Below are 55297 nucleotides of genomic sequence, written 5' to 3'. Positions count from 1 at the left end.
GCGCCGTCGGCGCGGGGGCGGGGGTCTGCGTGCTCTCCGCGGTCATGGCCGCCTCCTCCTACGGCACCGGTGACCCCCGCGGGCTGTTCCTGCTGGCCGCGGTGGCCGCGGTGCTGTCGGCGTGCGCCGGGCCGTTCGGCTGCGCCCTGAGCCGGCGGATCGAACGGCGGGCGGACGTGCACGCGCTGGAACTGACCCGGGACGCCGAGCGGTTCATCGCCATGCAGCGACGCCTCACCGTCACCAACGTCTCCGACCCCGACCCCCCGCGCCTGCTGCACGTCCTCTTCGGCACGCACCCCACCCCCGTCCAGCGCATCGCCGCCGCCCGCGCGTTCGCCTCCGCCACGGGGTAGCGCCCGGCGCGGCGCAGGCGCTCCGCGCCGAACGCGTCACCCTCGCGCGCCCGGCGCGGTCTGCCCGGGAGGTGGGGTCCGGGCGAGGACTTCCGTGAGCCGTTCGCGTCCGCGTGGGCCGTGGCGCGGGGCACGTCCTGGCGGCGGGGGCCGTCCGCCTTCTCGGCGCGCGCCGGTGGCAGGGAAGGACGCCGCCGCAGCTCGTCGTACGGGCCGCGGGCACCGTGCGCCTCCCCGGCGGGGCGCGCCTCGATGCCGGGGCCTCGTGCGCGTCCGCGGGCGGCCCGGGCTCAGGCGGTGAGGTCCGCGAGGGCCTCCGTGAGCCATTCGCGCTCCGCGTGGCCCGTGGCGCGGGCTACGCGGAGCATGCCCTGGCGGAAGGGGTCGTCCGCCTCCTCGGCGCGCACCGGCCTGCCGCGGTCGTAGAAGAAGCTGGAGGGGGTCTCCAGGAACTCCAGCCGGCGCCGCAGCACGGCCGCCTGGGCCGTCGCGTCGGGCAGGTGCCTCAGGAAGGCGAGCACGGCGAAGAAGCGGGTGGAGTCGGTGATCTCGATCGGCTTGGGGTCGCGGAGCCGGGCGAGCAGCCGCGCGCGCCCGGTGTCGGTGAGCGAGAGCACGCGGCGCGGTGCGGCGCCGACGCCCGGCTCGGTGTGCTCGCTGACCAGTCCTGCGGCGGTGAGGCGGTTGATGGCCGGGTAGAGCGCGCCGTCGCTGACCGGGCGGACGTGGCCGTTGAGTGCGGCGATGCGCTCCTTGAGCTCGTAGCCGTGCAGGGATTCCTTGAACAGGAAGCCCAGGATCGTCAGCTCCAGCACCGTTCGCCACCTTTCTCGATCATGCGTTCGCACTTGCCCGTGTGGTGCCATGATGATACCTCTAAACGTGGTATCTCGAATCGAGGTACCGGAGGGGAGGGGACCCATGACGCACCGCGCCCGGCTGGTCGCACTGGCCGGCCCGGTCTACCTGGAACTGCTCGCGGGTGTCGTCGCCGGGATCATCGACGTGCTGTGGGTGGCGCGGCTCGGCGGCGGGGGAGCGGCCGTCGCGGCCGTGGCGGTGGCCACGAACACCGAGAACGTGCTGCTCGGGGTGGTGCTGATGGCCGCGCAGGGGACGACGGTGCTGGTCTCGCGGGCCGCCGGGGCGCGGGACCCGGCGGCGGTCAGGGCGGCGGTGCGCGGCGGGTGGGCGCTGTGCGCGCTGCTGACCCCGGCCGTGGCCGTCGGAGGCTTCCTGTGCCGGGAGCCGCTGGCGGCGCTGCTGCTCGGTGCCCACGGCGACCCGGTGGCGGTCCGCCTCGCGGCCGGGTACTTCGCGGTCTCGCTCCCCGGCACCGCGGTGTTCTACGCACAGAACACCCTGGACGGGGTCTTCAAGGGGGGCGGCGACACCCGCACCCCGATGCGGCTCGCCCTGCTGGCGGGCGGGCTGATCCTGCTCCTCGACCCGTTCCTGATCCACGCCCTCGGGGTGCGGGGCGCGGCCGTCGCCACCGTCGCGGGCCGAACCGTGGCCCTCGCCGCGGGGCTGGCGCTGCTGCGCCGCAACCCCCTGGTGCGGCAGGCCGCGCAGGTGCCGCCCGCAGAACCGGTGGCGGCCGCGCTGCGCCGTACCGCCGTGACCGGGGCGCCGATGGCGGCGGACTTCCTGGTCCGGATGGCCGGCACGCTGACCCTGGTGGCGATCGTGGCCCGGCTGGGCGTCGCCCAGGTCGCGGCGTACGGGATCGCGACCAAGGCGATGTACGTGGCGACGATGGGCTTCTACGCCGTGCGCCAGGCGGCCTCGATCCACACCGCGTACCACCTGGGCGCCGGCCGCGACGAGCGGTACGCCATCGGGCGCCGGGCCCTGCTGCTCGGCGGTGGGCTCGGACTCCTCGCGGCGGTCGTCCTGCTGCCCGCCGCGCCGTGGGTCATGGCCGCCTTCGGCGCGGAGCCCGGCGTGGCGGCGGCCGGGACGGTCTTCCTGCGCACCCTCGGCCCGTACCTGGTGCTGCTGGGGTGCTTCATCGCGCTGGGCGGTGTCTTCCAGGGCGGCGGCGGGGCCACCCTGCTGGTCCGGGTGACGCTGGTGGGCACGGCGGTGCAGCTGCCGCTGGCCTACGCGCTGGCGGGCCCGGCCGGGCTGGGGCTCGTGGGCGTCGGCGTGGCGCTGGCCGTCGCGGCGGGCTTGCAGTGCCTGGCCGTGACGGTGGTCTTCACCAGGTCAGCAGCTTCTCGGCGTCCTGGCCGTGCTCGGGCTCAGGCGCGGCCTGCGCCCTGCGCGCCCTCTCCGGCAGGCCCGTCGAAGCCACCCACAGCCGGCGGCAGGCGATGACGGAGGCGGCGACCAGCAGGCCGTTGCGGAGCAGCAGCAGGGCGATGCCGAGGTCGGTGCTGCCGACGACGTCGGCGAAGCGCACCGGGAACTCGTACAGGGTGAGCACCGTCGCCGCCAGCACCAGCACCGCGGGCAGCGCCATCACGCTGGCCCGCAGCGTGAGGCAGACGGCCGCCAGGCCGATCAGCCAGATCATGTACTGGGGGCTGATCACGCGGCTGGTCGTGGTGAACAGCAGCACCGCGGTGAACGCGGCGTCGAAGGGCGTGCTCGGGCCGTACGTCCGGGTCCGCAGCCGCCACAGCAGCAGCCACGCGAAGGCCACCGCGGTCAGCCCGAGGGCGAGGTCGCTGACCAGGCCCACGTAGGGCCCGAGGAACTCCACCGAGCCGTAGTTGAGCAGGACCTGCCCCTGCCAGCCGTGGTGCCGGGCGATGTGGAAGACCAGGGAACCCAGGGACTCCACCTCGGTGCCCCGCTCGCCCTGGAAGCGCAGGAAGGCGAAGGCCCCCGGCATCCACAGCCAGAAGCCCAGGGCGAGGACGCCCGCCCCGGCCACGGCCGCCGTCCAGATCCGGCGGTCGCGAACCCCGGTGAGCAGCAGCACCGGCCAGACCTTGAGCATCGCGCCGAACGCGATCAGCGCGCCCGCGACCCTGGGGCGGCGCACCGTCGCCAGCAGCGCGGCCATGGCGACGGCGGTGACCATCACGTCGTAGCGCGCGTACGCGGTCGGCCCCAGCAGCGGCACGCCCAGCACCCACACGTAGGCGCCGGCCACCCGCCGTCCCTCGCCGCGCGAACCGCGCAGCAGCAGCGCGAAGGCGACGAGGTCGGCGGCGCAGGCGAGCCAGAAGAACGCGGTCGCGTAGTCGAGGAACGGCAGCATCGCGGGGGCGAGCACCGCGAGCGCGGCGGCGGGCGGGTACTGCCAGGTGACGTCGTGGTGGGGGAAGGTGCCGGTCCGCAGGACCTCGTACCAGCCGTGGTAGATCACCGAGACGTCGGTGGTCACGTCCAGCGGGGACAGGGTGAGCACCTTGAAGACGTAGAGCAGCAGCACGACCCGGGTGGCCGCCCAGGCGAGGACCGGCCCGACCGGGAGCCGCTTGCCGCTGTCGCCTGCCATGTCCACCTCGTCGAATCGGTTCTGCTGTGATGATGCACGATGCCGGTCTCACCCGTGGACAGGCTGTGGAGCTTAGACGCGCGAGGGGCCGCGGTCGGTTGCCGCGGACCGCACCGGATACCCTCGGCGACGTATGGACAAGACCTTGATCGTCACCAACGACTTCCCGCCACGCCCCGGTGGCATCCAGGCGTTCGTGCACAGCATGGCGCTGCGCCTCGATCCCGGCCGGGTGGTGGTGTACGCGTCGACCTGGCGGGACGGCTCCGAGGTCGCCGCGTTCGACGCCGAGCAGCCCTTCCCGGTCGTACGTGATCGTACGACGATGTTGCTGCCGACCCCGAGGGTGACCCGGCGCGCCGCCGCGCTCCTGCGCGAGCACGGCTGCACCTCGGTGTGGTTCGGGGCCGCGGCCCCGCTCGGGCTGATGGCGCCCGCGCTGCGGAAGGCCGGGGCCCGCCGGCTGGTGGCGACGACCCACGGGCACGAGGCGGGGTGGGCGCAGTTGCCCGCGAGCCGCGGGCTGCTGCGGCGGATCGGCGAGGGCACCGACACGATCACCTACCTGGGCGAGTACACCCGGTCCCGGATCGCCCGGGCACTGACGCCGCAGGCCGCCGGGCGCATGGTGCAACTGCCGCCGGGCGTGGACGAGAAGACCTTCCACCCGGCCTCCGGCGGCGAGGCGGTGCGCGCCCGGCTGGGGCTCACCGACCGGCCGGTGGTCGTCTGCGTCTCCCGCCTGGTGCCGCGCAAGGGCCAGGACACCCTCATCGAGGCGATGCCGACGATCCTGGCCGCCCAGCCCGACGCCGTCCTGCTCGTCGTGGGCGGCGGCCCGTACGCGGACGACCTGAAGCGGCTCGCCGAGCGGACCGGGGTGGCGGAGTCGGTGCGGTTCACCGGGGCCGTGCCGTGGCAGGAGCTGCCCGCGCACTTCGGCGCCGGTGACGTCTTCGCCATGCCGTGCCGCACGCGCCGGGGCGGGCTGGACGTCGAGGGGCTCGGCATCGTCTACCTGGAGGCCTCGGCCACCGGCCTGCCGGTCGTCGCGGGCGACTCCGGCGGGGCGCCGGACGCGGTGCTGGACGGCGAGACCGGCTGGGTGGTGCGCGGCGGGGAGCCCGCGGAGGCAGCCGAGCGGATCCTGGTGCTGCTGGGCGACGCGGAACTGCGGCGCCGGATGGGCGAGCGCGGACGCAAGTGGGTCGAGGACGCCTGGCGGTGGGATCTGCTCGCCGAGCGGCTCAAGGCCCTCTTGTAAAAGACCATGAGCGCACGGTATGGGCGGAATCCGCCGTTCCGCCCATGATGCGCCCATGACAGCAAACCTGACGCGTCGTCAGATTCTGGGCATCGCCGCCCTGCAGACGGCATCCGTGATGGGTCTCACCCGCATCGGGCTCTCCCCGGCCGCCGCGGCGGACCGGGAGCCCGCCGGCTACGCGCCGGCCGTCGTCGTCGGCTCCGGCTACGGAGGCGCGGTCGCGGCGTTACGCCTGGCCGAGGCGGGCGTGAGCACCCTCGTACTGGAGATGGGGCGGGCGTGGGACACGCCGGCCCCCGACGGCAAGGTCTTCTGCAACACCGCCTCGCCGGACCGGCGCTCCATGTGGTTCCGCACCCGCACCGCGGCGCCCCTGGCCACCTTCCTCTGGCTCGACGTGGTCAACAAGGACATCACCCCGTACCCCGGCGTCCTGGACCGCGTCGACCACCCCGGCATGTCCGTCTACGTCGGCCGCGGCGTCGGCGGCGGCTCCCTCGTCAACGGCGGCATGGCCGTCACACCGGACCGCGCCTACTTCCGGGAGGTCCTCCCGCAGGTCGACGCGGACGCCATGTACGGCACGTGGTTCCCGCTGGCCAACCGCATGCTCGGCGTCAACACCGTCGCGCCCGACTGGTTCGAGGGCACCGAGTGGTACCAGTTCACCCGCGTCTCCCGCGCCCAGGCCGCCCGGGCCGGGCTCGCCACCACCTTCGTGCCCAACGTCTACGACTTCGACTACATGCAGCGCGAGGCCGCGGGCACCGCCACCAAGTCGGCCCTGGCCCAGGAGGTCATCTACGGCAACAACTTCGGCAAGCGCAGCCTCGACCGGACCTACCTCGCCGCCGCGCTCGGCACCGGCAACGTCACCATCGAGACGCTCAGCCACGTGAAGGCGGTCCGCCGCGACCCCGACGGCACCTACGTGCTCACGGTGGCGCAGACCGACCTCACCGGCGCCGTCGTCGCCACCCGCGAGGTCGGCTGCCGCGCCCTGTTCCTCGCCGCGGGCAGCCTCGGCACCACCGAACTGCTGCTGCGCGCCCGGGAGACGGGCGCCCTGCCCGACCTCAGCGCCGCCGTCGGCAAGGGCTGGGCGGGCAACGGCAACATCATGCTCGGCCGCGCCAACCACCTGTGGAACCCCACCGGCGCCCACCAGTCGACCATCCCCGTGATGGGCATCAACGACTGGAACAACGCCGCCAACCCGGTGTTCGCCGAGATCGCCCCGCTCCCCATCGGCCTGGAGACGTGGATCAGCCTCTACCTCGCGATCACCAAGAACCCCGAGCGGGGCACCTTCGTCTACGACCCGGCCACCGACGCGGCCGTGCTGAACTGGACCCGCTCCCAGAACCAGCCCTCGGTCGCCGCCGCGAAGACCCTCTTCGACCGCGTCAACCGGGCCAACGCCACCATCTACCGCTACGACCTGTTCGGCGGCAACCGGGTCTTCGCCGACGACTTCTGCTACCACCCGCTCGGCGGCTGCGTCCTCGGCAGCGCCACCGACGCCTACGGCCGCGCGGACGGCTACGACGGCCTGTACGTCGTCGACGGCTCGCTCGTCCCCGGCTCCATCGGGGTCAACCCGTTCGTCACCATCACCGCCCTGGCCGAGCGCACCATGGCCAGGGTCCTGGCCCGGGACGGCATCACCTAGGAACGCCGGTGGCCGCCGTACGCCCGAGGGGTACGGCGGCCACCGTCGACGTGGGTGAGGGCCCGTCAGCGCGGGCTCACCTGCCGTAGATCGCGGCGATCTCGTCCGCGAAGTCCCGCAGCACCACGTTGCGCTTCAGCTTCAGCGAGGGCGTCACGTGACCGGACTCCTCGGTGAACTGCGTCGCCAGGACACGGAACTTCTTGACCGCCTCCGCCTTGGACACCGCGGCGTTGCCGTCGTCGATCGCCGACTGCACCTCGGCCAGCAGCTCCGCGTCCTCACGCAGCTCCGCGACGCTGCGGCCGGACTTGCCGTGCTGCTGGGCCCAGCGGGGCAGGAACTCCTCGTCCAGGGTGACCAGCGCGCCGATGAAGGGCTTGCCGTCGCCGACCACCATGCACTCGGCGACCAGCGCGTGGGCCCGGATGCGGTCCTCGATCACGGCCGGGGCGACGTTCTTGCCGCCCGCGGTGACGATGATCTCCTTCTTGCGGCCGGTGATGGTGATGTAGCCGTCCTCGTCCAGCGTCCCGACGTCGCCGGTGTGGAACCAGCCGTCGGTGACGGCCTCGGTGGTGGCCGCCTCGTTGTTCCAGTAGCCCGCGAACAGGTGCTCGCCGTGGAGCATGACCTCGCCGTCGTCGGCGATGCGGACCGTGGAGCCCGGCAGCGGCTGGCCGACGGTGCCGATCTTGGTGCGGTCCCAGGGGTTGAAGGCGGTGGCCGCACAGGACTCGGTCAGGCCGTAGCCCTCCAGCACCGTGAAGCCGATGCCGCGGTAGAAGTGGCCCAGCCGCTCGCCCAGCGGGGCCCCGCCGGAGATCGAGTACTCGGCGCGGCCGCCGAGCACGGCGCGCAGCTTGCTGTAGACCAGCCGGTCGAAGACCTTGTGCTTGAACTTCAGGCCGAGCGAGGGACCGCCGGCCGAGTCCAGCGCGCGGCTGTACTCGATCGCCACGTCGGTGGCCTTGTCGAAGACCTTCCCCTTGCCGCCGGCCTGCGCCTGGGCGCGCGCGGAGTTGTAGACCTTCTCGAAGACCCGCGGCACGCCCAGCAGCAGCGTCGGGCGGAAGGCGGCCAGTTCGCCGGTGAGGTTCTTGGTGTCGCTGACGTGCCCGAGCTTGATCGGCGCCATGATCGCGGCCACCTCGACCAGCCGTCCGAAGACGTGCGCGAGCGGCAGGAAGAGCAGGATCGAGGAGTCCCCGGTGCGGAAGAGCGGCTTCAGGCGCTCCACGACGTTGCCGCACTCGGCGAAGAAGGCGCGGTGCGTGAGCACGCAGCCCTTGGGGCGCCCGGTCGTGCCCGAGGTGTACACGATGGTGGCGGGGGAGTCGGCCTTGGCCCAGGCGCTGCGCTCGTCCACGGTCGCCTCGGCGACGTCCGTGCCGGCCGCGCCGAGGGTCTCCACCGCGCCCGCCTCGATCCGCCACACGTGCTTCAGCTGCGGCAGGCGGTCGCGCACCGACTCCACGGACTTCTCGTGGGCCTCGGTCTCCACCACGGCCGCGACGGCGCCGGAGTCGCCGAGGATCCACTCGATCTGCTCGGCGGAGGAGGTCTCGTAGACCGGGACGGTGACCGCGCCCGCGCTCCAGATGGCGAAGTCGAACAGCGTCCACTCGTAGCGGGTGCGGGAGATCAGGGCCACCCGGTCGCCGGGCTGCACGCCCGAGGCGATCAGGCCCTTGGCGGCGGCGCGCACGTCGGCGAGGAAGGTGGTCGAGGTGACGTCGGCCCAGTCACCGGTCACGGTCTTCCGGGCGATGACGGCAACGTCCGGGTGCTGAGCGGCGTTGCGGCGGATGAGATCCGTCAGATTGCCGTCCGCGGGGACCTCGTAGAGAGCCGGAAGGCTGAACTCGCGCAAAACTGCTGCTCCTCATCGGCGCCGGCGGCGGTGCTGGCTGCGTCCACTGCATGGTTGAGCGTGGAACGGACGGCCTGGACGTTACCCACCGGTAAAGCTTCAGCGGTAGGGGGTGCCGTGTAGATGTTTTGTGTGTCACATCGTCGTCACACGCCGCAGGCCCGCCGCGACACCGTGCGGATCCACTGGTCGGAAGCCTAGTCGAGGCCCCCGGTGACCCGCAGGTAACCGCAGCCCCGGTGTGCCCTCCCCAACCCCGCCCGGCGCGTCCTACAGTGATCGTCATGCGGGTCCATGTCGTCAGTGACGTCCACGGCGCCTCCGAGGCCCTCGCCGAGGCCGGTGAGGGCGCCGACGCGCTGATCTGCCTCGGCGACCTGATCCTCTTCCTCGACTACGCCGACCACTCGCGGGGCATCTTCCCCGACCTCTTCGGGGCCGAGAACGCCTCCCGCATGGTCGGGCTGCGCACCGCCCTGCGCTGGGACGAGGCCCGCGCCCTCGACCGCGAACTGTGGGCGGGGCTCGGCACCGACCGGCGCACCGCCATCGAGGCCGCCGTGCGCCGCCAGTACGCCGAGCTGTTCGCCGCGTTCCCCACCCCGACGTACGCCACCTACGGCAACGTCGACATCCCCGCGCTCTGGCCGGAGTACGCCCGGCCCGGCACCACGGTGCTCGACGGCACCACCACCGAGATCGGCGGCCTGGTCTTCGGCTTCGTCGGCGGCGGGCTGCGCACCCCGTACCGCACCCCGTACGAGATCGACGACGAGACGTACGCCGCCAAGGTGGCCGCCCTCGGCGAGGTCGACGTGCTGTGCTCGCACATCCCGCCCGCCGTCCCCGAGCTCTGCTACGACACCGTCGCCCGGCGCCTCGAACGCGGCAGCGAGGCGCTGCTCGACGCGATCCGCCGGGTGCGCCCCCGCTACGCGCTCTTCGGCCACGTCCACCAGCCGCTCGTGCCGCGGATGCGCCTGGGCAGGACCGAATGCGTCAACGTCGGCCACTTCAACTCCACCCGGACACCCTGGGCACTGCAATGGTGACCGCCCCGGCGGTCTCCGGCCGCCCGACCAGGCGGTAGCCTTCACCAGCAGACATACAACAGCAGGTACGACGCGACGTCCCGGAGGGGCCACGGCGATGGCGGAACACACCAGGTCGAGCATCACCATCGACGCGGCCCCGGCCGATGTCATGGGCGTCATCGCGGACTTCGCCCGGTACCCGGAGTGGACCGGCGAGGTGAAGGAGGCGGAGATCCTCTCCGCCGGCGGCGACGGCCGTGCCGAGCAGGTCAGGCTCCTCCTGGACGCGGGCGCCATCAAGGACGACCACACCCTCGCCTACACCTGGGTCGGCGACCACGAGGTCCGCTGGACCCTGGTCAAGTCCCAGATGCTGCGCACCCTGGACGGCGCCTACATCCTGGCCCCGCTGGAGGACGGCAAGCGCACCGAGGTCACCTACCAGCTGACCGTCGACGTCAAGATCCCCATGCTCGGCATGATCAAGCGCAAGGCCGAGAAGGTCATCATCGACCGCGCCCTCGCCGGCCTGAAGAAGCGCGTCGAGTCCCAGGGCTGACGTGCGCACGCTCCTGGTCACCGGCACGGGCGGCGCCGGGCGTACGACGGTCGCCGCCGCCACGGCCGTGGCCGCGAGCACGCCCGGGCGGCGTGTGCTGCTGCTCTCCACCGATCGCGACGCCTCCCTCGACGGGGTCCTGGGCCCGGTGCCGCCCCCGTCCGGGGACGGCGGCGGTCCGCAGCCGGACGGGGCGCCCCTGCCCATCGCGCCGGTCGGGTCCGTACCGGGTCTGTGGGCCGCGCGCGTCGACGCGGCCGCCGCCTTCCGGGCCGACGCCGGGGCCGTCCAGCAACGCCTGGGCTCCCTGCTCGACCTGCTCGGCGCGGCCCCGCTGGACCCCGAGGAACTGACCGAACTCCCCGGCGCCGACGCCTTCGCGCTGCTGCGCGCCCTGCGGGACACCGCCGGCGGCTGGGACCTGGTGGTCGTCGACCTCCCGCCGGTCCACGACTCCCTCACCGCACTCGCGCTGCCCGCGCAACTGCGCCGCTACATCGCCCGGCTGGTCCCCCAGGAGCGGCAGGCCGCCCGCGCCCTGCGCCCCGTCCTCGCCCAGCTCGCCGGTGTGCCCGCGCCGGGCGCCTGGGCCTACGAGGCCGCCGCCCGCGCCGACCGGGAACTGGCCGGTGCCCAGGCCGTGATCGAGGACGCCGCCACGACCGTCCGGCTCGTCGTGGCCCCCGGCACGCACGCCGCCGACGCCGTGCGCCGGGCCCGCACCGGACTGGCCCTGTACGGCCACCGCCTCGAGGCCGTGGTCGCCAACCGGATGCTGCCCGCCGAGTCCCCGGACCCCTGGCTGACCGAACTGGCCGCCCACCGGCGCAAGGAAGTGCGCGCCCTGCGCGCGGAACTCGCCGGAACGCCCACCGCGCTCCACGAACTGCCCCACCTCGGCCGGGAGCCGCGCTGCGCCGAGGACCTCGCACGGCTCGCCGCGCAGCCGCCCGCCGACGCGCCCGAGGGCCCCGCGGCGCCGCCGTGGACCACCGAGGACCGGCTCGCCGCCGAGGGCCACTTCCTCTGGCGGCTGCCCCTGCCGGGCGCGACACGCGACACCGTCGACCTCGTACGCCGCGGCGACGAACTCGTCGTCGACGCCGAGGGATACCGCCGCATCCTCCCGCTGCCCTCCGCGCTGCGCCGCTGCACCGTGGCCGGTGCGGCGCTCCGCGACGGCGCGCTGCAGGTCCGGTTCGCCCCGGATCCCGGTCTTTGGCCCCGCTGAGCGCTGAAAGTGCCGCCCCCGTTCGGGTACCGTCGTGGGTATCAAGCCCGGAGCCTTACGGAGCCACCATGAGCGAATCCACGGACCGCGCGGGCCGCCCCGACACCGATTCAGACGCCTGGGCCAAGGCGAGCGCGGAGGACACCGCCGCGGAGAACGCCCGCCGGCGGCAGCAGAGCGGACAGACCCCCGGCAGTGCCGGCGAGGAGCTGCGGCGTCTCGCGGAAGCGGTCACCGACCGCCTGTCGATGCTCCGCACCCCCGCCGCCGAGATGGCGGCGCAGGGGCTGATCTCGCAGGTCAAGCAGGCGGTTGAGCCGATCGTCGAGCGCAACCCCGAGGTCTTCGACCACCTCGCCGCCGCGGGCGCCGAACTCCTGGCCGCCTACCGCGCCGCGGTGAGCGGGCAGGAACGACGCTGGACCTCCGGCGGGGACACGCCGCCCAGCGAACGCATCGACCTGGACTGAACGGCGCGACGCGGACCCGGGACGAGCATCGGGCCCGAACAGGGCGCGGGTCGCCCTCCGGTACGGTTGGACACAGCGGGGCTCGACCGAATACTGAGGGATACATGGGACTCACCATCGGCGTCGACATCGGCGGCACGAAGATCGCGGCCGGCGTGGTCGACGAGGAAGGCTCGATTCTCGAAATCGTCAAGGTGCCGACCCCGCAGACCTCCGAGGGCGTCGTCGACGCCATCGCGAGCGCGGTGCACGACGTCAGTGTCGGCCACACGGTCGAGGCCGTCGGCATCGGTGCCGCCGGCTACGTCGACGACAAGCGTGCCACCGTGCTCTTCGCGCCCAACATCCGCTGGCGCCACGAGCCGCTGAAGGACAAGGTCGAGCAGCGCGTCGGACTGCCCGTCGTCGTCGAGAACGACGCCAACGCCGCCGCCTGGGGCGAGTACCGCTTCGGTGCCGGCGCGGGCCACGACGACGTCATCTGCATCACCCTCGGCACCGGGCTCGGCGGCGGCATCATCATCGGCAACAAGCTGCGCCGCGGCCGCTTCGGCGTGGCCGGCGAGTTCGGGCACATCCGCATGGTGCCGGACGGTCTGCTGTGCGGCTGCGGCAGCCAGGGCTGCTGGGAGCAGTACGCCTCCGGCCGGGCACTGGTGCGCTACGCCAAGCAGCGGGCCGTCGCCCAGCCGGAGAACGCCACCCTGCTGCTGTCGCTCGGCGACGGCACGCCCGAGGGCATCCAGGGCCAGCACATCAGCCGGGCCGCGCGTGACGGGGACAAGGTCGCGATCGACTCCTTCCGCGAGCTGGCCCGCTGGGCCGGCGCCGGGCTCGCCGACCTGGCCTCGCTCTTCGACCCCTCCGCCTTCATCGTCGGCGGCGGCGTCTCCGACGAGGGCGAACTCGTCCTCGAGCCCATCCGCAAGTCCTTCCGCCGCTGGCTGGTCGGCGGCCAGTACCGGCCGCACGCCCAGGTACTCGCCGCCCAGCTCGGCGGCAAGGCCGGCCTCGTCGGCGCCGCCGACCTCGCCCGCCAGGGCTAGCCCCGGCGGTCACCCGCCCGGCAACGGTGCCCCCGTCACTCCCGGCGAAGGAGTGACGGGGGCGCCCGGCTTCCCGGCCGGGCACACGACGCCCCCGCGCGACCGCGCCGCCGCTACAGTGAGCCCGTGAGCGAGGGCCCGCTGCCGGAGCTGCCGGCGTCCCGTACCGAGCCGGACGGCTCCGCCGTCGTCCGCGTGCTGAGCTACAACATCCGCTCCATGCGGGACGACACCGCGGCGCTCGCCCGGGTGATCCGCGCCTGCGACCCCGACCTCGCGCTGATCCAGGAGGCACCCCGCTTCTTCCGCTGGCGCAAGGCCGTCGCCCGCCTCGCCCGCGCCTGCGGCCTGGTCGCCGTCACCGGCGGGGCCACCGCCACCGGCCCCCTCGTGCTGTCATCCCTGCGGGTGCACGTGGAACGCGCCGAGGACGTCCTGCTGCCCCGCACGCCCGGTCTGCACCGGCGCGGCTTCGCCACCGCCGTCGTGCGCGTCGGCGGCGCCCGTCTGTCCGTCGTCAGCTGCCACCTCTCGCTGCAGGCCCGCGAGCGCTACGACCAGGGCGGCATGCTGCTGGACCGGCTCGCCGCCATGGGCGAGCCGTACGCGGTCGTCGGCGGCGACCTCAACGACCGCCCCAAGGGCCGCACCTTCCGCCGGCTCGCCGACGACCTCCAGGACGCCTGGGCGGCCCGGCCCTGGGGCGGCGAGTACACCTCCACCCCGTACGACCCGCACCAGCGGATCGACGCGATCTTCACGACCCCCGGCATCGAGGTCCTCGGCTGCGGGGTGCCGCACGGCCTGCCCGGCATCACCCCGTACGACCTGAGGGCGGCCACGGACCACCTCCCGGTCCTGGCCGCCCTCAAGGTGCCCGCGTCCGCCTGACGGCGGCGCCGGTCAGACCACGGCGCCGCCGCCCGGCAGGTCGTCGTCCTCGTCGCCGCCCGGACGCATGCGCGTCACCAGGGTGGCGAAGCCGCCGAGGAAGCCGCCGACGCCGACGGTGAGAGCCCACCACGGCATCGGTTCCTGGAAGAGGACGAAGCCGAAGATCAGCAGCGGGCCGCCCACGGCGGCCAGCCACGCGAACTTCGTCGTCACGTCCGCCTCCGGCAGCGGCGGCGGCTCCGGCGGCTCGTAGTGCCCCTCGTCCGCGTCCTCATCGAGTGCGTAGTCACGGGGACCGGACAGCACGGGGTGGATGACGATGCGCGTCGCGTCCGGCGCCGCGGGCAGCGCGGACGGGTCCGCAGTGCCCTCGCTCCCGTCGCGCTCGCCGTCGGCCCCGCCCTCGCCGTCCCGCTCCGCGGCCGGGACGTCCTCGGCCTCGGGCCAGGAACCCGTCCCGGGCTCGGGGTCCTTCTCGTACGCCGCGACGATCTCGGCCCACGCCGATTCCTCGTCCAGCGGCGCGCGCTCCGGCTCGCCGCCCTCCGGCACCTGGCGGCGCTCCTCCTCGGGCTCAGCCACTGGCCGCGTCCTCCTTCTCCGCCCGCTCTCCCGCACCCGACAGCCGCTCGACGAAGGCGTACGACTCCTCGAAGACCGTCTCCGCGTCGTGGTCCAGCGTCGCGACGTGGTAACTGCGCTCCAGCACCGTCTCCGTGACGTCCGTCGACGACACCCGGCTCAGCACGACCGCCGAGTTCGACGGGTGCACCACGTGGTCGACCCGGCTGTGCAGCAGCAGGAGCGGCTGCGTCACCTGCGGCAGCTCATGGCGTACCAGCGTCCAGAAACGGCTCAGCGAGTGCACCGCCCGCAGCGGGGTGCGGTCGTAGCCGACCTCCTGCGAGCCCTCCTTCGCGATGTCGCTCGCGATGCCCGGCACGGTGGGGACGAAGTGGCGCAAGAGGGGAACGACCTTCAGCTGATGGCTGTCGGCCTTGACCGAGGGGTTGACCAGGGCGATGCCACCGACCGCGGCGCCGTGCTGCGCGGCCAGCCGCAGGGTCAGGGCCCCGCCCATCGACATTCCGAAGACAAACACGCGGTCACAGCGCTCGGACAGCGCGCGGAATTCCCGGTCCACCTCCGCGTACCAGTCCTCCCAGCCGGTCAGCTGCATGTCCTGCCAGCGCGTGCCGTGCCCCGGCAGCAGCGGTACGGACACGGTCAGGCCCCGCTCGGCCAGGTACTCGGCCCACGGCCGCATGGACTGCGGTGTGCCGGTGAACCCGTGGCACAACAGGACGCCGACCTTGCCGCCGTCGTGGCGGTAGGGCTCGGCTCCGGGCATCAGCGGCACCGTGCGTCTCCTGTTCGGTGGAATGCGCGAAAAGCGATACCTCACAGTACGCGGACGGCCGACACCGGGGGAGAGCACCGGCGGATCTGGCGTTAAGGTCTTCCCGTCAGACACAGGAGGTCATCGGTTGTTGTACGGCGTGATGAAGATCGCCATCGGGCATCCCCTGCGGGCCGCGTTCCGGCCGTGGGTGGAGGGGATGGAGCACATCCCCAAGCAGGGAGCGGCGATCCTGGCGAGCAACCACCTGTCCTTCTCGGACTCCTTCTTCCTGCCGGCCGTGCTCGACCGCAAGGTCACCTTCATCGCCAAGGCCGAGTACTTCACCACGCCCGGCATCAAGGGCAAGCTCACCGCCGCCTTCTTCAAGGGCGTCGGCCAGCTCCCCGTGGACCGCTCCGGCGCGCGCGGCGCCGGCGAGGCCGCGATCAACAGCGGGATAAAGGTCATCGAGGCCGGCGAGCTCTTCGGCATCTACCCCGAGGGCACCCGCTCGCCCGACGGCCGCCTCTACCGCGGCAAGCCCGGCGGCCTGGCCCGCATCGCGCTCGCCACCGGCGCGCCCGTGATCCCGGTCGCCATGATCGACACGGAGAAGATCCAGCCGCCCGGCCAGGTCATGCCCAAGCTGATGCGCCCCGGCATCCGGATCGGCAAGCCGCTGGACTTCAGCCGCTACATGGGCATGGAGCACGACCGCTTCATCCTGCGCTCGGTCACCGACGAGGTGATGTACGAGATCATGAAGCTCTCCGGCCAGGAGTACGTGGACATCTACGCGACCGCCGCCAAGCGGCAGATCGCCGAGGCGGCGAAGAAGCAGCAGCAACAGCACGGCGAGTCCTAGCCGGACGCGCCAGGGGGAAACGGGGGGACGGCCCATGGCCGGGGAGAAGACCGGCGCGACCGGGGGGAGACCCGGCGGGTCCGCCGCCGCGCGGCCCGCACGCGTCGCCCGCATGTCCGTCGAGCAGCCGCTGTGGCGCGCCCTGACCGGCTACCGGTTGCTGACCGCGGCGTACGCCATCGGGCTCTACGCCGCCGCCTACCACGAGCACGCACACCCCCTGGCGGGCGCGGCCTACATGGCGGTGCTCGCCGTGTGGACGCTGGCCACCGTCGGCAAGGTGAGCTCGCCCCAGCGCTGCACCAGGCCCTTCCTCATCGTCGACCTCGGTGTCGCGATCACCGGCATCCTCATCACCCCGGTCGTCGAGGCGCACCAGCGCATCCTCGACGGCGGCCCCACCCTCCCGTCGATCTGGACCGCCGGCTCCGTGCTCGCCTTCGCCATCAAGGGCGGCTGGCGCTGGGCCGCCGCCGCCTCCTGCCTCGTCGGCGGCGCCAACCTCGTCGAGCGCGGCGCCCCGGCGCGCGACACCCTCCACAACGTGCTGCTGGTGGCCATCGCCAGCATCGCCATCGGGTACGTCGTCGAGGTCGCCCGCGCCAGCGAACGCACCCTCGCCCGCGCCCTGCAGATCGAGGCCGCCACCCGCGAGCGGGAGCGCCTGGCCCGCGACATCCACGACAACGTGCTGCAGGTGCTCGCCATGGTGCAGCGGCGCGGCGCCGAGATCGGCGGCGAGGCCGAGGCCCTGGGCCGCATGGCAGGCGAACAGGAGGCCGCCCTGCGCGCCCTGGTCACCGACGGCGCCGCCGCCCTGCCGTCTCCCCGCGGTGCCACCGGCACCGACGCCGACGCCGAGGCCGGCGCCGGCCAGGACCCGGACGCGCCCCGCGACCTGCGCCCGCTGCTCTCCCCGTACGGCAGTGCCCGGGTCACCGTCGCGGCCCCCGGCACCCCCGTCCTCGTCCCGGCCCGCGCAGCACGTGAACTCGCCGCCGCCGTGGGCGCCGCCCTGGAGAACGTCCGCCGGCACGCCGGTGAGGAAGCCCACGCCTGGATCCTGGTCGAGGACGAACCCGAGGCCGTACTGGTCAGCGTCCGCGACGACGGCCCCGGCATCCCCGAAGGCCGCCTCGCCGCCGCCGAGGCCGAGGGCAGGCTCGGGGTCGCCCAGTCCATCCGCGGCCGGCTCCGGGACCTCGGCGGCACGGCGGAACTGGTGTCGGTGCCCGGGCAGGGGACAGAAGTCGAGTTGAGGCTCGCGAAGTGAGGGAGGAGATTGGGGTCATGGCGGTGAAGGTGATGGTGGTCGACGACCACCCCATGTGGCGGGACGCGGTGGCCCGCGACCTCACCGAGGCCGGATACGTGGTGGTCGCCACCGCCGGCGACGGTCCGGAGGCGGTACGGCGCGCCAGGGCGGCCATGCCCGAGGTGCTCGTCCTCGACCTCAACCTCCCCGGCCTGTCAGGTGTCCAGGTCTGCAAGGACGTCATCGCCGACAACCCCGCCCTGCGGGTGCTGGTGCTCTCCGCCAGCGGCGAGCACGCGGACGTCCTGGAGGCCGTGAAGTCCGGCGCCACCGGCTACCTGCTGAAGTCCGCCGGCCGCGAGGAACTCCTCGACGCCGTCCGCCGCACCGCCGTCGGCGACCCCGTCTTCACCCCGGGCCTCGCCGGCCTCGTCCTCGGCGAGTACCGCCGCCTCGCCTCCGACCCCGCCCCCGTCGCGGCCGACACCCCCGAGGCGCCCCGCCTCACCGACCGCGAGACCGAGGTCCTGCGGCTCGTCGCCAAGGGGCTCAGCTACAAGCAGATCGCCGAACGGCTGGTCATCTCCCACCGCACCGTCCAGAACCACGTCCAGAACACCCTCGGCAAGCTCCAACTCCACAACCGCGTCGAACTCGTCCGCTACGCCATCGAACGCGGACTGGACGAGGAATAGCCCCGACGCCGCCTCGGGGCGCGCCCGCTCCAGTGCCGCGCGCCGCCCGGAAGGGTGAAATCGGCGGACCAACATCCCCGCGGATCAAGGGATTTCACCGAACGGCCCATCCCACCTGTGACGCCGGTCACGCTAGCGTCGTGGACGCAGGCAAATGGTGCGAACGGGAAGGGATGGATCATGCGAGTTGGCGTGCTGACCGGCGGCGGAGACTGCCCCGGGCTCAACGCGGTCATCCGTGCCATCGTGCGCAAGGGTGTCCAGGAGTACGGATACGAGTTCACCGGTTTCAGGGACGGCTGGCACGGTCCCCTCGAGGGCGACACCGTGCCGCTCGACATCCCCGCCGTGCGCGGCATCCTCCCGCGCGGCGGCACGATCCTCGGATCGTCCCGCACGAACCCGCTCAAGGCGGAGAACGGCGTGCGCCGCGTCAAGGAGAACCTCGCCAAGTACGAGGTCGACGCACTCATCGCGATCGGCGGCGAGGACACCCTCGGCGTCGCCACCGCCCTGTCGGACGAGTACGGCGTCCCCTGCGTCGGCGTGCCCAAGACCATCGACAACGACCTGGCGGCCACCGACTACACCTTCGGCTTCGACACCGCCGTCAACATCGCCACCGAGGCCATCGACCGCCTCCACACCACCGCCGAGTCGCACATGCGCGTCCTCGTCGTCGAGGTGATGGGCCGCCACGCCGGCTGGATCGCCCTCCACTCGGGCCTCGCCGGCGGCGCCAACGCCATCCTCATCCCCGAGCAGCGCTTCGACGTCGACCAGGTCTGCGCCTGGGTGGAGAGCCGCTTCAAGATCCGCTACGCACCCATCGTCGTGGTCGCCGAGGGCGCCATGCCCAAGGACGGCGAAATGGTGCTCAAGGACCAGTCGCTCGACTCCTTCGGCCACGTCCGGCTCTCCGGCGTCGGCGAGTGGCTCGCCAAGGAGATCGAGAGGCGCACGGGCAAGGAGGCCCGCACCACCGTCCTCGGCCACATCCAGCGCGGCGGCACCCCCAGCGCCTTCGACCGCTGGCTCGCCACCCGCTTCGGCCTGCACGCCATCGACGCGGTCCGCGACCAGGACTGGGGCAAGATGGTCGCCCTGCGCGGTACGGACATCGTCCGCGTCCCGTTGCGCGACGCGACGGCCCAGCTCAAGACGGTCGATCCGCGGCTCTACACCGAGGCGGCGGTCTTCTTCGGGTAAACACGGCGTTTCCCCGGCGCCGTCTGCGCTTTCCCCGCTTGCCATGGGCGATCACGCGGCCGTACATTCCCTGCACCCGGCTTGTCCGGCCGCTTCGTTTATCCCCCTTGAGCACATGAGGAGCGCCCGGCATGACGGGTGTACTGGCGGTCGCAGGCGGCACCGCATCCGGCAAGTCCACCCTTGCCGAGGCCCTGTCGCTGCAGTGTCCCGAGAGCATCGCACTGGTCCATCTGGACGACTACTACGTGCCCGCGCACGATCCCCTCAGGGGCGTGTGGACGGTCAGCGCCGGCGGGCACGCCATCCTCGACTGGAACCACCCCGGCTCCATCGACGAGGCCGCCGTCAGCGCCGCGATCGACGCGGCGCTGACGCGGCCCGGCGTGCGCCTCGTGGTGGTCGAGGGCCTGTTCGCCCTGACCCTGCCGTCGGTGCGGGAACGGGCGGACTGGCGGGTGTACGTGGACGCCCCCGACGACGTCCGGCTGGCCCGCAAGATCCTCCGCAAGATCGAGGTCCAGCGGCAGGACCCGCGGCTGTCCCTGCTGAACTACCTGCAGAGCGGGCGGGACCGCCACGTCGCCCACGTCGCCCCCTCGCGGGCGCTGGCCGACCTCGTGGTGGACGGCCTCAACGAGGGCCCCGACATGGTGGCGGCGGTCCTGGGTCTCATCGGCCCGCTCCTGTCGCCCGTCCCCGCGCCCGTGCCCGAACCGGTCCCCGCCGCCCGCCCCCGCCGGCCCCGCGCGGTCACCCCGCGGACGCACCAGCTTCCGGCGGCCGCGGTCTGACCTGCCGGGGCGGCGGGTCGCGGGCGTCAGCCCGTCACCGTGACCCCCGCCAGGAGGTTCGCCACGATCGCCGTGCCGCCCAGCGTGAGCACGGACTCGGGGTGGAACTGGACGCCCGCGAACCCCGGGCCGCGCAGGGCGTGGACGTCGCCGGTGGCGGGGTCGCGGCTCAGTTCGATGCGGTGCATGGCGAGCTCCTCCGCCGTGGCGTCGTCGCAGCGGGCGGTGAAGGAGTTGTAGAACCCCACGGTCTCCGCCTTCCCGAACAGGTCGACGGATGTCTGCGCGCCCTGGAAGGGGACGTCCTTGCGGACGATGTCGAGGCCGAGTTCGGCGGCGATCAGTTCGTGGCCGAGGCAGACCCCGAGCAGGCCGTGCCGGTGGCCGCGGACGAGTCCGGAGGCGAGGCCGCGCAGGAGGGCCATCTTGGGGTCGCCGGTGTCGGACGGGTCGCCGGGGCCCGGACCGAGGATGACCGGGCCCTGGTGCGCGAGGGCGGCCTCGTGCAGTCCCGGGGCGTCGAAGCGGCGCACGGTGACCTGCAGCCCGGACGACCTCAGCACGTGCGCGAGCATCGCGGTGAAGGTGTCCTCGCCGTCCACCACGAGGGCGTGCCCGGTCAGCGTGCCGGGCTGCTCCGCGGTGCGCATGCGCAGCCAGAACGGGGCCAGGTTCCGGCGGCGTCCGTCCAGCGCGGCCCGCACCCGGATGTCGTCGCCGAGCGGTGGCCGGTCTGCAGCCGGGCCCTGCGCCCGTCCGGGCCGGACCCCCAGCGCGGCCAGCACGGCCGCCGCCTTCGCGTGCGTCTCGGCGACCTCCGCGTACGGGTCGGAGCGCCGCACCAGGGTCGCGCCCACCGGGACCTTCAGGCCGCCCGCGGCGTCGACGTCCGCGGTGCGGATCAGGATGGGCGAGTCCAGGGTCTGTGCCCCGCCGGCGTCCCGCCCGATCAGGGCGAGGGCGCCGGCGTAGTAGCCGCGGCCGCCCGGCTCGTGGCGCTCGATCACCCGGCAGGCGTTCTGCACCGGCGAGCCGGTCACCGTCGCGGCGAACATCGTCTCGCGCAGCACGTCCCGCACGTCCATGCTGCTGCGGCCGCGCAACTCGTACTCGGTGTGCGCCAGGTGCGCCATCTCCTTCAGGCGCGGGCCGACGACGACGCCGCCGAGGTCGCCGACGGTGCACATCATCTTCAGTTCCTCGTCGACCACCATCGTCAGCTCCTCCACCTCCTTGGCGTCCCGCAGGAAGGCGAGCAGCCCCTCCGCGTCCGGCCCCTGCGGGGGGTAGCGGTAGGTGCCGCTGATGGGGTTCATGACGACCGTGCCGCCGGCCATCCGCACGTGCACCTCGGGGCTCGCGCCGACCAGGGTCCGCTCCGGGGTCCGCACCACGAACGTCCAGTAGGCGCCGCGCTCGCCGTCGAGCAGCCGGCGGAACAGCGCGAGCGCGTCGGCCGCCGCGAACCCCGGGACCTCGCCGCGGAAGGTGCGCCGGATGACGAAGTTCGCGCCCTCGCCGCTCCCGATCTCGTCCTCGATGACGCGCTCCACGATCCCGGCGTACGTGTCGTCGTCGACGTCGAAGGCCCCGCCCTCCACGCGCACCGCGTGCGCGGGCAGGGCCGCCATGAGCTCGGGGAGCGGCAGCTCGTACGCCTCACGGGGGCGCAGCACGACCAGCGGCGTCCCGTCGTCGCGCACGTCGAAACCGCGCTCCCTGATCTGCCGGTACGGCAGCAGCGCCAGTGCGTCCACCGCGGGGCGCTCCCCTTCGGGTGCCCCGGTCGGCAGCGCGATGTCGGTCAGCCGCTCCGCCGTCGTGACCGGGCCGAGCAGCACTTCGACGGTGTCCGTGTCCCGGCCGGGCGCTCTGCGCCTGAGCAGCGCGAAGGGCGGGCACGCGGGGTCCAGCAGCCGTTCGACGAGCGCGGCGGCGGGGGGTGCGGCGGCGGGATCGTGGTTCTCCACGGCGGTTCCTTCCGGTCTTCGGCGAGGGAAGGGACGGCCGCGCAAACACCGAAGGCCGCCCCTCGGGCGGCCTGAGCGTCTGCTTCTGCGTACGCGCTGCTAGTGGGCCGCCGGATCCGCGGTCCACCACCACTGCAGGTGCGTCTGCTGCGCGTACATGTTCCGCACCCTAACGCATCCGCCCACGACGCGGCGGCCCCGCTCACGCTTTCGGGGCATCGTGGGGACGTAGGGCCCCGGTACTCTCGGGGATGCGTCCGGAATCCCGTCCATGGGAGGAACCATGACCGCCGAACCGCTGCCGGCCTGGGCGATTCCGCCGCGTGGCGGCTTCACCTCGGACGACCTGGACCGCATTCCCGACCTCCCGCCGCACACGGAGTTGATCGACGGGAGCCTGGTGTTCGTGAGCCCGCAGAAGAGCTTTCATTCGCTGGCCATGTATCTGCTGGAGCAGGGCTTGCGAGCGGCGGCACCGGAGAACCTGCGGGTGCGGCGGGAGATGAGCGTCGTGCTGAACCGGCGCAACCGGCCCGAGCCGGATCTGGTGCTGGTGCGTGCCGAGGCCGCGAGCGACGGCGCGGACGAGACGGGGTACCAGGCGGCCGACGCCGTGCTCGTCGTCGAGGTGGTCTCACCCGACTCCGAGGAGCGGGACCGCAAGCGCAAGCCGCAACTGTACGCCGAGGCGGGCATCCCGCACTTCTGGCGGGTCGAGAAGGGCGAGGGCCGGCTCCCCGTCGTCTACGTCTTCGAACGGGAGCCGGCCACCGGCACCTACGTCGCCACCGGCATCCACCACGAACGCCTCAAGGTGTCCGTGCCGTTCGCCGTGGACATCGACCTCGCGGAGATCGAGCGGCTGTAGCCGCCGCCCCTCACCTCACCAGCCGCCACAGGGACGCCCACTGCCTCGCCGTGAGGTCCTTGGGGAGGGCGTGCGGGGGGACGCGTTCGGCACGCAGCCAGTCGCGCAGCGCCGTGCGGTCGAAGTGGCCGGTGCGGGCGAGGACTTCGCGCAGGCCGCGGCCCGGGCCGGTGAACACCCGCTGGACGAAGGCCTGGTAGGCGCGGCGGTCGCCGGTGACGAGCGGCTGCGGGCGCCGGGTCATGGTCAGCAGTCCGCCGTCGACGGAGGGTGCCGGGCGGAAGGCGCGGGCGGGGACGCGGGAGTGGAGGGTGAAGTCGTACCAGGGCCACCAGGAGGCGGTGAGCATGCTGGCGCCGCCGACGCCCGCGCGGCGGCGGGCGACCTCCCACTGGACGAGCAGCACCGCGCACTCCCACCGGTCGGCGGCCAGGACGCGCCGCATGATGGTGGTCGTCAGGTGGAAGGGCAGGTTGCCGACGATCACGTGTGGTTCGCGCGGGAAGCGGTAGCGCAGGACGTCGGTGGTGACGACGTGCGCGCCGCGCGGGAGCCGCCGCTGCAGGCGCTGTGCGCGCCCCGGGTCGATCTCCACGGCCGTCAGGGGGCGGCCGGTGCGGCTGAGGGGGAGGGTCAAGGCGCCGTCGCCGGGGCCGATCTCGACGATGGGTCCGCTGGTGGCGGCGACGAGGGCCTCGATGGAGGCGATGACGGTGCGGTCGGTGAGGAAGTTCTGGCCGAGCTCGTGCCGGCCGCCCACCATGGACCGGTGGTGAGGCATGGGTGTGCACTCCGCGACATAAGAGGTTCCGACGATGGACCCGATGCCGCGGCGAAGAGCGCCGCGGCTATGCCCGGCGCAGCCTGATGTAGTAGGTGCAACCCATGGGCCGCACGGTATCCCGGCCCCGTCCGGTTCCGCACGCGGTTTTCCGCGCTCTCCGTGTGGACGCGCGCGTATGGGACGGAGCGTCCGGGCCATGTTCCGTCTCACCAGGCGCGGCTTCACTGGTCGCATGACTTCCCGAGACGCCGTCCTCGTCGCGGCCACCGTCGCCGTCGGCCTCATGGCCGGGCTCTTCTTCGCGTTCTCCGTCGCCGTCATGCCGGGTCTGGCCAAGGCGGCCGACCGTACGCTCGTCGACGCGATGCAGCGCATCAACATCGCCATCCAGAACGGCTGGTTCCTGCTGGTCTTCGGCGGTTCGCTGCTGCTGTGCGCCGCCGCGGTGGCGCTCTGCCTGCGCGACGCAGGCCGCGGTCCGCTCCCGTGGGTGATCGCCGCGACCGTGCTCTACCTGGCGGTGCTCGTCGTCACCTTCGGCGTCAACATCCCGTTGAACGACCGGCTGGACGCGGCGGGCGACCCCGGGAGCCTCGCCGATCCCGCCGCCGTGCGCGAGCGGTTCGAGGCGGCCTGGGTCCGCTGGAACCTGGTGCGCACGCTCCTGTGCACGGCGGCGCTGGGCTGCCTGGGCCAGGCGCTCGTCCTCAGCGGCCGCGCCGCCGTGGAAGCGGCGCGTCGCACAGGGCGCATGTGAAGTCGTCGTCCTTGACGAGGTTGCGCTCGCCGCACCGCGGGCAGTGCCGGAAGACGACCGCCTGCGTGAACCAGCCGGGGCGGGTGAGCCCCGCCCGGTCGAGGGCTTCCGCCAGCGCGGGCCAGGACGCCTCGGCGTCGGGGCAGTAGCCGGTCGACTGGTTGCCGACCTCGGTCACCTCCCACCCGCCGTCCTCCCGCGCGGCGAACGTGATCTCCCCGGCGGCCAGCACGGGCCCGCCCCCGGCGCACGCCACGTGCTCGCTGCGGCGCGGCGCCAGACGGAGCGTGCCGGTCGAGTCGACGACGTAGGTGAAGGGCTCCTCGCGGTCGGCGGCGGCGCCATCCAGCCACTGCCGGACGTCGTCCGCTGACCGCACCGCCCGGCCCGCCGCGTCGGGCCGCACCACGGCGGCCCGGATGTCGTCCGGTCCCACGTACCTGAACGCCTCCGACGGTGTCGGCATGACGGCGGCCCCTCCCGTCCGGGCTTCGGTGTGCGGGCCGAGCGTACGACCCCGGACGCGGGCCGTCTCACTGGGTGGACTCCGCGGTGGCGGCGTGGGCCGGACGCGCCGTCGCCGTACGCCGGGCGGCGCCGGCGCGCGGGGCCGGGGAGGGCCCGCCCTCCGGGCTCCGCAGGCCTGTGCCGGGCGGGTCGGACGGGGCTCCGCGGAGGTCACTCGGTCGTCTCATCCTCTGGTCCGATGCGCAAAGGAACGGACACGACCACGTAATGTGGGCTGCGTGACCGTGAACGCTGAAACCCACGCCGGGCGCCAGACCTGGCGCTCACTGCCCGCGGCGCAGCAGCCTGAGTACCCCGACCCCGAGGCTCTGCGCGAAGTGATCGCGGACCTCGAGTCGTATCCGCCGCTCGTCTTCGCAGGCGAGTGCGACCAGCTGCGCGACCGCCTGGGGGCCGTGGCCCGGGGTGAGGCGTTCCTGCTGCAGGGCGGCGATTGCGCGGAGGCCTTCGACCAGATCGGGGCCGACCAGATCCGCAACAAGCTGAAGACGCTGCTGCAGATGGGCGCCGTCCTCACCTACGCCGCGTCCGTGCCGGTCGTGAAGGTGGGCCGGATCGCCGGTCAGTACAGCAAGCCGCGTTCGAAGCCGACGGAGACCCGGGGCGGGGTGACCCTCCCGACCTACCGCGGCGACTCGGTCAACGGCTTCGAGTTCACCGAGGCGGCCCGCGTGCCGGACCCGGAGCGGCTCAAGCGCCTGTACAACGCGTCCGCCGCGACGCTGAACCTCGTCCGGGCCTTCACCACCGGCGGCTACGCCGACCTGCGTCAGGTGCACGCCTGGAACCAGGACTTCGTGAAGTCCTCGCCGTCCGGGCAGCGCTACGAGGCCCTGGCCCGGGAGATCGACGGCGCGCTGAACTTCATGCACGCCTGCGGCGCGGACCCCGAGGAGTTCAAGACCGTCGAGTTCTACGCCTCGCACGAGGCGCTCCTGCTCGACTACGAGTCGGCGCTGACCCGCGTGGACTCCCGCACCGGCCGGCTGTACGACGTGTCCGGCCACATGGTCTGGATCGGTGAGCGCACCCGTCAGCTCGACCACGCGCACATCGAGTTCGCCTCGAAGATCCGCAACCCACTCGGTGTGAAGCTCGGCCCGACGACCACGCCCGAGGAGGCGCTGGCGCTGATCGACCGGCTGGACCCGGACCGCGAGCCCGGCCGGCTGACCTTCATCACGCGTATGGGCGCCGGCAAGGTGCGCGAGCTGCTGCCGAACCTGGTGGAGAAGGTCACGGCCTCGGGCGCGCAGGTCGCCTGGGTGTGCGACCCGATGCACGGCAACACCTTCGAGGCGGCCTCGGGTCACAAGACGCGCCGTTTCGACGACGTGCTCGACGAGGTCAAGGGCTTCTTCGAGGTGCACCACGGCCTCGGCACCCACCCGGGCGGCATCCACGTGGAGCTCACCGGCGACGACGTGACCGAGTGCGTGGGCGGCGGCGACGAGATCTTCGTCGACGACCTGCACCAGCGCTACGAGACGGCCTGCGACCCGCGGCTCAACCGCAGCCAGTCGCTCGACCTGGCGTTCCTGGTGGCAGAGATGTACCGCGGCCAGTAGCGGCGGCCGTCCCTGCGGACCCTGAGAGGGGCGCGGATCACATCGATCCGCGCCCCTCGTCGGTTTTCAGCCACTCGCCCGGCGGGTAAGGTTAGGATAACCTCAGGCCGGGATCGAGAGAGAGGGGAACCGCGTGTACGTCTGCTCATGCTTCGGCATCACCGAAGAGCAGGTCAAGCAGCATGCGGACGCCGGCCGCTGCACCCCTCGCCAGATCGCCTCCGCCTGCAAGGCGGGCACGGACTGCGGTTCCTGCGTGCGCCGGATACAGGCGCTTCTCGGCCGCGGCGACGGCTGTGCCACCCGAACGAAGCTCGACACGGCGAAGTCCGGAGCGCCCGCGGAACCCCTCGGTGCCCCCGCGCCGGCCTCCCTGCCGGTCCCGCCCGCACTGCCGGTGCCGGTCGCGGTCCCGCTGCCCGCGGCGGCCAGCGCCGCCTGAACGGCTGCGGCCCGGCCGACGGCCGTCAGCTGTCGGGCTGCTCGACGAGCTGGGCGATGTACAGCGGCTCCCCGAGCTTCTCGATGAGTTCGAGCTGGGTGTCCAGGTAGTCGATGTGGTGCTCCTCGTCGGCGAGGATGTCCTCGAAGATGTTGGCCGACGTGATGTCGCCCTTCGTCCGCATGACCTCGATGCCGCGCCTGAGGCGGTCGATCGCCTCGACCTCGACCTGGCGGTCGGCCTGGAACATCTCGGTGAGGGTCTGCCCCACCCGGACGTGGAAGAGCCGCTGGTAGTTCGGCAGTCCGTCGAGGAAGAGGATGCGGTCGGTCAGCACCTCGGCATGCTTCATCTCGTCGAAGGACTCGTGCCGCGTGTACTTGGCGAGCTTCGTCCAGCCCAGGTTCTCCTGCATCTTGGCATGCAGGAAGTACTGGTTGATCGCCGTCAGCTCGCCCGTCAGTTGCTCGTTCAGGAACTCGATGACCTCGGGGTCGCCCTGCATGGCAAGCCCGTCCTTTCCGGAGGAATCCACACGATGGGCGCATTTTCGCACCGCCGGTGGAAGCGATCCAGTAAGTTCACACTTACTCCGGTGGCCCGGGTTGTCATACTTTGACCTGGTGCTGGTCGGTGGGACTGCATCCGGTCTGTCACCATGGACGCATGGGTCAGTCCGAACGCCGCGAAGGGGAGCTTCCTCCCGGACAGCGGCTCCAGCGGGGCTGGCCGGTCACCCACTACGGTCCGGTGCCCAGGTTCAAACCCGAGCGCTGGGAGTTCCAGGTCTTCGGCGCCACGGCGGACGGCGGCAAGCGTGCGTGGGGCCACGAGGAGTTCGCCGCGCTGCCGTACACGACCGTCACGGGCGACTTCCACTGCGTGACCAAGTTCAGCATGCTCGGCGTCGAGTGGGGCGGTGTCTCCACCGCCGAGATCCTGCGGCTGGCGCCGCCCGCGCCGGACGTCACGCACGTCATGGTGTGGGCCGAGTACGGCTTCAGCTCCAACCTGCGGCTGGCGGACTTCGCCGACCCCAAGTCGATATTCGCGACCCACCGCGGCGGCGAGCCGCTGACCGCGGAGCACGGCTTCCCGGCCCGGCTCGTCGTGCCCCACCTCTACGCCTGGAAGGGCCCCAAGTGGGTCAGGGGCGTGGAGTACATGACGTCCGACCGCCGCGGCTTCTGGGAGGAGCGCGGCTACCACAACCTGGGCGACCCCTGGAGCGAGCAGCGCTACTCGTACCAGGAGGAGCCCGGCGACGGGCCGGAGCTGTAGCCGCCGGGCCTCCGCCGCGGGTCAGTGGTACCGGTGCACGACCGCGTGTCCCTTGCCGCGGCCGATCATCCACTTGTTGACGGGTGTGGTCACCAGGAAGGCGACCGCGAAGGCCAGCGCGAGGCTGATCCAGAACAGCGCGTCCGACAGCGTGGCGTCCATCGCGCCCGGGAACAGCAGGATCGTCCCGTTGTCCGCGAGTTCCATGAAGACGATCGAGACGGTGTCGGCGGCGAGCGCCACCCGTACGGCGCCGCGCAGGTCCAGGCCGGCCCGCAGGACGCCGCGCATGGTGAGCGAGTAGCCGAAGACGAAGGCCAGGACGATCGCCAGGGTCATCGTCGGGACGTTGTGCCAGCCGAGGGCCGTGCCGATCAGCATGCCGAGGACCTCGCCGATCGCACAGCCGGTGAGGCAGTGCAGCGTGGCCTGGACGGCGGTGCCCCAGGAGGCCGGGCCGGTGTGGTGGGCCGCCGTGTGGTGCTCGTGGTGGGACGGCTCGTGCTGGGACGGCTCGGGGTGGGACTGATGCCGTTGGGAGTGCTCGACGTGCTGCATCCTGTGTCCCCCAGGGATGAGTGCGGGTGTCGTCGTGCGTTCTGGTTCCTCAACGCATTACCCCCCTGGGGTATTCCTGCCGATCCGGTCAGGCCGGGCGCAACGACTTCAGCACGGCCACGTCCGTGGCCATCCCGGTGCCCTTGGGGCCGCCGTTCGGCGTCTCCACGACCAGCGGCACGCCCTGCGTGGCGGGGTGCCGGAAGAGCTCCCCGAAGGCGGTGGCACCGATGTGACCGGCGCCGATGTTCTCGTGGCGGTCCTTGTGGGCGCCGGCGACGTCCTTGGAGTCGTTGGCGTGGACGAGCTTCAGCCGTCCCTCGCCGACCGTCGCCACCAGCTCGTCCAGGACGGCCTTGACCCCGCCGGCCGCCGCGAGGTCGTGCCCGGCCGCGAACACATGACAGGTGTCCAGACAGACCCCCAGCCGTGGGTGGTGGTCCAGGGCGTCGAAGTACGGGCCCAGGTCCTCCACCAGCGAGCAGAGCGAGAAGCCCTGCCCCGCGGTCGGCTCCAGCAGCAGCCACGGGTCGTCGTCGTGCGTCAGTTCCTCCAGCAGCGGCAGCATCCGCTCCCGTACCTGCGCCAGCGCCGTGGCCCGGGAACGGCCGCCGGTCGCCGACCCGGTGTGCACGACCGTGCCCAGGGCGCCGATCGCCCGCCCGCGGCGCAGCGAGTGGCGCAGCGAGTCCACCGAGTGGTCGACCGTCGCCTCGGTGTGCGAACCGAAGTTGATCAGGTACGGCGCGTGGACGTACGCGGGGAGTCCCTGCGCGGCGCAGCGCTCGCGGAACTCCTCGTCCTGGCGCGGACTGCCGGGCGGGGTCGCCCACCCGCGGGGGTTGGCGACGAAGACCTGCACGGTCTCGGCGCCCATCCGCGCGGCCTCCGCCAGCCCGGTGGTGGCCAGACCCCCGGCCACGGCGACATGGCCGCCGACGGGGTTGCGGAGCTCGGCGGCGGCGCCGCCATCGGACGTGACTATCGCACCCACAGTGTGATCGTGCTGCCCTTCGGTGCCTCGGTGCCGCCGGCGGGCGACTGGTTGTTGACCTGGCCGGTGAAGAAGAACTGGATGACGCGCACGTCGAAGCCCGCGGCCTCCAGCTTCGCCTTCGCCTTGTCGACGTCCAGGCCCTGCACGTCCGGTACCACGACCATCTCCTGGCCCTTGGAGACCTGCAGCGTGACCGTGTCCCCGGCCGCCAGCCGCGTGTTCGCGCCGGGCGTCTGCCCGGCGACCGCGCCCTCGTCCGCCTGGTCGGAGTAGACCTGCCGCGGGTCCACCTTGACCCGCAGCCCGGCGTCCTCCAGCTGCCGGCGGGCGTCCTCCAGCGGCTGCCCGACCACGTCGGGGGCGTCGACGGGCGCGCCCTTGCTCACCACCAGCGACACGGCCGAGTCCGGCCGGCGGCTCGCGCCCGAGCCGGGGTCGGTGGAGATCACCCGGCCCCGCGGCACCTCGTCGCTGAACTCCCGGGAGACCGTCCCCGGACTCAGTCCGGCGGCCTTCAGGCGTCGCTTCGCCTCCGCCAGCTCCTCGCCCACCACGCCCGGGACCTTCACCCGCTCCGGGCCCTTGGACACGGTGATCGTCACCGTGCCGTTGTCGCGGATGCGCTCGCCCGTGCCCGGGTCGGTGGAGGCCACCTTGCCCTTGGTCATGGTGGGGTCGAACGCCTCGACGACCTCGACCCGCAGCCCGGCGTCGCGCAGCTGGCGCTCCGCCTGCGCCTGCGGCAGCCCGACGACGGCGGGGGTCCGGGTGAACTGGCCGTCGTTGATGTACCAGACGCCCGCGCCGACGCCGAGGATCAGCAGCAGGGTCGTCACGACAGCGATGGCCCCGGGACGCCGCCGGGGCCGGGTCGACGTCCGGGACGCGGCCCGGGGCTGCTGCCGGGTCGGCTCGGGCGAGAACTCCAGGCGCGCGGTGCGGTGCACCACCGTCGTCGGTTCCTCGGCGCCGGCCGGTGCCGCGGGGGCGTGCGCGGGGGTCCGCGCGCCCGGCGGCACCAGGTCCAGCTGCTCGGGCGTCATGCCCTGGCGCACCGCGTGCAGCCGCCGCAGCAGCTCCGCGGCGTCGGCCGGACGCCGGGCGGCGGCACGCGCGGTCGCCTCGGCCACCAGCGCGTCCAGCTGCGGGGGCAGCCCGGGGGAGGCGGCGGACGGGGCGGGCACGTCCTCGTTCAGCAGCTGGTAGACCACCTGCACGGGCGTCCCGCCGGTGTGCGGCTTGCGGCCGGTGAGCATCTCGTAGAGCAGCACCCCGCACGCGTACACATCGGTGCGCTCGTCGGTCGTGGGGCTCTCGACCTGCTCCGGCGCCATGTACGAGACCGTGCCGAGGACACCGCCGGCGGAGGTGTTGGTGTGCGTGCCCGCGATCCTGACCAGGCCGAAGTCCGCCACCTTGACGCGGCCGTCGTCGCCTATGAGGACGTTCTCCGGCTTCATGTCGCGGTGCACCAGCCCCGCGCGGTGCGCCGCGCCGAGCGCGGCCAGCACGGGCTCCAGGATGTCCAGCGCGGCGCGGGGCGGCAGGGCGCCGCGGTCGCGCAGCACGTCGCGGAGGGTGCAGCCCGCGATGTACTCCATGGCCAGGTAGACGTAGGTGCCGTCGGCGCCCTGGTCGTAGACCTGCACCACATTGGGGTGGTCGAGGCGCGCCACCGTCTTCGCCTCGCGGATGAAGCGCTCCACGAAGCCGGGCTCGGCGGAGAGGGCGGGGTGCATGACCTTCAGGGCCAGCACCCGGTCCAGGCGGGTGTCCAGCGCCCGGTACACCGTCGCCATGCCGCCGACCGCGATCCGGGACTCCACCCGGTAGCGGCCGTCGAGCGTCTGCCCGACGAGCGGGTCCTGAAGCGTCGTATCCACGAAGGTGCAGTTTACGGTGCCGACATGACCCTTCTGGGCTAAGCCGCCCAAGTTGTACCTCACCCGTGCCGTACCGCGACCGCCCCGTGCCCCGCGCTGCCGTGTGCCACGGGGCGGGAGCGGCCCCGGTCCGGCGCGCGCCCCCGCAGGTCGTGGCACGGTGCCCTGGCCAGGGGTCAGCAGGCGCCGAAGGCGGGGCGCTCGGGGTCGAACGTGGCGAGTCCCACAGCCGGCGAGGACGCGTTCGCGTGGTGGCGGCGGGGGATGCGCCCCGCCCGGTAGGCCAGGCGCCCGGCGTCGACGGCGTGCCGCATGGCCTCGGCCATGAGCACCGGTTCCCTCGCCCGGGTGACGGCGGAGGCCAGCATGACGGCCGCGCAGCCCAGCTCCATCGCCAGGGCCGCGTCCGAGGCCGTCCCGGCACCCGCGTCCAGGATCACCGGCACCGTCGCCCGCTCGACGATCAGCTCGAAGTTGTGCGGGTTGCGGATGCCGAGCCCCGATCCGATGGGCGAGCCCAGCGGCATGATCGCCGCGCAGCCCGCGTCCTCCAGCTTCCGGGCGAGCACCGGGTCGTCGTTGGTGTACGGCAGCACCGTGAAGCCGTCGTCCACGAGGGTCTCCGCCGCGTCCAGCAGCTCCACCGGGTCCGGCAGCAGGGTGCGCTCGTCGGCGATGACCTCCAGTTTCACCCAGTCCGTGCCCAGCGCCTCGCGCGCCAGGCGGGCGGTGAGGACGGCCTCGCCCGCGGTGTAGCACCCGGCGGTGTTCGGCAGCACGCGGATGCCGTGCCGGGCGAGCACGGACAGCACGGAGCCCTTGACCGTGGGGTCCAGCCGCCGCATGGCGACCGTGGTCAGCTCGGTGCCGGAGGCCAGCAGCGCCTGCTCCATCACCTCCAGGCTGGGCGCCCCGCCCGTGCCCATGATCAGCCGGGATCCGAAGGCGGTGCCGCCGATGGTCAGCGGGTCGTCGGCCATGGGGGTCAGCCTCCCTGGACTGCGGTGAGGACCTCGACGCGGTCGCCGTCGCGGAGCGGGGTCGCCGGCCACTGGGCGCGGGGGACGACCGTCTCGTTGAGCGCGGCCGCCACTCCGGACGGGGCGACCGTCAGGGTCGCGACGAGGCGGTCGAGGGTGACGCCCTCGGCGACCTCCCGCGCCTCGCCGTTGACGGAGACGGACAGAAGGAGGGGCGCGGTCATGCGTGCTGCTCCTGGAGGGCGAAGCGGTCGGGGGAGAAGGGCCGGGCCTGCGCGGGGACTTCCGACCCGGTCAGGACCTCGGCCATCACGTCCCCGGTCAGCGGGGTCAGCAGCACGCCGTTGCGGTGGTGGCCGGTGGCCATCACCAGGCCGTCCAGCGCGCCGCGGCCGAGCACCGGGGCGTTGTCGGGCGTGCCGGGGCGCAGGCCCGCCTGCGTCTCGGTCAGCGGGAGTTCGGTGATGCCGGGGAGCAATTCGTGGGCGTCGCGGAGCAGTTCGTACACCCCGCCGGCGGTGACGGTGGTGTCCCAGCCCATCTCCTCGCTGGTGGCGCCGACGACCAGCTCGCCGTTCTCGCGCGGCACCAGGTAGACGTGACCGCCGCGCACCACGGCCCGTACCGTCCGCGACAGGAACGGCGCGTACGCCGCCGGCACCCGCAGCCGCAGCACCTGCCCCTTCACCGGCCGTACGGGCGGCAGCGCCCGTGCGGGCAGCCCCTCGACCCGGCCGCTGAGGCTCCCGGCGGCCAGCACCACCTGCCCGGCGGCGATCCGGGTGCCGTCCTCCAGGACCACCCCGCGGGCGCGGTCGCCCGTGACGTCCACCCGCGCCACCCGCGACCGCCGGAACTCCACCCCGGACAGCTCGCAGGCGCGCACCAGCGCCGCGGCCAGCCGCCGCGGGTCGATCTGGTGGTCGCCGTCGACCCGCAGCCCGCCGTGCACGCCGGGTGCGAGCATCGGCTCCAGGCGGCGGCACTCGCGGCCGCTGAGCCACTGCGACGCCAGGCCCAAGGACTCCTGGAAGGAGTGGAGTTCGCGCAGCTGCGCCCGGTCGTCGGCGTCGAGGGCGACGGCGAGGGTGCCGCACGTGCGGTAGCCGAGGTCGAGCCCCGTCGTCTCCTCCAGCTCGGCCACGAAGGACGGATAGCGCCGGGCCGCCGCGAGGTTGAGCTCCAGCAGCGGCTGCTCGCCGTACTGCACCTCCGTGACCGGCGCCAGCATCCCCGCGGCCACCCGGGCGGCCCCGCCGCCCGGTTCGGGGTCCGCGACCGCCGTGCGCAGGCCACGCCCGCGGGCCCGCCACGCGGTGACCAGTCCGATGATCCCGCCGCCGACCACGACGACGTCATGACGGTGCATGATGTTCCCGCTCCTCCCTTCGCCGGCATGACCCGGATCAGGTTCGTACGGTCGGCGGCCGCTCCAGCCGCCCTCTCAGCCCGGTGCGCCGGGCTCCCGCGAGTGCTCCTGAACCACCTTAGTACGCGCCATCCACGGCGAGTAGGGCACCGGTACCGGCGGGCGGCGCCCCCGCGGCGTTACGGTGATCGCGTGACCAGCAGCGAGCAGCGCGTCGTCGTCGTCGGGGCCGGGATGGCCGGAGTGCAGACCGCCGTGTCCCTGCGCGAGCAGGGCTGGGGCGGGACGATCACGCTGATCGGCGCGGAGCCGCACGCCCCCTACGACCGGCCGCCGCTGTCCAAGGGCGTGCTCTTCGGCGCCGAGGAGGGCCCGGCGCTGGACGTCGACTTCGCCGGGATCAACGTCGAACTGCTGCTCGGGCGGCACGCGACCGCCCTGCGCCCCGGGGAGCGGCAGGTGCACACCGACGCCGGCCCGGTCGGCTACGACAAGCTCGTCCTGGCCAGCGGCGCCGAGCCGGTCATGCTGCCGGGCAGCGAGGGCACGCCGGGCGTGCACGTGCTGCGCACCCTGGACGACGCCACGGCGCTGCGCCCGGTGCTGGAGAACCGGCACCGGGTCGTGGTGGTCGGTGCGGGCTGGATCGGCGCCGAGTTCGCCACCGCGGCCCGTCACGCCGGGTGCGAGGTGACCGTCGTCGAGGCCGCCGACCATCCGCTCGCCGGGGTGCTGCCCGAGCACATCGCCGAACGGATGCGCGGCTGGTACGCGGAGGAGGGCGTGGAGCTGCGCACCGGCGCGGTCGTCTCCTCCGTCGAGCCGGGCGCGGTGCGCCTGGCCGACGGCAGCGTGCTCGCCGCCGAGGCGGTCGTCATCGGGATCGGCGCCCGGCCCGCCACCGGGTGGCTGGCCGGCTCCGGCGTCGAGCTGGGGCCGGACCGCTCGGTCCTCGCCGACAACCGGCTGCGCACCTCGGTGCCGGACGTGTACGCGGTAGGGGACTGCGCCTCCTTCCCGTCGGCGCGGTACGGGGAGCGGCTGCTGATCCACCACTGGGACAACGCGGTGCAGGGGCCGCGCACGGCCGCCGCGAACATCCTGGGCGGTGACGAGCCCTACGACCCCGTCCCCTACTTCTGGTCGGAGCAGTTCGGGCGGTTCGTGCAGTACGCCGGGTACCACGTGGACTCCGACCGCATGCTGCTGCGCGGGGACCCGGACGGGCCCGCCTGGTCGGTGCTGTGGCTGCGCGACGGCCAGCTGGTCGCGCTGTTCGCCGTGGGCCGGCCCCGCGACCTGGCGCAGGCCCGCAAGCTCATCGCCCGCGGCGCCCACCTCGACGACACCCTGGCCGCCGACCCTGCGGTGCAGCTGCGGGCGGCGGTCGTCTGACGCCCGTGGTGGTGCCGGAGGCGTAGCGGACCCGTCAGGACGGAGCAACGGGTGGCCTGAGCGGTTCCATGGTGTCGGTCCGGGATGGCACGCTTGTCCTGTGACCGAGATCGACGCAAAGATTGACTCCCTCGTCCCCTCCTGGCTGTACGTCCCCGACGTCGCCGAGCGCCTCGGCGTGGAGGTGACCCGGGTCCGCCAGCTCATCAAGGAGGGCCAGCTCATCGCCGTGCGCCGTGGTGAGAACCGGGTGCTGATGGTCCCCGCCGACTTCATCGGCGAGGAGAAGATCGTGAAGGGCCTCGCGGGCACCCTCACCCTGCTCAAGGACGACGGGTTCAGCGACGAAGAGACCCTGGAGTGGCTGTTCACCCCGGACGAGAGCCTGCCCGGCACCCCCGTCCAGGCGCTGCGCGACAACCGCGGCACCGAGGTGAAGCGTCGCGCCCAGGCACTCGCCGTCTGACCGAACGACCCGCCACCGCCGCAGCCACCCGAGGGGGACCCGCCCGTATGAGCACGCGTACGAGCACGAGCACGAGCACCAGCACGGGCATCCGCGCCCAGCTCGCCGACGCCCGGCTCTACCTGTGCACCGACGCGCGCAAGCGCCACGGCGGCCTGGCGGAGTTCGCGGCGTTCGCGGACGCCGTGCTGGCCTCCGGGGTCGACGTCGTCCAGCTGCGCGACAAGAGCCTGGAGGCCCGCGAGGAGCTGGAGTACCTCGCGGTCCTCTCGGAGGAGTGCGGACGGCACGGCAGGCTGCTCGCGGTGAACGACCGTGCCGACGTGGCGCACGCCGCCGGGGCGGACGTCCTGCACCTGGGCCAGGGCGACCTGCCCGTGCCGGCCGCCCGTGCGATCCTCGGCGACGAGGTGGTCATCGGGCGGTCCTGCCACTCCGAGGCCGAGGCGGCCGCGGCCGCCGTGGAGCCCGGTGCGGACTACTTCTGCACCGGGCCGGTGTGGCCCACCCCGACCAAGCCCGGCCGGCCCGCGCCGGGCCTCGGCCTGGTCCGGTACGCGGCGGGCCTGGGCACGGACCGGCCGTGGTTCGCGATCGGCGGGATCGACCTGTCCAACGTGGAGCAGGTGCTCGACGCCGGGGCCCGCCGGATCGTGGTCGTACGGGCCGTCACCGAGGCGGCCGACCCGGGTGCCGCGGCGGCCGAGCTGGCCAAGCGGGTGCGCTCCTACGAGGACTGAGCGAGGACCGGGCGAGGACCGGACGACGGCGCAGCGGCGGCCCGCAGGGGGGGCGGGCGCCGTGCGGGGCCGTCTCGCGCCGCGAGCGCGGGATGTCCAAGGGGTGGACTTTTGGGCGTCGTCTGTTGGGACGGCCCAGTCCTCGCCGATAGCCTGAGGCCCATGGCCCTCGGAACCGCCTCCACCAGGACCGATCACGCGGTCACCATCCGTGAGCTGCTGGCCTCCGGCGAGCGCTCGTACTCCTTCGAGTTCATGGCGCCGAGGACCGAAAAGGGCGAGCGGACCCTGTGGAACGCGATCCGCCGCATCGAGGCGGTGGGCCCCACCTTCGTCTCCGTCACCTACGGCGCGGGCGGCAAGTCCCGCGAGGGCACGGTCCGGGCGACCGAGCGGATCGCCTCCGACACCACCCTGACCCCGGTGGCCCACCTGACCGCGGTCGACCACTCCGTCGCCGAGCTGCGCAACATCATCGGCCAGTACGCCGACGCGGGCATCCGCAACATGCTCGCGCTGCGCGGCGACCCGCCCGGCGACCCCATGGGGGAGTGGCTGCGGCACCCGGAGGGCGTCGACCACGCCTACGAACTGGTCCGGCTCATCAAGGAGTCGGGCGACTTCTGCGTGGGTGTCGCCGCCTTCACCGAGATGCACCCCCGCTCGACCGACTGGGAAAGTGATACGCGTCACTTCGTCGAGAAGTGCCGGGCGGGCGCGGACTACGCCATCACCCAGATGTTCTTCAACGCCGAGGACTACCTGCGCCTGCGCGACCGCGTCGGGAAGGTGGGCTGCGAGACCCCGATCATCCCCGAGATCATGCCGGTCACGAACGTGAAGCAGATCGAGCGCTTCGCCCAGCTCGGCAACGCGCCTTTCCCGCAGGAGCTCGCGGACCGTATCCTCGCGGTCAAGGACGATCCGGCCGCGGTGCGGGCGATCGGGGTCGAGTACGCGACCGAGATGTGCCGGCGGCTGATGGCCGAGGACATCCCGGGGCTGCACTTCATTACCCTTAATCACTCCACGGCGTCGTTGGAAATCTACGAGAATCTGGGACTGCACCAGAGGTCGTGAGGGCGGACCCGCCGCCCCAGTGGGCCGACGACGGTGAACGGTGAGGAAGTGCGCTCATGGCCTACACAGTGCTCTACATCGCCTTCGGGGTGGTCGCGCTGTGGCTGCTCGGTGAAGTGCTCCTGCAGTACAAGGCGCGGCTGAGGTGGCGACTGCTGGCCTTCGCGGGGTTCCTTGGTGTCGTCCTGGGCGTCTACCTGCCCTCGGTCCTCGTCATCGTGGCCGGTGCCGTCGCCTTCGGCGCGGGCCAGACGTTCGTCACGCTCTCCTACCGCCGCGGCTTCGTCGAGGGTTGGGCACTGCGCTCCCCCAAGGAGGGCGCCGACGACGAGGACGACGAGGAGGCGCCGCCGCTGCCACGCCGTGCCGCCGGCCGCCGCGGCCGGGGCGCGGAGCGCGACGAGCTGCCGGACGACGGCCTGGCGACGCCGTACGAGGAGCCCGCGGGCGAGACTCAGGCCGGTGCGGGCGTCGGGCAGTCCTACGACAGCTACGCCGCCGCCGGCCCGGCCGCGGCGGCACCCGCAGGGATGGACTCCACGCAGGTCTACCAGCCCATGCCCATGCACGAGGACAGCGGCGAGTACCCGATGTACAACGGGCAGCCGAACTACGCCCAGGACCCGTACGCGGGCGCCGGTTACCAGGACTACGCCACCACCGGCTACGGCGACTGGAACGGCGGCCAACAGCAACAGCAGCCCGCCGCCGCCTCGTACGACGCCTACGGACAGCAGCAGCAGACCGGCGGCTGGGAGCAGCAGCAGACGGCGGCCTACGGCACCTACGCGGGCGGCTACCAGGACCCGTACCAGGGGCAGGGCCAGGGCCAGGGTCAGGGCACCCAGCAGCAGTACGGCTACGACACCCCGGCGGGCGGCGTGTGGGTGCCGCAGCAGGGCGGGGAGCAGCAGCAGCCCTACGTTCCGCAGCAGCAGAACACCTACGACCAGCAGGGCCAGCAGCAGGGGCAGCAGCAGGGCCAGTACGACCCGTACGACCCCTACCGCTACAGCTAGCGCCCACGGGGCGCGGACCCGTCAGCCGAAGCCGACCCGCTCCAGCCGGAAGTCCAGCAGCCCGGCGTCACCGAGGACCTCCACGTCCGCGGCGGCGACGGGCTGCCGCCGGTGGACGAGGCGCAGGAGTCCGGGCAGCGGGCCGCGCACCGCGACGGCCGCCTCGGTCCGCGCGCGCGGCGCGGAGCACAGACGGTAGGGGAAGCCACCGGTGTCCGGGCGCGGGACGCGTGCCTCAGCGGCTGCCGCCGGGACCGCCCGCTATGAGGTCGGCGGCGATGGCACCGGACATGCCGGTGTGGGCGAGGCCGCCACCGGGGTGGGACCAGCCGCCCACCAGGTACAGACCGGGGACGAGCAGCCGGTTGCCGGGGTGCAGATGAGCCCCGTCCGCGCCGGCCAGGGCGGGGCGGGGGAGCCGGCCGCCCGGGGTGCCCGTCTCCTCCTCGGTGTCGGCGGGCGTGTGCACGGCCCGCCACAGCAGGCGGTCCGTCAGATCGGGCAGGACCGCGGCCGCTGCCTCCTGCGCCGCATCCGCGACGCGCTCGGCCGTACCCGGCGCCCGCCAGTCCACCCCCGAGGGGCCGTGGGGCGGGACCGTGACGCTCAACGTGACCGACTCCGAGGCGTCGTCGGGCCGCAGGGTGTCGTCGTCGGGGCGCAGCACCGTGACCGTCGGGCGGTCGTACAGCTCGCCCCGCGCCAGTGCGGCCGCCTCGGCCTCCAGGTCCGCGGTGTGGACGACCGTACGGTGCACGGCGTCCGAGGGCCGGGCCCCGCGCAGCGCCAGGCAGACCGTGAGGCGCCCGGGGCCCTCGCAGCGGGGGCCGGGACCGATGCCGTCCCACACCCCGTCGTCGGGCCGGACGTCCCCGGCGCCGTGCGCCAGCAGCGGGGGCAGCAGCCACGGGGCGACACCGGCGACGACCGTGTCGGCCTCCACCCTTGTGCCGTCGGCGAGTTCGAGACCGGCCGTACGGCCGTCCTTCTCCACGATCCCCGCGACCCCGGTCCCGAAGTGGAACTCAACCCTCCGCGCCACGCACCGGGCGTGCACGGCGTCGGCCAGCGCCCGCATGCCGCCGCGTACGTACCAACTGCCGAAGGTCTGCTCCATGTACGGCAGCACGGTGGCGCTGCCGGGCGCGGTGCGGGGGTCGAAGCCGTACGCCAGGGCATAGGAGCCGAGCAGCGCAGCGAGCCGCGGATCGTCCAGTTCGCGCCGGGCGACGTCGGCCAGGGTGGGCGCGCCGCGCCGGAACAGCCCCCGTCGCACGGGAGGAGCCGGATACGGATCGCGGCCGAGCGCGGCCGGGTCGCCGGCGAGCGCGTCCTCCAGCAGGGGGCGGCGCGTGGCCTCCCACACCTCCCGGGCCCGCACCAGCAGCTCGCTCCAGCGCTCGCCCGCGCCGGTGCCGAGCGCCGCGTCCAGGGCCGCGACGACCCCGCCGCGGGACGCGTTGGGCAGCGACACGGACGTGCCGTCGGAGAAGAGGTGGCGGCTCGCCGGGTCGACCTGGCGCAGCGCGACGCTGTCCTCCAGGCTCTCCCTGCCGGTCTTGACGAACAGGTCGCGGTAGACGGCGGGCAGGTGCAGCAGGCCCGGGCCGGTGTCGAACCCGAAGCCCGCGCGCTCCAGCCGCCGCACACCGCCCCCGTGGGTGCCGGCCCGCTCGTACACCGCCACCCGGTGCCCGCCGGTGGCGAGCCGGGCGGCGGCAGCCATGGCGCCCATCCCCGCGCCGATCACCGCAATCCGTGCCATGAACGGGACTCTAACCCCAGCCACCGACAACGCCGCGACCGGCCTTGCGGCGTTCCCTGCGGGCCTTCCAGCGCTGCCAGGCACGGCGGATCCGCGACAGTATGAAGATCACGGTGATGACGCCCAGCACGAGCAGCACGGCCGCGATGCTCGCCGCGGCCACCGGGTGGAAGAGCGCGAAGACGATGATCGCGGCGACGCCGACGTCCTCCGCGAGGCTGATCACGATGTTGCTCACGGGCTCCGGCGAGGTGTTGACGCCCATGCGGAGCCCGGCCTTCACCAGATGGCTCACCAGCGCCGTCGTCCCGCCGACCGCGCCCGCGGCGAGCTGCGGCAGCGAGCCGTCCTGCCCGGCCAGCAGGGCCGCCACCACGCCCCCGGCGACCGGCCGGATCGCGGTGTGCACGGCGTCCCACGTGGTGTCGACGTAGGGGATCTTGTCCGCGACCGCCTCGCAGAGGAACAGGATCCCCGCGGCGATCAGCACGTCGGTGCGCTCCAGGGCGGGCGGCACCTGGTCGCTGACGCCCGTGGCGCCCATCAGGCCCAGCAGGAAGACCACGGCGTAGGCGTTGATCCCGCTCGCCCAGCCGCTGGTGAACACGAGCGGAAGTACCGACATGGGCCGTGATGCTACCGAAGCCCTGGAAAACCACCGCGGCCTTTGAGCGATACGACCCGGTCATGAGTACCTGTACTCAGACCCCCACTTGAGTACCCGCACGGATGAGCGCGGGGCGGCCCGGACGCCAAGGTGGAGGCAACGGAAGGGCACGGCACCGGCACCGCCGACACGGGGCGGCGGAACGGCGCTGCGCCCGGCCGGAGCGGGGGTGCACGGGGGAGCGCCGTCCCGGAACGGCCCGACGGGGGATCGGGCCGCGCCGGGGCGGCGCGCCGTCGTACGGCGCTCAGGCTCGGGCGTGCCCCGCGACCCGTCCCTGCAGGAGCCGCGACAGGGCCGCGTGCACGTCGTCGATCGAGCGCTCGGGCTGGAAGGACAGCCAGTCCAGCGCCGCGACGAGCACCATCCCGAAGAGGGCGGCCGCCGTGAGCGGCACGTCGATCTCGTCGCTGAGCTCGCCCGCCGTCACCGCGTCGTGCAGCGTCTGCTCCACGACCGCGACCGCCTCCTTGCGCAGCACCATGAGCGTGTCCTGCCAGGCGCGGTTGGTCCGCCACAGCTCGGCCACGTACAGCTGCGTGAAGGACGGGTACTCGGCGATGAAGGCGAGCCCGGCCCGGATCATCGCGTCGATCGCGTCCACGTGGCTGCCGCCGCGGGCGGTGACGCCCGCCCCCGCCTCCCGCAGGGAGGCCGTCAGCAGGCCGACGCCGTGCCGCAGCAGCTCCTCGAAGAGCTCGTTCTTGCTGGCGAAGTTGTAGTAGACGGTGCCCTTGGCCACCCCGGCGCGCTCGGCGATCTCGTCGACCGTGGTGGCGGAGAAGCCCTGCTCGGCGATGAGCGTGACCGCGGCCTGGAAGAGCTTCTGCCGGGTGGCCTGCCGTCGTGCACTGTTCATGACGACGATTGTCTACGGTCCGGGCGCCCGGTTTCGTGCGGCCTCACAGGGACAGCTCCGGATGCAACCGGTCCAGCGTCCACACCTGCTTGCGGCGGGCCGCCACCGCGGTCAGCGCCAGCGCGCCCGCGGTGAAGGCGAGCAGCACCAGGACCGCCCGCCACACCGGCCAGAGCCCGCCGCCCGTGATGAGGTGGCGCAGCCCCTCGACGACGTAGGTCATCGGCAGGAAGGGGTGGATCGCGTTGAAGAAGCCGGGGCTGGTCTGCACCGGGTAGGTGCCGCCCGCCGAGGTGAGCTGCAGCATGAGCAGCGCCAGCACCAGCACGCGTCCCGCCGGCCCGAAGCGGGCGTTGAGCCACTGCACGATGGCGGCGAAGCAGGCGGTCACCAGTACGAGGAAGCCGACCGTCCCGGCCGCCCGCACCATCTGCAGGCCGATCGCCCAGTGCAGCACCGCCATCAGGGCCAGTGTCTGCAGCACCCCTATGGCGAGCACCGGCAGCCACCCGGCCACCGCGATCCGCCAGGCGGGGGCGCCCGCGGCCATGGCGCGCCTGCTGAGCGGCGGCAGCAGCATGTAGGCGACCATCGCGCCGACCCACAGGGACAGCGGGATGAAGTAGGGGGCGAAGCCCGTCCCGTAGTTGGGCGCCTTGTGCAGCGACTGCGCGGCGAGCCGGACCGGGTCGGCCATCACCTCGGTGCGGTCGGCGCGCTCGGCGCCGTCGTAGTCGGGGATCCGGGACGCGCCGTCGTGCAGGCCGTCGGCGAGCTGCCCGCTGCCGTCGGTGAGCCGGGTCAGACCGGTCGTCAGCTGGTTGCTGCCGTCCGACAGCCGGTACATCCCGCCCGCCAGGGTGTCGGCCCCGGAGGCCAGGTCCCGGAGCCCGGCGTCGAGGGCGCCCGCGCCGTCCGACGCCGTCCGCAGCCCCTTCGCCACCTTGTGGGCGCCCTCGTTGAGCCGGTTGACGCCGTCGACGGCGTTCTGCAGTTTCGTGGCGAGCGCCGGGTCCGACAGCGCCACGGCCGCCGAGTGCAGCGCGTCGAGGTCGTCGCGGAGGTCGTCGAGGGCGGCGGAGTGCCCCTGCACGTAGGTGTCGAGACGGGCGGCGACGCCCGCCACCTCGTCGGCGGCGTCGACGGCCTGCTTCAGCGTCCGGCACTGCGGGGTGACGGCGCCCAGGGGGCACTGCTCGGCGTAGGCGTCGTGGATCCCGGCGGCGGCCGCCTCGGCGTCGCGGGCCGCCCGCGCCGACTGCCGCGGCAGGTCGCCGATGCCGTCGCGGGCGGCCTGCGAGCCGCGGGCGACGACCCGGGCCACCGCGTTGATCTCCTTGACGTGCTGCTTGACGAAGGTCAGTTCGTCCGAGGCGCCGTTGACCTTGTCGGCCAGTGCCTGGGTCCCCGAGGCGACCTGGCCGGCGCCGCTGTCGAGCGCCCCCAGCCCGCCGGCCAGCGAACTGCTGCCCTTCTTCGCCGTGTGCAGGCCGCCGGCCAGCCGGCGCGCGCCGTCCTCGGCGGTGGAGATGCCGTCGCCGAGCCTCTTGGAGCCGGTCCGGGCCGAGCCCGCGCCCTTGGTGACGTCGTCCGCGCCGTCGGCGGCCCTGACCGTCTCGTCGTGGAGGTCGGAGAAGGCCACGAAGATGCGGTCGTAGAAGTCCCTCGACGCCTTGGTGGAGGCGGCGGACCGTACTTCGGAGAAGACCGTGCGGGAGATCTGCCCCACGACGTAGTTGTTCGCGTCGTTGGTGCGCACCTGGAGCGCGCCGGTGCGCGGGTGGTCGCCGGAGCTCGACGCGACGCGCGCGCTGAAGTCCCGCGGGATGGTCAGCGACAGGTAGTACGTGCCGTCCTCGACGCCCTTGGCCGCCTCGGCGGCACTGGTCTCGCGCCAGTCGAAGGTGGCGCTCTCCCGCAGGCCGTCCACGATGGAGTCGCCCGCGGCGAGCCGTTGCCCGTTCACGGTGGTGCCCTGGTCGGCGTTCACCAGGGCGACGGGGATCTTGTCCAGCCGCCCGTAGGGGTCCCAGAAGGACCACAGGTACAGGGCGCCGTAGAGCAGCGGCAGGAGCAGCAGCGACACCATGGCCGCGCGCGGCAGCCGCCCCCTGCCGAACTTCCTCAGCTCAAGCGCTGCCAGCCTCGGCGTGCGCATCGGCCGCCCCCTCCTCGTCGTCGGTCTTAGCGTCGGTATGCGTGTCGGTCTCCGCGGCGGCCGGCCGGGTGCGCGCCACGACGGCGTCCCCCGGAGCCTGGGAGCACACCGCCAGCACCGTCGTGCCGCCCGCGGCGACGGCCCGCAGCATCGCCCAGGCCTCCTCGCGTTCCGCCGGGGCCAGCTTGTGGTCGGCGTCGTCCACCGCCAGCACCTTGGGGCGGCCCAGCAGCGCGAGGGCGGTGCCCAGACGCAGGGCCTCGAGCCGCTCCAGGTCCCGGGCCGCGGTGCGCTCGGCCTTGGGCAGCGTCGACAGGTCCAGCCCGGCCGCCGTCAGCGCCCCGTCGACGCGCGCCCTGTCCGTCGTGCCGGGCCGCACCAGTTCGCGCAGCGAGCCGCCGAACCGCCGCTGCAGCAGCACGCGTTCCCGAAGGTGCTCGCCGACGGTGAGGGCCGGGTCGAGTTCCGCGACCCCCGTGACGGGGCCGAGCGCTGCGACGCGGCGGACCGCGGCGAGCTGTTTGGGCAGCGTGAGCCCGGCCACCTCGGCCCGGCCCTCCGTGGCGCGCATGCGCCCGGTCAGCGACAGCAGCAGACAGGTGCGGCCCGAGCCGGAGGCACCCTCGACGGCGACCAGACCGCCCGCCGGCGCGGTGAAGGTGACGTCCCGGAACACCCAGCCCCGGGGCCCCATGAGCCCGAACCCCTCCGCGGTGATCACTCGCCCGCCCCCATTCTTTGAACTGACCAGTCAGTGCAAAAACACTAACGCATCGCGCCACCGGACCGCGAATCCAGGGACGTTGTCCGGCCACCGCGACCGTTTGTGCAGGTCAGCGCGATTGTCAGAGGTGTGCTTCACGATGAGTGCTGAAGGTCAGGAACTGTCGGACACGTCATGCGAAGACAGGAGGAATGTGATGACCGTGCCAGCCCGCAGGGCCGCCGTCGCCGGCGGCAGTGCCGCCGACGTCCACCCCGTGCTGCGCAAGGCCACCGCCCCCGCGGCCGCCCTCGACCTGCTCGCCCAGGCCCGGCGGGGGCTCGATGAGGCCGCCGTCCTGGAGACCCCCAACGACCGTTTCGCCACCGCCCACTTGGCCGCCCTGCGCACCGCGGCCGCCGTCCTCGCCGTGCGCGGCCGCCCCGAACCCACCAGGCGGCGCCGGCAGCGGATACGCAGTGCTTGGGAGGTGCTGCCCGAGGTCGCGCCCGAACTGGCCGAGTGGAGCGCCCTGTTCGAGGCGGGAGCCCGTCAGCGGGCGCGCGCCGAGGCCGGCATCCAGGGCGCGGTCAGCCCCCGGGAGGCCGACGACCTCGTCCGTGCGACGGGGATGTTCCTGCGGCTCGTGGAGCGCCTGCTGGTGCTGCAGCCCGTGCTGGACCGGCCGCAGACGGGCCGTCCCGCTTGATCGGCCGCCGGGCGGCAGCCCACTAGAGTGGGTCCCAGGCCGGGTCGACCGGTCCCCTGCCCCGTCCGTCCGCGAGGAGCCGTCCGCATGTCCCGTCCAGGAGGGGCCGAACCGCTGCGGCCCCGCGCAGCCCTGCGTACCGCCGTGGTCTGGGAGGTCCTGCGCGATGCGCTGGACCGGCAGGCCAAGGCCGCCGGACGGGACGTCCTCGACGTGCTCGACACCGGTGGCGGCACCGGCAACTTCGCGGTACCCGTGGCCAGTCTGGGCCACCGGGTCACCGTGGTCGACCCCAGTCCCGACGCGCTCTTCGCCCTCGAACGCCGCGCGGCGGAGGCAGGCGTCACCGAACGTGTCCGCGGGGTGCAGGGCGACGCCCACGGACTGCTCGACGTCGTGCCGGCCGGCAGCCACGACGTCGTGCTCTGCCACGGCGTGCTGGAGTACGTGGACGACCCCGCCGAGGGCGTGCGCAACGCCGCGGGCACCCTGCGCGCCTCCGGCGCCCTCAGCCTGCTCGCCGCCAGTCGTCACGGGGCCGTGCTCGCCCGGGCGCTCGCCGGTCACTTCGGCGAGGCCCGGCACACCCTGGACGACCCCGACGGCCGCTGGGGCGACGGCGATCCGGTGCCCCGCCGCTTCACCGCGGGCGAGCTGACCGCGCTGGTCGCCGACGCCGGGCTGCGGGTCGGATCGGTGCACGGTGTCCGGGTCTTCGCCGACCTCGTCCCCGGCGTCCTGGTGGACACCGAACCGGGCGCGATGGACGCCCTGCTGAGGCTGGAACTGGCCGCCGCCGAGCAGCCCGCGTTCCACGCCGTGGCGACCCAGTTGCACGTGCTGGCCGAGCGCGGCTGAGCCGGAACCGGGGGCGGCGCCCCTTGCCTCTTCCGGTCACCCACCGGGAGGAGTCCGTCACACGCCCCCCGATTCCCGGTTCAGGGCCTTATGCTGGCATGACGTGGCGTTCGACGGGGAAAACACCCCCCGTCGGATTGGCGTAGTGGGGCGGGTTTCACGGGGGCGATTCCCTGCCTATCCTGGAAGGGTCGTACCGGTCGCTCCCCCGCGACCGACGAGGAGGAGGACTCCGTGCCGCTCTCGGAGCACGAGCAGCGCATGCTCGAGCAGATGGAGCGAGCGCTGTACGCCGAAGATCCCAAGTTCGCGTCGGCGCTTGAGGGAAGCGGGCTGCGCACCTACACCAGGCGGCGCGTCTACCTGGCTGTGGCGGGCTTCCTGGTGGGCATCGGGCTGTTGATGGGCGGCATGATCGCCCAGCAGCCCTGGATCAGTGTCGTGGGCTTCCTCGTGATGCTCGGTTGTGCCGTTCTCGCCGTCACCGGCTGGCGCCGTGCCGCCAAACCGGGTGCGGCCCCCGCTCCCGCGGGGAACTCCCCGCAGGGTGCCGTCGGACGGGGCCGTCGCCTCCAGCCGCGGCGCAAGATGATGGACCGGATCGAGGAGCGCTGGCAGCGGCGCCGCGACGAACAGGGCCACTGACACACAGACCAAGACGAAGGGGGCGGGGTTCCGGTCGGAACCCCGCCCCCTTCGCCATGCTGTCCTCTGGGCCGACGGGGGTGCGGCGTGCGGCCCGCCGACAGATCGGCACCGCGTACCGCCGCGCGCCGCTCGTGGGGACCGGACCCCTGGGGGCCGGCCGGCCGGCCCCCAGGGGCCTCAGGAGCTCCGGCGCTGCCGCAGCGGTCGCATCACGGCGTCGCCCGCACCGCGCAGCCTGGCAGAGAAGCGGGCCGAGGCCGCCGACCAGCGCTCCGCGGACCGCCAGACGACCCGGACCGTGGAACGCGGCAGCAGCACGGCACGGATCCGCGTCATGCCGTCCGCGTTCCTGCGCAGCCCCTCCCGCACCAGTTGGACGTCCTTCGCCGAGCCCGTGGCCGTCGGCGGTCGCGGCGAGAACAGGGCCTGCTCCACCGAGGTCGCCAGACGCTGCGCCGCCTCCGCCGAGGGCCCTTCCAGCCCGCCGTCGCGGACGAGGCGCGCCGCGACCCGGCGCGGGGTCTCGGACTCGTCGGGCCGCAGACCGTAGTCCCACGCGGTGTCGATCAGCTCCAGCCAGGCCGCCAGGGTCCGGGCACCGTCCCGGGCGCCCATGGCGTCCAGCTCGCCGGCCGTCAGGCCCTGCGATGCCCCGCCCTGCCCCTGCCCGTCGGCTCCCGCCGTGCCCCGGGCACGCCCGGTGAGCTCCAGCCATGCCGCCAGTGCCGCCGGGTCCTGGCCGCCGCCGCGCAGTCGCTGGAAACGCTGCCTGCGCCGCAAGAGCAGCGGCAGCAGCAGGACCAGGACCACCAGCGGCACCACGGCCCAGGCGAGGACGCGCAGCGTCCACGTGACGATCCGCGGCCACAGCCGCTCGTCCTGCGTGCCGACGCCCGAGGCCTGCCCCAGGGGGTCGCAGTTGCCGAGCTGGGCGTCCTTGCCCAGGCAGGACGGGGAGACGGTCGGGCCGGTGCTGGCCCCGGCCCCCGCGGACTGCTCAGGGGTGTCGGGCGCCGTGGGCCCGGAGTCGGAGGTGGCCGCCTCCTGGGTGTAGCCCGGCAGGGTGCCGCGGGTCGGCGTGGGCTCGAACCGCGTCCAGCCGACGCCCTCGAAGTACACCTCGGGCCAGGCGTGCGCGTCCTTCAGCCCCACCGCGTACGCACCGTCCGACTCCGAGGTGCCGGGCGTGAAGCCGACCGCCACCCGCGCGGGGATGCCCAGGGTCCGCGCCATCGCCGCCATCGTGAAGGCGAAGTGGATGCAGAACCCTTCCTTGTTGCGCAGGAAGCGGGTGATGGCCTGCACACCGGTGCCGGAGCGCACCGAGGTGTCGTACGAGAAGGCGCCCGAGGTGAACCACCGCTGCAGCGCGAGGGCACGCTCGTAGTCGTTGGTGGCGTCCTTGGTGACCTCCAGGGCCGTCTGCGCCACCACCGGGGGCAGCGAGTCCGGCACCTTCGTGTACTCGGCCCGCAGCCGGGCGTCGGCAGGCGGCGCGCTCGCCAGCTGCTCCGCGGTCGGCTCCAGCGCCAGGCTGCTGACCTGGTAACGGGTGTCCGAGGTGGTCTGGCCCCGGTCGCCGATGATGGTGCGGCCGGTGGGCTCGAAGCGCCAGCGCCCGTCGACCTGCACCTGTGTGGCCGGGTACGGCAGCGGCAGCCACATCTGGACGTAGCTCTTGTCCGCCGCGACCGAGGTGGCGACCTCGGTGGCCTTCACGTCGGGACCGAGCCCCTGGGGGCTGGGCAGCACCTTGGGCACGCCCGTCAGGGAGCGCTGCGCGGGCTCCCACTTGTCACCGGTGAAGCGGTCCAGCGCCACGATCCGCAGGTACATGTCCGCGTTGGAGACGGCGTTCGTCCGGTACCGGAGCACGACCCGGTCGTCGGGCTGGTTGAGGTTGTCCTGGAGCGCGACCACGGGGTTGACCGCGGAGATCGTGCCGCCGCCGCGTCCGTTGCCCGTGCCCGAGCCCCCCGTCGGCAGCAGCCCGACGCCCATCGAGGGCAGCGCCGCCGGCGCCACCAGGGCGATGCCGAGCGCCATCGCCCCTATGCGGCGCCCGGTCCGCACCGGGGCCACCGCCCCGGTCGGTCCTCCGTACCCGGCGCGCGCCCCGGACCCGACGCCGCCGAAGACCCGGCCCCAGCGCGAGATCCGGTCCCGGCCCTCGGCCAGCAGGAGCAGCAGGTAGCCGACGGCCGCCAGCAGGAAGTACGGCCAGCGGGTGCCATCGCCCCCGGCCAGCCCCGCCGCGATCGAGTACAGGGCCAGCAGCGGCAGCCCGGCCGGGGCCGCGCTGCCGTAGGTCACCGCCAGCGCGTCCACGGTCAGCCCGATCAGCAGCACGCCGCCGAGCAGCAGCAGCCGGATGCCCGGGGTGACCGGCGCCGGGATGGCGAACTGGGTCACGTCCTGCATCGCGGCCGTCAGCAGGTTGCCGAACTGGGTGAACGCCGCGGGCCCCGGCAGGAACCCGAGCAGGGCCTGTTCGCCGGCGAACATCAAGGTGAGCACCAGCAGCGTGACCACCGCCTGTGCCAGCACGGTCAGCGGGCGGGCCAGCGGCACCCGCCGGGCCAGCGCGCCCACCCCGGTCTGCAGCGCCACCAGGAAGGCGGCCTGCAGGATCCACGAGTTCGGCGTCGCCAGCGGCAGCAGCGAGCAGGCGGTCATCAGCGTCGCCGCCGCCGCGCAGACCGCGAGCCGCCCTCGTCCGCTCATCATCGCGTCCCCGCCTCCTCACGCGACCGGTACCGGTCGGCGCGCTGCCACAGGTCGGGCAGCCCGTCGCCGGCGGCGGCCGGGAGCACCGTCCAGCCCGCCTCGTGCAGCATCCGCACGGCCCGGGCCGAGCCGTCCTCCGGCGCGTCCGCGTCCGTGCCCGTCCGCGGCGCCTCGGGCCGTCCCGTCCCGTCCTCGTCCAGCGCCCCCCAGGCGGCGCTGTCCAGGACGAAGGCGACGGCGGCCCCCGCCCGCTGCCGCATCCGCCCCGCCATCGCGGCCTGCTCCTCGTCGAGGTCCCCGAAGAACGCCACCAGCAGGCCCTCGCTGCCCGTGCGCAGCACGTCCAGCGCACGGGAGAGCCCGGCGCCGTCCGAGTGGTCGACCACCGCCAGGGTGTCCAGCAGGGTGCCGGCCGCGTCCGAGGAGTCGGTGCCGCCGAAGCCGTCGTTCCCGGGCACCGTGGTGCCGGTGTCGGTGAGCAGCCGTACGGAGTAGCCGCGCTCCAGCATGTGCATCGCCACCGAGGCCGCCCCGGACACCACCCACTCGAAGGCCGAGTCCGGCCCGGCGCCGAAGTACGCCACGGCCCGGGTGTCCAGCAGCACCGTGCACCGGGCGCGGTGCGGCTGCTCCTCGCGGCGCACCATGAGCTCGCCGTACTTGGCGGTCGAGCGCCAGTGCACCCGGCGCAGGTCGTCGCCGTGGCGGTAGCCGCGCGGGATCACGTCGTCCTCGCCCGCCAGGGTCAGCGCGCGGGTGCGGCTCTCCCCGTAGCCGGAGGAGTCGCCCTTGAGCTTGACCGGCGGCAGCGGTTCCACGCGGGGCACCACGGTCAGGGTGTCGTACGCGCTGAAGGAGCGGGTCAGCTCGCACATGCCGAAGGGGTCGGTCAGCCGCAGCTGCAGCGGCCCCAGCGGGTAGCGCCCGCGCAGGTCGGAACGGACCCGGTAGGACACCTCGCGGTGGCCGCCGGGCTCCACCCGGTCCAGGATGAAGCGGGGCCTGGGCCCCAGCACGTAGGGCACCCGGTCCTGGAGCATCAGCAGGCCGGTGGGCAGCCGCGACACGTTGTCCACCCGCAGGTGCACCCGCGCCTCGGACATTGCCGGCACGCGCGAGGGCGACAGCCGGCGGCTGCCGGCGACGCGGTAGCGCGTGCGGTGGAGCACGGCCACGCAGACCAGCGGCAGCACGGCCAGCAGCAGGCCGACCCGCAGCAGGTCCGGCTGCCCCAGGACGTAGGCGCACACGGCCGCCGCGATCCCCGCGGCGAGGAACGAGCGGCCCCGCGTGGTGAGGCCGCCCAGGGCGGCCCGGAAGCCGCTTTCACGCTCGGTCACGCGGCACCTCCAGCGTCCCCGTCCGTCGTCCGGGTCACCGGCTGCCGTACGGGTCGGGGACCGGCGTGCGCTGCACGATCTCCGCGACGACCTGCTCCGGGGTGCGCCGGTTCAACTGGGCCTGTGCGGTCGGCAGCAGACGGTGCGCCAGCACGGCGCCGGCCAGCGTCTGGACGTCGTCGGGGAGCACGTAGTCCCGGCCGTCCAGGGCCGCCGCGGCGCGGGCGGCGCGCACCAGGTGCAGCGTGGCGCGTGGGGAGGCGCCGAGTCTCAGGTCCGGGTGGTCCCGGGTGGCCGAGACCAGGCTCACCGCGTAGTGCCGCACGGCCGGGGACACGTGCACCGTCCGTACCGCTTCGACGAGTTTGACGATCTCGTGCGCGTGGGCGACCGGCTGCAGGTCGTCCAGCGGGCTGACGCCCGCGTGCACGTCGAGCATCTCCAGCTCGGCCTCCATGCTGGGGTAGCCGATGGAGACCCGGGCCATGAAGCGGTCCCGCTGCGCCTCGGGCAGGGGATACGTCCCCTCCATCTCCACCGGGTTCTGGGTGGCGATGACCATGAAGGGGCTCGGCAGCGGGTAGGTGCTGCCGTCGATGGTGACCTGCCGCTCCTCCATCGACTCCAGCAGCGCCGACTGCGTCTTGGGCGACGCGCGGTTGATCTCGTCGCCGACGACGATCTGCGCGAAGATCGCGCCCGGCTTGAACTCGAAGTCGCGGCGCTGCTGGTCGAAGACGCTGACCCCGGTGATGTCCGACGGCAGGAGGTCCGGCGTGAACTGGATGCGCCGGACCGAGCAGTCGATCGACCGGGCCAGCGCCTTGGAAAGCATCGTCTTGCCGACGCCGGGGACATCCTCGATGAGCAGATGTCCCTCGGCGAGCAGCACCGTCAGCGCAGTCCGTACGACCTCGGGCTTGCCCTCGATCACGTTCTCCACCGACCGGCGTACGCGGTCCGCCGTGGCAGTCAGATCGCTGAGGCTCGCTCGCGCGTCATAGGTCGTCACCCGGTTCTCCTCGGCCCGTTCCTGGGGACACGGTCATCCCTGGACCGGCCCTCCCCGTTATACGAAGCATTCTCCCCTTCAACTATGCTCCGCGTCACTCCGCTTCCGTTACTCGTTTGTGATTTCGCGCAGCAGGCCGGTGTGCACGTCGAACACAAACCCCCGCACATCGCCCGTGTGGGTCAGGAAGGGGGACGTCCGGACCCGCTGCATCGACTGCCGCACGTCCTGGTCGACGTCACGGAAGGACTCCACCGCCCAGGTCGGACGCTGGCCCACCTCCTCCTCCAGCTCCGTGCGGAACTCCTCGGTCAGCGACTCCAGGCCGCAGCCGGTGTGGTGGATCAGCACGACCGAGCGGGTGCCCAGGGCGCGCTGGCTGATGGTCAGCGAGCGGATGGTGTCGTCGGTGACCACACCGCCGGCGTTGCGGATGGTGTGGCAGTCGCCGAGCTCCAGGCCCAGCGCCTTGTGCAGGTCGAGGCGGGCGTCCATGCAGGCGACCACGGCCACCTGCAGAACGGGGCGGGCGTCCATGCCGGGGTCGCGGAACTGCTCCGCGTAGCGCCGGTTCGCCTCGACCAGCCGGTCGGTGACGGACGCCGTGCCGGTGCCGGCGGGAACCGCGGACTCATGCGCGTTTATCGACATGACACGACCGTAGAGGGCACGGTCTCTTCCGACCTGCTGGAGGGTCCGGCAAATCTCGGTCAAACCGGTGCACTGTGAGGTAACCCACAGGCGTCGCGCGCGCTCGCCCGTGCGGGTGATTCGGGCGCGGACGCCCACGAGGGCGCCCGTGCCAGGGCAGGCTTCTCGTTGACCGTGGGGGCCGGTGGAGTAAAGTGGCGCGAAGTGGGTCGACCAACCTGGTGCGGGAGGTGCGGATGTTCCTCGGGACGTACGCGCCACGGCTGGACGACAAGAGCCGGCTGGTCCTCCCCGCGAAGTTCCGCGAACAGTTCGCGGACGGCCTGGTCATCACCAAGGGCCAGGAGCGCTGCCTGTACGTATGGCCGGTCGAGGGCTTCCGCGCCCTCACCGAGGAGCTGCGCAGCGCCCCCCTCACCTCCAGGGCGGCACGCGACTACATGCGCGTGCTCTTCGCCGGCGCCCATGACGAGGTCCCCGACAAGCAGGGCCGCGTCACCCTCCCGCAGCCCCTGCGCGACTACGCCGGACTGCGCCGCGACTGCGCGGTGATCGGCGCCAACACCCGGGTCGAGGTCTGGGACGCGGCGGCCTGGGAGGACTATCTGGCGGGTCAGGAAGACGCCTTTTCGGCGTTGTCCCAGGAGGTGCCTCCCGGCTTACTGTGACCTCGCCCGTAGCCTGATGGCTCACGTACGAGTACGTGACGCTCGGCCTCCTCCCGCTCCCCGGTCCGCTGGCACTCCTTCCCCGGTGCCAGAAGGCCGCCCACGAGCGGGCGGGGACCCAGTGGTACGTCCCCGCGAGCAGATGAGAAGGGCTTCATGAGCACCACCCCGTCCGAGCCACGCCACGTCCCGGTCATGCTGGACCGCTGCCTGGACATGCTGGCGCCCGCCGTCGAAGCGCCGGGCGCGGTGGTCGTGGACGCTACCCTCGGCCTCGGCGGGCACAGCGAGGCACTGCTGCGGCGGTTCCCCGAGGTCCGGCTGGTCGCCGTCGACCGCGACCCCGCCGCGCTCAAGCTCGCCGGTGAGCGGCTCGCCCCGTACGGCGACCGGGCCACCCTCGTGCACGCCGTCTACGACGAGATCCCCGAGGTGCTGGAGCGGCTCGGCGTCCCGAAGGTGCAGGGCGTCCTGTTCGACCTGGGCGTCTCCTCCATGCAGCTGGACGAGGCCGACCGCGGCTTCGCCTACGCCCAGGACGCGCCGCTGGACATGCGCATGAACCAGACCGCGGGCATCAGCGCCGCCGAGGTCCTCAACACCTACCCGCCGGGCGAGCTGGTGCGGGTGCTGCGCGACTACGGCGAGGAGAAGTTCGCCCGCAAGATCGTGGAGGCGGTCGTCCGCGAGCGGGCACGCGAGCCCTTCACCACCAGCGCCCGGCTGGTCGAGCTGATCCGCGAGGCGCTGCCGCAGGCCGCCAAGCGGACCGGAGGCAACCCGGCCAAGCGCACCTTCCAGGCGCTGCGCATCGAGGTCAATGGGGAGCTGACAGTGCTGGAGCGCGCCATCCCCGCGGCCGTCGCCACGCTCGCCGTGGGCGGCCGGATCGTCGTGCTGTCCTACCACTCCCTGGAGGACCGCCTCGTCAAGGGCGTCCTCGCCGCCGGCGCGGCCATCACGGCGCCGCCCGGCCTGCCCGTGGTGCCGGAGCAGTACCAGCCGCGGCTCAAGCTGCTCACCCGCGGCGCCGAGCTGCCCACGGAGGACGAGATCGCCGCCAACCGCCGGGCCGCCCCGGCGCGGCTGCGCGGCGCCCAGCGGATCCGCGAGGCCCTGGCGTGAGGCGGCGCACCTCGGCGGCGCGCTCGCCCTTCGTCCTGCTGATCGTGCTGCTGCTGGGCGGCGGCCTGATCACCCTGCTGCTGCTCAACTCGGCGGTGAACCGGGACTCCTTCAAGCTCAGCGAGCTGCAGAAGAAGACCACCCAGTACACCGACGAGGAGCAGGCGCTGCAGCAGGAGGTCGACCAGTACTCGGCGCCGGACGCGCTGGACGAGCAGGCCCGCGACCTGGGCATGGTCCCCGGTGGCAACCCGGCCTTCCTCGCCCCCGACGGCAGGGTCCTGGGCAGGCCCGGCGCCGCGCCCTACGTGCCGGCCCCCAGCCCGAGCACGGCGCCCGCCACCGTCGCTCCCAGCGGCTCCGCGGCCGCCTCCCTGGGCCCGACGCCGTCCGCCTCCGCCAAGCCCAGCACGAGCCCCAAGGAGACCCCGTGACCGCTGCTCCGGGGCCCCGCGCCCTCCACCCGCACCGATCCGCCCGTCCGGCCGGCCGGGAAGGTGCCGGGGCGTGGTGACCCGCGACGGGGAGCCGCCGCGCGAGCGGGGCGACCGCGGCGAGCGGGGCGAACGGCGTGACCGGGCCGGCCGGGAGAACGGCGCCGGCCGCCCGGGGCCCGACGCCCGGGGCCGTGGCGGCCGCGGTGACGGCGGCGGAGCCGCCCCCCGGCGCCGGCAGGTGCCCCGGGGACGCGACGGCGACGCCGGAA

Annotated in this window: 57 protein-coding genes and 1 riboswitch (1 of these 58 cut by a window edge); of the genes, 32 read left to right on the top strand and 25 right to left on the bottom strand. The window is 73.5% G+C overall.

All coding sequences use genetic code 11. From position 1 onward, the window contains the following. A protein-coding gene (locus PV410_RS34825) for a M48 family metallopeptidase (protein WP_500329909.1) crosses the window boundary here: on the top strand, nucleotides 1-356 show its final stretch. The gene continues 736 nt to the left of window position 1, outside the view; the window shows 356 of its 1092 coding nt (coding positions 737-1092); the start codon falls outside the window, past its left edge; it ends in the stop codon at nucleotides 354-356. A 290-nt stretch (nucleotides 357-646) separates the two neighbouring features. Here the strand turns inward: PV410_RS34825 and PV410_RS34820 are convergent, their stop codons facing one another. After that, entirely contained in the window at nucleotides 647-1171 is a 525-nt protein-coding gene (locus tag PV410_RS34820) for a PadR family transcriptional regulator (protein WP_500329907.1), read from the bottom strand. 106 nt (nucleotides 1172-1277) lie between these two features. Here PV410_RS34820 and PV410_RS34815 point away from each other — a divergent pair, with 106 nt between their 5' ends. Then, complete coding sequence (locus PV410_RS34815) at nucleotides 1278-2678, top strand: MATE family efflux transporter (RefSeq protein ID WP_500329905.1); 1401 nt, start codon at nucleotides 1278-1280, stop codon at nucleotides 2676-2678. Here PV410_RS34815 and PV410_RS34810 read toward each other — a convergent pair. Next, nucleotides 2560-3810, bottom strand: coding sequence for a glycosyltransferase 87 family protein (locus PV410_RS34810; RefSeq protein WP_500329904.1), 1251 nt, complete (start codon nucleotides 3808-3810; stop codon nucleotides 2560-2562). The two genes, PV410_RS34815 and PV410_RS34810, sit on opposite strands and share 119 nt — an antisense overlap. 133 nt (nucleotides 3811-3943) lie before the next feature. On the opposite strand from PV410_RS34810, the gene PV410_RS34805 reads away from it, so the two are divergent. Together PV410_RS34805 and PV410_RS34800 are read left to right on the top strand one after the other, a co-directional pair. Continuing rightward, nucleotides 3944-5074, top strand: a complete 1131-nt coding sequence (locus tag PV410_RS34805; RefSeq protein WP_500329902.1) for a glycosyltransferase family 4 protein — start codon at nucleotides 3944-3946, stop codon at nucleotides 5072-5074. Between the two features lie 55 nt (nucleotides 5075-5129). Continuing rightward, the gene (locus tag PV410_RS34800; RefSeq protein WP_500329901.1) at nucleotides 5130-6749 is read left to right on the top strand and encodes a GMC oxidoreductase; all 1620 of its coding nucleotides are present in this window, start codon (nucleotides 5130-5132) and stop codon (nucleotides 6747-6749) included. A gap of 76 nt (nucleotides 6750-6825) precedes the next feature. Here the strand turns inward: PV410_RS34800 and PV410_RS34795 are convergent, their stop codons facing one another. Continuing rightward, nucleotides 6826-8622 (bottom strand): AMP-dependent synthetase/ligase, encoded by a 1797-nt coding sequence (locus PV410_RS34795; protein WP_500329899.1) that lies wholly within the window; start codon nucleotides 8620-8622, stop codon nucleotides 6826-6828. A gap of 284 nt (nucleotides 8623-8906) precedes the next feature. Here PV410_RS34795 and PV410_RS34790 point away from each other — a divergent pair, with 284 nt between their 5' ends. The 6 genes from PV410_RS34790 (at nucleotide 8907) to PV410_RS34765 (ending at nucleotide 13853) form a co-directional block, all read left to right on the top strand. Continuing rightward, on the top strand, nucleotides 8907-9674 hold the full coding sequence (locus PV410_RS34790) for a metallophosphoesterase family protein (protein WP_499511406.1): 768 nt from the start codon (nucleotides 8907-8909) through the stop codon (nucleotides 9672-9674). Between the two features lie 97 nt (nucleotides 9675-9771). Beyond that, entirely contained in the window at nucleotides 9772-10215 is a 444-nt protein-coding gene (locus tag PV410_RS34785) for an SRPBCC family protein (protein WP_499511405.1), read from the top strand. Nucleotide 10216: 1 nt separating this feature from the next. Next, the gene (locus PV410_RS34780; RefSeq protein WP_500329897.1) at nucleotides 10217-11446 is read left to right on the top strand and encodes an ArsA family ATPase; all 1230 of its coding nucleotides are present in this window, start codon (nucleotides 10217-10219) and stop codon (nucleotides 11444-11446) included. Between the two features lie 68 nt (nucleotides 11447-11514). Continuing rightward, nucleotides 11515-11916 carry a DUF5304 family protein gene (locus PV410_RS34775; RefSeq protein WP_500329896.1) on the top strand — a complete coding sequence of 134 codons (402 nt, stop codon included), beginning with the start codon at nucleotides 11515-11517 and terminating at the stop codon, nucleotides 11914-11916. A 104-nt stretch (nucleotides 11917-12020) separates the two neighbouring features. Further along, the gene (locus PV410_RS34770) at nucleotides 12021-12962 is read left to right on the top strand and encodes an ROK family glucokinase (protein ID WP_500329895.1); all 942 of its coding nucleotides are present in this window, start codon (nucleotides 12021-12023) and stop codon (nucleotides 12960-12962) included. A gap of 126 nt (nucleotides 12963-13088) precedes the next feature. Next, nucleotides 13089-13853, top strand: coding sequence for an endonuclease/exonuclease/phosphatase family protein (locus PV410_RS34765; protein WP_500329893.1), 765 nt, complete (start codon nucleotides 13089-13091; stop codon nucleotides 13851-13853). A gap of 12 nt (nucleotides 13854-13865) precedes the next feature. Here the strand turns inward: PV410_RS34765 and PV410_RS34760 are convergent, their stop codons facing one another. Beyond that, nucleotides 13866-14438: a hypothetical protein gene (locus PV410_RS34760; RefSeq protein WP_499511400.1), complete on the bottom strand. Its 573-nt coding sequence runs from the start codon at nucleotides 14436-14438 to the stop codon at nucleotides 13866-13868. Next, nucleotides 14431-15216, bottom strand: a complete 786-nt coding sequence (locus PV410_RS34755; RefSeq protein ID WP_500329892.1) for an alpha/beta hydrolase — start codon at nucleotides 15214-15216, stop codon at nucleotides 14431-14433. The genes PV410_RS34760 and PV410_RS34755 overlap by 8 nt, the downstream gene beginning before the upstream one ends. A gap of 127 nt (nucleotides 15217-15343) precedes the next feature. Here PV410_RS34755 and PV410_RS34750 point away from each other — a divergent pair, with 127 nt between their 5' ends. From PV410_RS34750 to PV410_RS34730, 5 genes are all read left to right on the top strand, one after another. Further along, entirely contained in the window at nucleotides 15344-16063 is a 720-nt protein-coding gene (locus tag PV410_RS34750) for a lysophospholipid acyltransferase family protein (protein ID WP_500329891.1), read from the top strand. A gap of 112 nt (nucleotides 16064-16175) precedes the next feature. Then, the gene (gene macS / locus PV410_RS34745; protein ID WP_500329955.1) at nucleotides 16176-17336 is read left to right on the top strand and encodes a MacS family sensor histidine kinase; all 1161 of its coding nucleotides are present in this window, start codon (nucleotides 16176-16178) and stop codon (nucleotides 17334-17336) included. Between the two features lie 17 nt (nucleotides 17337-17353). Next, a complete protein-coding gene (locus tag PV410_RS34740; protein WP_500329889.1) occupies nucleotides 17354-18013 on the top strand; it encodes a response regulator in 660 nt (219 codons plus the stop codon). A 180-nt stretch (nucleotides 18014-18193) separates the two neighbouring features. Further along, nucleotides 18194-19222, top strand: a complete 1029-nt coding sequence (locus PV410_RS34735) for a 6-phosphofructokinase (RefSeq protein WP_500329887.1) — start codon at nucleotides 18194-18196, stop codon at nucleotides 19220-19222. 131 nt (nucleotides 19223-19353) lie between these two features. Beyond that, complete coding sequence (locus tag PV410_RS34730; RefSeq protein ID WP_500329886.1) at nucleotides 19354-20016, top strand: uridine kinase family protein; 663 nt, start codon at nucleotides 19354-19356, stop codon at nucleotides 20014-20016. Between the two features lie 26 nt (nucleotides 20017-20042). Here the strand turns inward: PV410_RS34730 and PV410_RS34725 are convergent, their stop codons facing one another. After that, nucleotides 20043-21986 carry an anthranilate synthase family protein gene (locus PV410_RS34725; RefSeq protein WP_500329884.1) on the bottom strand — a complete coding sequence of 648 codons (1944 nt, stop codon included), beginning with the start codon at nucleotides 21984-21986 and terminating at the stop codon, nucleotides 20043-20045. A 283-nt stretch (nucleotides 21987-22269) separates the two neighbouring features. On the opposite strand from PV410_RS34725, the gene PV410_RS34720 reads away from it, so the two are divergent. Beyond that, nucleotides 22270-22854, top strand: coding sequence for a Uma2 family endonuclease (locus PV410_RS34720; protein WP_500329882.1), 585 nt, complete (start codon nucleotides 22270-22272; stop codon nucleotides 22852-22854). 10 nt (nucleotides 22855-22864) lie between these two features. Here the strand turns inward: PV410_RS34720 and erm are convergent, their stop codons facing one another. Next, on the bottom strand, nucleotides 22865-23617 hold the full coding sequence (gene erm / locus PV410_RS34715; protein WP_499516807.1) for a 23S ribosomal RNA methyltransferase Erm: 753 nt from the start codon (nucleotides 23615-23617) through the stop codon (nucleotides 22865-22867). A 253-nt stretch (nucleotides 23618-23870) separates the two neighbouring features. Here erm and PV410_RS34710 point away from each other — a divergent pair, with 253 nt between their 5' ends. Then, nucleotides 23871-24395, top strand: coding sequence for an anthrone oxygenase family protein (locus PV410_RS34710; protein WP_499511394.1), 525 nt, complete (start codon nucleotides 23871-23873; stop codon nucleotides 24393-24395). Here the strand turns inward: PV410_RS34710 and PV410_RS34705 are convergent. Then, nucleotides 24346-24861, bottom strand: coding sequence for a hypothetical protein (locus PV410_RS34705; RefSeq protein ID WP_499511393.1), 516 nt, complete (start codon nucleotides 24859-24861; stop codon nucleotides 24346-24348). The genes PV410_RS34710 and PV410_RS34705 overlap by 50 nt on opposite strands. A gap of 280 nt (nucleotides 24862-25141) precedes the next feature. Here PV410_RS34705 and PV410_RS34700 point away from each other — a divergent pair, with 280 nt between their 5' ends. Further along, on the top strand, nucleotides 25142-26491 hold the full coding sequence (locus PV410_RS34700; protein ID WP_499511392.1) for a class II 3-deoxy-7-phosphoheptulonate synthase: 1350 nt from the start codon (nucleotides 25142-25144) through the stop codon (nucleotides 26489-26491). Nucleotides 26492-26624: 133 nt separating this feature from the next. Then, the gene (locus PV410_RS34695; RefSeq protein WP_500329879.1) at nucleotides 26625-26933 is read left to right on the top strand and encodes a (2Fe-2S)-binding protein; all 309 of its coding nucleotides are present in this window, start codon (nucleotides 26625-26627) and stop codon (nucleotides 26931-26933) included. 25 nt (nucleotides 26934-26958) lie between these two features. Here the strand turns inward: PV410_RS34695 and bfr are convergent, their stop codons facing one another. Further along, the gene (gene bfr / locus PV410_RS34690) at nucleotides 26959-27438 is read right to left on the bottom strand and encodes a bacterioferritin (protein WP_500329878.1); all 480 of its coding nucleotides are present in this window, start codon (nucleotides 27436-27438) and stop codon (nucleotides 26959-26961) included. A gap of 161 nt (nucleotides 27439-27599) precedes the next feature. On the opposite strand from bfr, the gene PV410_RS34685 reads away from it, so the two are divergent. Then, nucleotides 27600-28214, top strand: a complete 615-nt coding sequence (locus PV410_RS34685) for a sulfite oxidase-like oxidoreductase (RefSeq protein WP_499511389.1) — start codon at nucleotides 27600-27602, stop codon at nucleotides 28212-28214. Nucleotides 28215-28235: 21 nt separating this feature from the next. Here the strand turns inward: PV410_RS34685 and PV410_RS34680 are convergent, their stop codons facing one another. The 6 genes from PV410_RS34680 to thiO all read right to left on the bottom strand — a co-directional run bounded on the left by PV410_RS34680 (nucleotide 28236) and on the right by thiO (nucleotide 34001). After that, a complete protein-coding gene (locus PV410_RS34680) occupies nucleotides 28236-28772 on the bottom strand; it encodes a DUF4396 domain-containing protein (protein ID WP_500329877.1) in 537 nt (178 codons plus the stop codon). A gap of 88 nt (nucleotides 28773-28860) precedes the next feature. Beyond that, nucleotides 28861-29766 (bottom strand): deoxyribonuclease IV, encoded by a 906-nt coding sequence (locus PV410_RS34675; RefSeq protein WP_500329876.1) that lies wholly within the window; start codon nucleotides 29764-29766, stop codon nucleotides 28861-28863. Next, nucleotides 29754-31652, bottom strand: coding sequence for a Stk1 family PASTA domain-containing Ser/Thr kinase (gene pknB / locus PV410_RS34670; RefSeq protein ID WP_500329874.1), 1899 nt, complete (start codon nucleotides 31650-31652; stop codon nucleotides 29754-29756). Before pknB ends, PV410_RS34675 begins: the two co-directional genes overlap by 13 nt. Nucleotides 31653-31828: 176 nt before the next feature. Then, on the bottom strand, nucleotides 31829-32632 hold the full coding sequence (locus PV410_RS34665; RefSeq protein ID WP_499511385.1) for a thiazole synthase: 804 nt from the start codon (nucleotides 32630-32632) through the stop codon (nucleotides 31829-31831). A 5-nt stretch (nucleotides 32633-32637) separates the two neighbouring features. Then, on the bottom strand, nucleotides 32638-32856 hold the full coding sequence (gene thiS, locus PV410_RS34660) for a sulfur carrier protein ThiS (protein ID WP_500329873.1): 219 nt from the start codon (nucleotides 32854-32856) through the stop codon (nucleotides 32638-32640). Beyond that, on the bottom strand, nucleotides 32853-34001 hold the full coding sequence (gene thiO / locus PV410_RS34655; RefSeq protein WP_500329871.1) for a glycine oxidase ThiO: 1149 nt from the start codon (nucleotides 33999-34001) through the stop codon (nucleotides 32853-32855). Before thiO ends, thiS begins: the two co-directional genes overlap by 4 nt. Next, nucleotides 33998-34111, bottom strand: a riboswitch (TPP riboswitch). Its footprint overlaps the gene before it by 4 nt. A gap of 82 nt (nucleotides 34112-34193) precedes the next feature. Here thiO and PV410_RS34650 point away from each other — a divergent pair. The 5 genes from PV410_RS34650 to PV410_RS34630 all read left to right on the top strand — a co-directional run bounded on the left by PV410_RS34650 (nucleotide 34194) and on the right by PV410_RS34630 (nucleotide 38701). Beyond that, complete coding sequence (locus PV410_RS34650) at nucleotides 34194-35396, top strand: NAD(P)/FAD-dependent oxidoreductase (protein WP_500329870.1); 1203 nt, start codon at nucleotides 34194-34196, stop codon at nucleotides 35394-35396. Nucleotides 35397-35496: 100 nt separating this feature from the next. Next, nucleotides 35497-35862 (top strand): Rv2175c family DNA-binding protein, encoded by a 366-nt coding sequence (locus tag PV410_RS34645; protein ID WP_500329869.1) that lies wholly within the window; start codon nucleotides 35497-35499, stop codon nucleotides 35860-35862. A gap of 47 nt (nucleotides 35863-35909) precedes the next feature. Next, nucleotides 35910-36602 carry a thiamine phosphate synthase gene (thiE, locus tag PV410_RS34640; RefSeq protein WP_500329867.1) on the top strand — a complete coding sequence of 231 codons (693 nt, stop codon included), beginning with the start codon at nucleotides 35910-35912 and terminating at the stop codon, nucleotides 36600-36602. Between the two features lie 162 nt (nucleotides 36603-36764). Then, the gene (gene metF / locus PV410_RS34635) at nucleotides 36765-37682 is read left to right on the top strand and encodes a methylenetetrahydrofolate reductase [NAD(P)H] (RefSeq protein WP_500329866.1); all 918 of its coding nucleotides are present in this window, start codon (nucleotides 36765-36767) and stop codon (nucleotides 37680-37682) included. A gap of 56 nt (nucleotides 37683-37738) precedes the next feature. Next, nucleotides 37739-38701: a hypothetical protein gene (locus tag PV410_RS34630; RefSeq protein WP_500329864.1), complete on the top strand. Its 963-nt coding sequence runs from the start codon at nucleotides 37739-37741 to the stop codon at nucleotides 38699-38701. A gap of 21 nt (nucleotides 38702-38722) precedes the next feature. Here PV410_RS34630 and PV410_RS34625 read toward each other — a convergent pair whose 3' ends face one another. The 6 genes from PV410_RS34625 to PV410_RS34600 all read right to left on the bottom strand — a co-directional run bounded on the left by PV410_RS34625 (nucleotide 38723) and on the right by PV410_RS34600 (nucleotide 44844). After that, entirely contained in the window at nucleotides 38723-38851 is a 129-nt protein-coding gene (locus tag PV410_RS34625; RefSeq protein ID WP_500329863.1) for a hypothetical protein, read from the bottom strand. A gap of 85 nt (nucleotides 38852-38936) precedes the next feature. After that, nucleotides 38937-40466, bottom strand: coding sequence for a phytoene desaturase family protein (locus PV410_RS34620; RefSeq protein WP_500329862.1), 1530 nt, complete (start codon nucleotides 40464-40466; stop codon nucleotides 38937-38939). A gap of 10 nt (nucleotides 40467-40476) precedes the next feature. After that, entirely contained in the window at nucleotides 40477-41091 is a 615-nt protein-coding gene (locus PV410_RS34615; protein ID WP_499511376.1) for a DUF4126 domain-containing protein, read from the bottom strand. A gap of 289 nt (nucleotides 41092-41380) precedes the next feature. Beyond that, nucleotides 41381-41992, bottom strand: coding sequence for a TetR/AcrR family transcriptional regulator (locus PV410_RS34610; RefSeq protein WP_499511375.1), 612 nt, complete (start codon nucleotides 41990-41992; stop codon nucleotides 41381-41383). A 43-nt stretch (nucleotides 41993-42035) separates the two neighbouring features. Then, the gene (locus PV410_RS34605) at nucleotides 42036-44150 is read right to left on the bottom strand and encodes a YhgE/Pip family protein (RefSeq protein ID WP_500329860.1); all 2115 of its coding nucleotides are present in this window, start codon (nucleotides 44148-44150) and stop codon (nucleotides 42036-42038) included. After that, the gene (locus tag PV410_RS34600; protein WP_500329954.1) at nucleotides 44122-44844 is read right to left on the bottom strand and encodes an ATP-binding cassette domain-containing protein; all 723 of its coding nucleotides are present in this window, start codon (nucleotides 44842-44844) and stop codon (nucleotides 44122-44124) included. The genes PV410_RS34605 and PV410_RS34600 overlap by 29 nt, the downstream gene beginning before the upstream one ends. A gap of 226 nt (nucleotides 44845-45070) precedes the next feature. On the opposite strand from PV410_RS34600, the gene PV410_RS34595 reads away from it, so the two are divergent. From PV410_RS34595 to PV410_RS34585, 3 genes are all read left to right on the top strand, one after another. Continuing rightward, entirely contained in the window at nucleotides 45071-45562 is a 492-nt protein-coding gene (locus tag PV410_RS34595; protein WP_500329859.1) for an SAV_6107 family HEPN domain-containing protein, read from the top strand. 87 nt (nucleotides 45563-45649) lie between these two features. After that, nucleotides 45650-46420 carry a methyltransferase gene (locus PV410_RS34590; protein ID WP_500329858.1) on the top strand — a complete coding sequence of 257 codons (771 nt, stop codon included), beginning with the start codon at nucleotides 45650-45652 and terminating at the stop codon, nucleotides 46418-46420. A gap of 234 nt (nucleotides 46421-46654) precedes the next feature. Continuing rightward, complete coding sequence (locus PV410_RS34585) at nucleotides 46655-47065, top strand: SCO2097 family morphological protein (protein WP_500329857.1); 411 nt, start codon at nucleotides 46655-46657, stop codon at nucleotides 47063-47065. Nucleotides 47066-47245: 180 nt separating this feature from the next. Here PV410_RS34585 and PV410_RS34580 read toward each other — a convergent pair whose 3' ends face one another. The 4 genes from PV410_RS34580 to PV410_RS34565 form a co-directional block, all read right to left on the bottom strand. Further along, nucleotides 47246-49792, bottom strand: coding sequence for a transglutaminase TgpA family protein (locus PV410_RS34580; protein ID WP_500329952.1), 2547 nt, complete (start codon nucleotides 49790-49792; stop codon nucleotides 47246-47248). After that, entirely contained in the window at nucleotides 49792-51135 is a 1344-nt protein-coding gene (locus tag PV410_RS34575; RefSeq protein WP_500329855.1) for a DUF58 domain-containing protein, read from the bottom strand. Before PV410_RS34575 ends, PV410_RS34580 begins: the two co-directional genes overlap by 1 nt. Nucleotides 51136-51169: 34 nt before the next feature. Beyond that, on the bottom strand, nucleotides 51170-52147 hold the full coding sequence (locus PV410_RS34570) for an AAA family ATPase (protein ID WP_500329853.1): 978 nt from the start codon (nucleotides 52145-52147) through the stop codon (nucleotides 51170-51172). A 108-nt stretch (nucleotides 52148-52255) separates the two neighbouring features. Next, nucleotides 52256-52798: a beta-class carbonic anhydrase gene (locus PV410_RS34565; protein ID WP_499511367.1), complete on the bottom strand. Its 543-nt coding sequence runs from the start codon at nucleotides 52796-52798 to the stop codon at nucleotides 52256-52258. Nucleotides 52799-52992: 194 nt separating this feature from the next. Here PV410_RS34565 and mraZ point away from each other — a divergent pair, with 194 nt between their 5' ends. The 4 genes from mraZ to PV410_RS34545 all read left to right on the top strand — a co-directional run. Beyond that, entirely contained in the window at nucleotides 52993-53466 is a 474-nt protein-coding gene (gene mraZ, locus PV410_RS34560) for a division/cell wall cluster transcriptional repressor MraZ (protein WP_500329851.1), read from the top strand. A 156-nt stretch (nucleotides 53467-53622) separates the two neighbouring features. After that, nucleotides 53623-54591, top strand: a complete 969-nt coding sequence (rsmH, locus tag PV410_RS34555; RefSeq protein WP_500329850.1) for a 16S rRNA (cytosine(1402)-N(4))-methyltransferase RsmH — start codon at nucleotides 53623-53625, stop codon at nucleotides 54589-54591. Continuing rightward, on the top strand, nucleotides 54588-55025 hold the full coding sequence (ftsL, locus tag PV410_RS34550; RefSeq protein ID WP_500329848.1) for a cell division protein FtsL: 438 nt from the start codon (nucleotides 54588-54590) through the stop codon (nucleotides 55023-55025). The genes rsmH and ftsL overlap by 4 nt, the downstream gene beginning before the upstream one ends. 73 nt (nucleotides 55026-55098) lie before the next feature. Continuing rightward, on the top strand, nucleotides 55099-55297 hold a 199-nt coding region (locus tag PV410_RS34545), incomplete at its 3' end, for a hypothetical protein (RefSeq protein WP_500329846.1).

This window comes from Streptomyces sp. PA03-5A (genome assembly GCF_033792725.1).
Taxonomy (GTDB): domain Bacteria; phylum Actinomycetota; class Actinomycetes; order Streptomycetales; family Streptomycetaceae; genus Actinacidiphila.
This window is presented reverse-complemented; position numbering and strand designations above follow the sequence as displayed.

Bases quoted from the DNA above. Each gene is read 5' to 3' on its own strand.
- bfr (WP_500329878.1), bottom strand. From the start codon at position 27,438: ATGCAGGGCGACCCCGAGGTCATCGAGTTCCTGAACGAGCAACTGACG.
- thiE (WP_500329867.1), top strand. From the start codon at position 35,910: ATGAGCACGCGTACGAGCACGAGCACGAGCACCAGCACGGGCATCCGC.
- macS (WP_500329955.1), top strand. From the start codon at position 16,176: ATGTCCGTCGAGCAGCCGCTGTGGCGCGCCCTGACCGGCTACCGGTTG.
- PV410_RS34710 (WP_499511394.1), top strand. From the start codon at position 23,871: ATGACTTCCCGAGACGCCGTCCTCGTCGCGGCCACCGTCGCCGTCGGC.
- PV410_RS34800 (WP_500329901.1), top strand. From the start codon at position 5,130: ATGACAGCAAACCTGACGCGTCGTCAGATTCTGGGCATCGCCGCCCTG.
- PV410_RS34805 (WP_500329902.1), top strand. From the start codon at position 3,944: ATGGACAAGACCTTGATCGTCACCAACGACTTCCCGCCACGCCCCGGT.
- PV410_RS34605 (WP_500329860.1), bottom strand. From the start codon at position 44,150: ATGCGCACGCCGAGGCTGGCAGCGCTTGAGCTGAGGAAGTTCGGCAGG.
- PV410_RS34705 (WP_499511393.1), bottom strand. From the start codon at position 24,861: ATGCCGACACCGTCGGAGGCGTTCAGGTACGTGGGACCGGACGACATC.
- PV410_RS34720 (WP_500329882.1), top strand. From the start codon at position 22,270: ATGACCGCCGAACCGCTGCCGGCCTGGGCGATTCCGCCGCGTGGCGGC.
- PV410_RS34810 (WP_500329904.1), bottom strand. From the start codon at position 3,810: ATGGCAGGCGACAGCGGCAAGCGGCTCCCGGTCGGGCCGGTCCTCGCC.
- PV410_RS34790 (WP_499511406.1), top strand. From the start codon at position 8,907: ATGCGGGTCCATGTCGTCAGTGACGTCCACGGCGCCTCCGAGGCCCTC.
- PV410_RS34730 (WP_500329886.1), top strand. From the start codon at position 19,354: ATGACGGGTGTACTGGCGGTCGCAGGCGGCACCGCATCCGGCAAGTCC.
- PV410_RS34685 (WP_499511389.1), top strand. From the start codon at position 27,600: ATGGGTCAGTCCGAACGCCGCGAAGGGGAGCTTCCTCCCGGACAGCGG.
- rsmH (WP_500329850.1), top strand. From the start codon at position 53,623: ATGAGCACCACCCCGTCCGAGCCACGCCACGTCCCGGTCATGCTGGAC.
- erm (WP_499516807.1), bottom strand. From the start codon at position 23,617: ATGGTGGGCGGCCGGCACGAGCTCGGCCAGAACTTCCTCACCGACCGC.
- PV410_RS34610 (WP_499511375.1), bottom strand. From the start codon at position 41,992: ATGAACAGTGCACGACGGCAGGCCACCCGGCAGAAGCTCTTCCAGGCC.
- PV410_RS34815 (WP_500329905.1), top strand. From the start codon at position 1,278: ATGACGCACCGCGCCCGGCTGGTCGCACTGGCCGGCCCGGTCTACCTG.
- PV410_RS34595 (WP_500329859.1), top strand. From the start codon at position 45,071: ATGACCGTGCCAGCCCGCAGGGCCGCCGTCGCCGGCGGCAGTGCCGCC.
- PV410_RS34565 (WP_499511367.1), bottom strand. From the start codon at position 52,798: ATGTCGATAAACGCGCATGAGTCCGCGGTTCCCGCCGGCACCGGCACG.
- PV410_RS34665 (WP_499511385.1), bottom strand. From the start codon at position 32,632: ATGGCCGACGACCCGCTGACCATCGGCGGCACCGCCTTCGGATCCCGG.
- PV410_RS34580 (WP_500329952.1), bottom strand. From the start codon at position 49,792: ATGAGCGGACGAGGGCGGCTCGCGGTCTGCGCGGCGGCGGCGACGCTG.
- PV410_RS34620 (WP_500329862.1), bottom strand. From the start codon at position 40,466: ATGGCACGGATTGCGGTGATCGGCGCGGGGATGGGCGCCATGGCTGCC.
- PV410_RS34735 (WP_500329887.1), top strand. From the start codon at position 18,194: ATGCGAGTTGGCGTGCTGACCGGCGGCGGAGACTGCCCCGGGCTCAAC.
- PV410_RS34630 (WP_500329864.1), top strand. From the start codon at position 37,739: ATGGCCTACACAGTGCTCTACATCGCCTTCGGGGTGGTCGCGCTGTGG.
- PV410_RS34590 (WP_500329858.1), top strand. From the start codon at position 45,650: ATGTCCCGTCCAGGAGGGGCCGAACCGCTGCGGCCCCGCGCAGCCCTG.
- PV410_RS34615 (WP_499511376.1), bottom strand. From the start codon at position 41,091: ATGTCGGTACTTCCGCTCGTGTTCACCAGCGGCTGGGCGAGCGGGATC.
- PV410_RS34775 (WP_500329896.1), top strand. From the start codon at position 11,515: ATGAGCGAATCCACGGACCGCGCGGGCCGCCCCGACACCGATTCAGAC.
- PV410_RS34740 (WP_500329889.1), top strand. From the start codon at position 17,354: ATGGCGGTGAAGGTGATGGTGGTCGACGACCACCCCATGTGGCGGGAC.
- PV410_RS34600 (WP_500329954.1), bottom strand. From the start codon at position 44,844: ATGGGGCCCCGGGGCTGGGTGTTCCGGGACGTCACCTTCACCGCGCCG.
- thiS (WP_500329873.1), bottom strand. From the start codon at position 32,856: ATGACCGCGCCCCTCCTTCTGTCCGTCTCCGTCAACGGCGAGGCGCGG.
- PV410_RS34680 (WP_500329877.1), bottom strand. From the start codon at position 28,772: ATGCAGCACGTCGAGCACTCCCAACGGCATCAGTCCCACCCCGAGCCG.
- metF (WP_500329866.1), top strand. From the start codon at position 36,765: ATGGCCCTCGGAACCGCCTCCACCAGGACCGATCACGCGGTCACCATC.
- PV410_RS34770 (WP_500329895.1), top strand. From the start codon at position 12,021: ATGGGACTCACCATCGGCGTCGACATCGGCGGCACGAAGATCGCGGCC.
- PV410_RS34785 (WP_499511405.1), top strand. From the start codon at position 9,772: ATGGCGGAACACACCAGGTCGAGCATCACCATCGACGCGGCCCCGGCC.
- thiO (WP_500329871.1), bottom strand. From the start codon at position 34,001: ATGCACCGTCATGACGTCGTCGTGGTCGGCGGCGGGATCATCGGACTG.